The 55,276-nt window shown below is 44.7% G+C and carries 45 protein-coding genes and 1 pseudogene; 22 read left to right on the plus strand and 24 right to left on the minus strand.

Annotated features, from left to right (window positions below; translation table 11 throughout):
* Positions 1 to 361: 361 nt before the first annotated feature.
* Positions 362 to 2,194, minus strand: coding sequence for a translational GTPase TypA (typA, locus tag H5300_RS08900; RefSeq protein WP_102503099.1), 1,833 nt, complete (start codon positions 2,192 to 2,194; stop codon positions 362 to 364).
* 564 nt (positions 2,195 to 2,758) lie between these two features.
* Between typA and glnA the strand changes: the two genes are divergently transcribed.
* The 5 genes from glnA (at position 2,759) to H5300_RS08925 (ending at position 10,462) form a co-directional block, all read left to right on the plus strand.
* The gene (gene glnA / locus H5300_RS08905; RefSeq protein ID WP_004735585.1) at positions 2,759 to 4,168 is read left to right on the plus strand and encodes a glutamate--ammonia ligase; all 1,410 of its coding nucleotides are present in this window, start codon (positions 2,759 to 2,761) and stop codon (positions 4,166 to 4,168) included.
* Between the two features lie 226 nt (positions 4,169 to 4,394).
* Entirely contained in the window at positions 4,395 to 4,964 is a 570-nt protein-coding gene (locus H5300_RS08910; RefSeq protein WP_004735583.1) for a DUF4124 domain-containing protein, read from the plus strand.
* A 168-nt stretch (positions 4,965 to 5,132) separates the two neighbouring features.
* Entirely contained in the window at positions 5,133 to 6,209 is a 1,077-nt protein-coding gene (gene glnL, locus H5300_RS08915; RefSeq protein WP_017079339.1) for a nitrogen regulation protein NR(II), read from the plus strand.
* A 122-nt stretch (positions 6,210 to 6,331) separates the two neighbouring features.
* Positions 6,332 to 7,735 (plus strand): nitrogen regulation protein NR(I), encoded by a 1,404-nt coding sequence (gene glnG / locus H5300_RS08920; protein ID WP_004735581.1) that lies wholly within the window; start codon positions 6,332 to 6,334, stop codon positions 7,733 to 7,735.
* A 108-nt stretch (positions 7,736 to 7,843) separates the two neighbouring features.
* Positions 7,844 to 10,462, plus strand: coding sequence for an EAL domain-containing protein (locus tag H5300_RS08925; protein WP_182795804.1), 2,619 nt, complete (start codon positions 7,844 to 7,846; stop codon positions 10,460 to 10,462).
* A 91-nt stretch (positions 10,463 to 10,553) separates the two neighbouring features.
* On the opposite strand, the gene hemN is transcribed toward H5300_RS08925, so the two are convergent.
* The 5 genes from hemN to H5300_RS08950 form a co-directional block, all read right to left on the minus strand.
* Positions 10,554 to 11,945 (minus strand): oxygen-independent coproporphyrinogen III oxidase, encoded by a 1,392-nt coding sequence (gene hemN / locus H5300_RS08930; RefSeq protein ID WP_004735579.1) that lies wholly within the window; start codon positions 11,943 to 11,945, stop codon positions 10,554 to 10,556.
* 346 nt (positions 11,946 to 12,291) lie between these two features.
* The gene (locus H5300_RS08935) at positions 12,292 to 12,780 is read right to left on the minus strand and encodes a DUF2489 domain-containing protein (protein WP_017079341.1); all 489 of its coding nucleotides are present in this window, start codon (positions 12,778 to 12,780) and stop codon (positions 12,292 to 12,294) included.
* Positions 12,781 to 12,786: 6 nt separating this feature from the next.
* Positions 12,787 to 13,344 (minus strand): Der GTPase-activating protein YihI, encoded by a 558-nt coding sequence (gene yihI, locus H5300_RS08940; protein WP_004735577.1) that lies wholly within the window; start codon positions 13,342 to 13,344, stop codon positions 12,787 to 12,789.
* Positions 13,344 to 13,982, minus strand: coding sequence for a class I SAM-dependent methyltransferase (locus H5300_RS08945; protein ID WP_182795805.1), 639 nt, complete (start codon positions 13,980 to 13,982; stop codon positions 13,344 to 13,346). The genes yihI and H5300_RS08945 overlap by 1 nt, the downstream gene beginning before the upstream one ends.
* 557 nt (positions 13,983 to 14,539) lie before the next feature.
* Positions 14,540 to 15,157, minus strand: coding sequence for a cytochrome c (locus tag H5300_RS08950; protein WP_004735574.1), 618 nt, complete (start codon positions 15,155 to 15,157; stop codon positions 14,540 to 14,542).
* A 148-nt stretch (positions 15,158 to 15,305) separates the two neighbouring features.
* On the opposite strand from H5300_RS08950, the gene yihA reads away from it, so the two are divergent.
* Positions 15,306 to 15,965 (plus strand): ribosome biogenesis GTP-binding protein YihA/YsxC, encoded by a 660-nt coding sequence (gene yihA, locus H5300_RS08955; RefSeq protein ID WP_004735573.1) that lies wholly within the window; start codon positions 15,306 to 15,308, stop codon positions 15,963 to 15,965.
* Between the two features lie 230 nt (positions 15,966 to 16,195).
* On the plus strand, positions 16,196 to 16,795 hold the full coding sequence (locus H5300_RS08960) for a GTP-binding protein (RefSeq protein ID WP_182795806.1): 600 nt from the start codon (positions 16,196 to 16,198) through the stop codon (positions 16,793 to 16,795).
* A 507-nt stretch (positions 16,796 to 17,302) separates the two neighbouring features.
* Here H5300_RS08960 and polA read toward each other — a convergent pair.
* The 3 genes from polA to hemB all read right to left on the minus strand — a co-directional run bounded on the left by polA (position 17,303) and on the right by hemB (position 22,351).
* Entirely contained in the window at positions 17,303 to 20,116 is a 2,814-nt protein-coding gene (gene polA / locus H5300_RS08965) for a DNA polymerase I (protein WP_108100381.1), read from the minus strand.
* 678 nt (positions 20,117 to 20,794) lie between these two features.
* Positions 20,795 to 21,229, minus strand: coding sequence for a GNAT family N-acetyltransferase (locus H5300_RS08970; protein WP_017079344.1), 435 nt, complete (start codon positions 21,227 to 21,229; stop codon positions 20,795 to 20,797).
* 78 nt (positions 21,230 to 21,307) lie between these two features.
* Positions 21,308 to 22,351 (minus strand): porphobilinogen synthase, encoded by a 1,044-nt coding sequence (gene hemB, locus H5300_RS08975; protein WP_004735569.1) that lies wholly within the window; start codon positions 22,349 to 22,351, stop codon positions 21,308 to 21,310.
* Between the two features lie 207 nt (positions 22,352 to 22,558).
* On the opposite strand from hemB, the gene H5300_RS08980 reads away from it, so the two are divergent.
* Positions 22,559 to 23,320, plus strand: a complete 762-nt coding sequence (locus H5300_RS08980) for a TatD family hydrolase (RefSeq protein ID WP_182795807.1) — start codon at positions 22,559 to 22,561, stop codon at positions 23,318 to 23,320.
* Between the two features lie 364 nt (positions 23,321 to 23,684).
* On the opposite strand, the gene tatC is transcribed toward H5300_RS08980, so the two are convergent.
* From tatC to rmuC, 7 genes are all read right to left on the minus strand, one after another.
* The gene (gene tatC, locus H5300_RS08985) at positions 23,685 to 24,440 is read right to left on the minus strand and encodes a twin-arginine translocase subunit TatC (protein ID WP_004735567.1); all 756 of its coding nucleotides are present in this window, start codon (positions 24,438 to 24,440) and stop codon (positions 23,685 to 23,687) included.
* A 142-nt stretch (positions 24,441 to 24,582) separates the two neighbouring features.
* Positions 24,583 to 24,990 carry a Sec-independent protein translocase protein TatB gene (gene tatB, locus H5300_RS08990; RefSeq protein WP_004735566.1) on the minus strand — a complete coding sequence of 136 codons (408 nt, stop codon included), beginning with the start codon at positions 24,988 to 24,990 and terminating at the stop codon, positions 24,583 to 24,585.
* A gap of 3 nt (positions 24,991 to 24,993) precedes the next feature.
* Positions 24,994 to 25,248: a Sec-independent protein translocase subunit TatA gene (gene tatA, locus H5300_RS08995; RefSeq protein ID WP_004735565.1), complete on the minus strand. Its 255-nt coding sequence runs from the start codon at positions 25,246 to 25,248 to the stop codon at positions 24,994 to 24,996.
* Positions 25,249 to 25,302: 54 nt separating this feature from the next.
* Positions 25,303 to 26,937, minus strand: a complete 1,635-nt coding sequence (ubiB, locus tag H5300_RS09000) for a ubiquinone biosynthesis regulatory protein kinase UbiB (RefSeq protein ID WP_017079346.1) — start codon at positions 26,935 to 26,937, stop codon at positions 25,303 to 25,305.
* Positions 26,934 to 27,539: an SCP2 domain-containing protein gene (locus H5300_RS09005; protein ID WP_019350537.1), complete on the minus strand. Its 606-nt coding sequence runs from the start codon at positions 27,537 to 27,539 to the stop codon at positions 26,934 to 26,936. The genes ubiB and H5300_RS09005 overlap by 4 nt, the downstream gene beginning before the upstream one ends.
* Before the next feature lie 98 nt (positions 27,540 to 27,637).
* Positions 27,638 to 28,417, minus strand: coding sequence for a bifunctional demethylmenaquinone methyltransferase/2-methoxy-6-polyprenyl-1,4-benzoquinol methylase UbiE (ubiE, locus tag H5300_RS09010; protein ID WP_026012235.1), 780 nt, complete (start codon positions 28,415 to 28,417; stop codon positions 27,638 to 27,640).
* Between the two features lie 65 nt (positions 28,418 to 28,482).
* Entirely contained in the window at positions 28,483 to 30,015 is a 1,533-nt protein-coding gene (gene rmuC / locus H5300_RS09015) for a DNA recombination protein RmuC (RefSeq protein ID WP_004735561.1), read from the minus strand.
* A 138-nt stretch (positions 30,016 to 30,153) separates the two neighbouring features.
* Between rmuC and H5300_RS09020 the strand changes: the two genes are divergently transcribed.
* Complete coding sequence (locus H5300_RS09020; RefSeq protein WP_004735560.1) at positions 30,154 to 31,047, plus strand: DMT family transporter; 894 nt, start codon at positions 30,154 to 30,156, stop codon at positions 31,045 to 31,047.
* Positions 31,048 to 31,199: 152 nt separating this feature from the next.
* Here H5300_RS09020 and H5300_RS09025 read toward each other — a convergent pair whose 3' ends face one another.
* The 3 genes from H5300_RS09025 to ftnA form a co-directional block, all read right to left on the minus strand.
* Positions 31,200 to 32,393, minus strand: a complete 1,194-nt coding sequence (locus H5300_RS09025) for an NAD(P)/FAD-dependent oxidoreductase (protein WP_182795808.1) — start codon at positions 32,391 to 32,393, stop codon at positions 31,200 to 31,202.
* A 250-nt stretch (positions 32,394 to 32,643) separates the two neighbouring features.
* Positions 32,644 to 32,967 (minus strand): universal stress protein UspB, encoded by a 324-nt coding sequence (uspB, locus tag H5300_RS09030; RefSeq protein ID WP_004735557.1) that lies wholly within the window; start codon positions 32,965 to 32,967, stop codon positions 32,644 to 32,646.
* Positions 32,968 to 33,035: 68 nt separating this feature from the next.
* The gene (gene ftnA / locus H5300_RS09035; protein ID WP_004735556.1) at positions 33,036 to 33,563 is read right to left on the minus strand and encodes a non-heme ferritin; all 528 of its coding nucleotides are present in this window, start codon (positions 33,561 to 33,563) and stop codon (positions 33,036 to 33,038) included.
* 189 nt (positions 33,564 to 33,752) lie between these two features.
* Here ftnA and uspA point away from each other — a divergent pair, with 189 nt between their 5' ends.
* Positions 33,753 to 34,187, plus strand: coding sequence for a universal stress protein UspA (uspA, locus tag H5300_RS09040; protein WP_004735555.1), 435 nt, complete (start codon positions 33,753 to 33,755; stop codon positions 34,185 to 34,187).
* Positions 34,188 to 34,239: 52 nt separating this feature from the next.
* Positions 34,240 to 35,118 carry a carboxylate/amino acid/amine transporter gene (locus H5300_RS09045; protein WP_004735554.1) on the plus strand — a complete coding sequence of 293 codons (879 nt, stop codon included), beginning with the start codon at positions 34,240 to 34,242 and terminating at the stop codon, positions 35,116 to 35,118.
* Between the two features lie 183 nt (positions 35,119 to 35,301).
* Here the strand turns inward: H5300_RS09045 and H5300_RS09050 are convergent, their stop codons facing one another.
* The 3 genes from H5300_RS09050 to H5300_RS09060 all read right to left on the minus strand — a co-directional run bounded on the left by H5300_RS09050 (position 35,302) and on the right by H5300_RS09060 (position 40,129).
* Positions 35,302 to 35,877 carry a hypothetical protein gene (locus tag H5300_RS09050; RefSeq protein WP_017081708.1) on the minus strand — a complete coding sequence of 192 codons (576 nt, stop codon included), beginning with the start codon at positions 35,875 to 35,877 and terminating at the stop codon, positions 35,302 to 35,304.
* A 161-nt stretch (positions 35,878 to 36,038) separates the two neighbouring features.
* Positions 36,039 to 36,818 carry a class I SAM-dependent methyltransferase gene (locus H5300_RS09055; protein ID WP_182795809.1) on the minus strand — a complete coding sequence of 260 codons (780 nt, stop codon included), beginning with the start codon at positions 36,816 to 36,818 and terminating at the stop codon, positions 36,039 to 36,041.
* 188 nt (positions 36,819 to 37,006) lie between these two features.
* On the minus strand, positions 37,007 to 40,129 hold the full coding sequence (locus H5300_RS09060; RefSeq protein ID WP_182795815.1) for an EAL domain-containing protein: 3,123 nt from the start codon (positions 40,127 to 40,129) through the stop codon (positions 37,007 to 37,009).
* A gap of 126 nt (positions 40,130 to 40,255) precedes the next feature.
* Here H5300_RS09060 and asnC point away from each other — a divergent pair, with 126 nt between their 5' ends.
* A complete protein-coding gene (gene asnC / locus H5300_RS09065) occupies positions 40,256 to 40,720 on the plus strand; it encodes a transcriptional regulator AsnC (protein ID WP_004735550.1) in 465 nt (154 codons plus the stop codon).
* Positions 40,721 to 40,870: 150 nt separating this feature from the next.
* Here asnC and prlC read toward each other — a convergent pair whose 3' ends face one another.
* The gene (gene prlC, locus H5300_RS09070) at positions 40,871 to 42,913 is read right to left on the minus strand and encodes an oligopeptidase A (RefSeq protein ID WP_102449145.1); all 2,043 of its coding nucleotides are present in this window, start codon (positions 42,911 to 42,913) and stop codon (positions 40,871 to 40,873) included.
* A gap of 279 nt (positions 42,914 to 43,192) precedes the next feature.
* Here prlC and H5300_RS09075 point away from each other — a divergent pair, with 279 nt between their 5' ends.
* The 5 genes from H5300_RS09075 (at position 43,193) to H5300_RS09095 (ending at position 48,172) form a co-directional block, all read left to right on the plus strand.
* On the plus strand, positions 43,193 to 44,032 hold the full coding sequence (locus tag H5300_RS09075) for a 23S rRNA (adenine(2030)-N(6))-methyltransferase RlmJ (protein WP_029224298.1): 840 nt from the start codon (positions 43,193 to 43,195) through the stop codon (positions 44,030 to 44,032).
* A gap of 188 nt (positions 44,033 to 44,220) precedes the next feature.
* Positions 44,221 to 45,576: a glutathione-disulfide reductase gene (gene gorA / locus H5300_RS09080; RefSeq protein ID WP_182795810.1), complete on the plus strand. Its 1,356-nt coding sequence runs from the start codon at positions 44,221 to 44,223 to the stop codon at positions 45,574 to 45,576.
* 183 nt (positions 45,577 to 45,759) lie between these two features.
* The gene (locus H5300_RS09085; RefSeq protein WP_182795811.1) at positions 45,760 to 47,076 is read left to right on the plus strand and encodes a serine/threonine-protein kinase; all 1,317 of its coding nucleotides are present in this window, start codon (positions 45,760 to 45,762) and stop codon (positions 47,074 to 47,076) included.
* A gap of 2 nt (positions 47,077 to 47,078) precedes the next feature.
* Positions 47,079 to 47,672 carry an ECF-type sigma factor gene (locus tag H5300_RS09090; protein ID WP_182795812.1) on the plus strand — a complete coding sequence of 198 codons (594 nt, stop codon included), beginning with the start codon at positions 47,079 to 47,081 and terminating at the stop codon, positions 47,670 to 47,672.
* A gap of 248 nt (positions 47,673 to 47,920) precedes the next feature.
* Positions 47,921 to 48,172: a DUF6482 family protein gene (locus H5300_RS09095; protein WP_029224300.1), complete on the plus strand. Its 252-nt coding sequence runs from the start codon at positions 47,921 to 47,923 to the stop codon at positions 48,170 to 48,172.
* A 92-nt stretch (positions 48,173 to 48,264) separates the two neighbouring features.
* Here the strand turns inward: H5300_RS09095 and H5300_RS09100 are convergent, their stop codons facing one another.
* Positions 48,265 to 49,506, minus strand: coding sequence for an NADH:ubiquinone reductase (Na(+)-transporting) subunit B (locus H5300_RS09100; protein ID WP_065682886.1), 1,242 nt, complete (start codon positions 49,504 to 49,506; stop codon positions 48,265 to 48,267).
* 344 nt (positions 49,507 to 49,850) lie between these two features.
* On the opposite strand from H5300_RS09100, the gene H5300_RS09105 reads away from it, so the two are divergent.
* The 5 genes and pseudogenes from H5300_RS09105 to H5300_RS09125 all read left to right on the plus strand — a co-directional run.
* A complete protein-coding gene (locus tag H5300_RS09105; protein ID WP_050546418.1) occupies positions 49,851 to 51,143 on the plus strand; it encodes a serine/threonine-protein kinase in 1,293 nt (430 codons plus the stop codon).
* A 2-nt stretch (positions 51,144 to 51,145) separates the two neighbouring features.
* Positions 51,146 to 52,582 carry a hypothetical protein gene (locus H5300_RS09110; RefSeq protein ID WP_017086349.1) on the plus strand — a complete coding sequence of 479 codons (1,437 nt, stop codon included), beginning with the start codon at positions 51,146 to 51,148 and terminating at the stop codon, positions 52,580 to 52,582.
* Positions 52,582 to 53,154: a sigma-70 family RNA polymerase sigma factor gene (locus H5300_RS09115; protein ID WP_182795813.1), complete on the plus strand. Its 573-nt coding sequence runs from the start codon at positions 52,582 to 52,584 to the stop codon at positions 53,152 to 53,154. The genes H5300_RS09110 and H5300_RS09115 overlap by 1 nt, the downstream gene beginning before the upstream one ends.
* Before the next feature lie 3 nt (positions 53,155 to 53,157).
* Positions 53,158 to 54,711: a hypothetical protein gene (locus H5300_RS09120; RefSeq protein ID WP_182795814.1), complete on the plus strand. Its 1,554-nt coding sequence runs from the start codon at positions 53,158 to 53,160 to the stop codon at positions 54,709 to 54,711.
* Between the two features lie 287 nt (positions 54,712 to 54,998).
* Positions 54,999 to 55,276 (plus strand): annotated as a pseudogene (locus H5300_RS09125) (acid phosphatase); the annotation flags it as partial.

Raw genomic sequence — 55,276 nt, forward strand, 5'->3', positions numbered from 1 at the left:
CGTTATAGTTTTCATATGGACCTACCCTCAGTTAGATGATTGTGTTTAATATTCATCTTGGCGCATTGCGACGCCGTTTAGAAGGGTGGGTCCATTTCATTATTCCCTACAGTGAGGAACGAACGTGATAGGGAATCTCTTGGATGCCGTAAAAGAAAGATTCCAGATATCTCGTCCCTCAATTCTGGAATGACGATTCGATAAATAAATATGGAACACGCTCTTCGTATCTCGCATCTCGTTTACCCGTATCTACTCCAACACCACATAAAACAAAAGCCCCGAGCAGCTAGGCTACTCGGGGCTTTCTTACTTATTCTAAAACGTATTGCTTGATAGCTAGAAGCTAGTCAGCTGGCAATTAAGCCTTAGCTGGACGTGCTGCACGCTTACGGTCGTTTTCAGTAAGAAGCTTCTTACGGATACGTACGTTTAGTGGCGTTACTTCTACTAGTTCATCTTCATCGATAAACTCAAGAGCTTGCTCTAGAGTGTGCTTGATCGGTGGAGAAAGAACTTGTGCTTCATCAGTACCAGATGCACGAACGTTCGTTAGTTGCTTACCTTTCAGACAGTTTACTGTCAGGTCGTTTGAACGGTTGTGAATACCGATTACTTGACCTTCATAAACTTCATCAGCGTGCTCTGTGAATAGACGACCACGAGCTTGAAGGAAGAACAATGCGTAAGTCAATGCTTTACCCGTTGCGTTCGAAATTAGAACACCGTTGTTACGCTGACCAATGATACCGCCTTTGTAAGGACCGTAGTGATCGAACGAGTGGTAGATAAGACCAGAACCAGACGTCATTGTAAGGAATTCAGTTTGGAAACCGATAAGACCACGAGAAGGCATCATGAAGTCCATGCGAACACGGCCTTTACCATCTGGTGCCATATCTGTTAGCTCACCCTTACGTAGACCGATGCTTTCCATGATCGCACCTTGGTGCTCTTCAACTACATCGATAGTAACCGTTTCGAACGGTTCCATTTTCTGACCATCTTCTTCTTTGATGATTACTTCTGGACGAGATACTGCTAGCTCGAAACCTTCACGACGCATGTTTTCGATCAGGATAGAAAGGTGAAGCTCACCACGGCCTGATACGCGGAAACGGTCTGGACTTTCAGTTTCTTCAACACGTAGTGCAACGTTATGAACCAATTCTTTTTCAAGACGCTCAAGGATGTTACGTGAAGTTACAAACTTACCTTCTTTACCCGCGAACGGAGAAGTGTTTACTTGGAAAGTCATTGTTACTGTTGGTTCATCAACAGACAGTGGTTCCATTGCTTCAACATTGTTTACGTCACAGATAGTGTCTGAAATTTTCAGTTCACCAAGACCTGTGATTGCAATGATGTCGCCAGCGTTAGCTTGTTCTACTTCGTGACGCTCAAGACCTAGGTAACCAAGTACAGTACCTACTTTACCGTTACGTTTTTTGCCTTCAGCATTCACGATAGTTACTTGTTGGTTTGGCTTAACAGAACCACGAGTAACACGAGCAACACCGATAACACCTACGTAAGAGCTGTAATCAAGTTGCGAAACTTGCATTTGTAGTGGACCTTCAAGGTCAACTGCAGGTGCTTCTACTGTATCAACAACAGCTTGGAACAATGGTTCCATGTCTGTGCCAACTTCGCCTTCTTCCATTGTTGCCCAACCGTTTAGAGCTGAAGCGTAAACAACAGTAAAGTCTAGTTGCTCATCAGTCGCGCCTAGGTTGTCGAACAAGTCAAATACTTGGTCCATAACCCAATCAGGACGAGCACCAGGACGGTCAATCTTGTTGATAACAACGATTGGCTTAAGGCCGTGTGCGAAAGCTTTTTGCGTTACGAAACGAGTTTGAGGCATTGGGCCATCAACTGCATCAACGATCAGAAGAACTGAATCAACCATAGACATGATACGTTCAACTTCACCACCGAAGTCCGCGTGTCCAGGGGTATCTACGATGTTGATACGGTAATCATTCCAGTCAATTGCTGTGTTCTTAGCAAGGATTGTAATGCCACGCTCTTTTTCGATGTCATTCGAATCCATGACACGCTCTTCAGCTTCACCACGAGACTCAAGAGTGCCTGACTGTTGTAGTAGTTTATCAACCAAAGTCGTTTTACCGTGGTCAACGTGCGCGATGATCGCGATATTTCTTAACTTATCAATCTGTGGAGTAGACATGGATTCTCGATTCACTCATAAAAGGTAGCCGTCAATTATCTCAAAAGTTTGGATAATAACCGCTAGCTTGATTTAAAAAACGGTCAATAATATACCAGATTTTAGACAAAAACCCAGAAATATGTGATCTCAACCAAGGCTTTTTTCTTTATTAGCGATTCATATCCGCTTAACTTTGATTCAGTACAGTATCTAACAGCCTAATTCGTAGGATTCTAAAAAAGCATCAGCCGCAAGATAGACAGCCAAATCTCCGGCAAAATAACAAAAGTGGATTGACAACTTAGGCAATTCATTGCTGAATGGTGCTCGCTTATGTTTCATATTGGTGCACAGACAAGCACTTGCACCAACAAGGTGCACTAGGAGATCATTTTGGTGCAAAAACCAAAGTGAACGAAACAAGAAAACAAGTAAATCATTGAAATTAATGGAATAATTTTTTTGGCACGTTTTTGGCTATAGATAAATCAGCATCGATTAATGCACTTATAGACATTAATCAATGCTAGTTTCAACCGAATCGAGCTAATACCGAATTAATAACACTGGAGGTTATCCAAGATGTCAGTAGAAAATGTACTATCCCTGATCCAAGAGAACGAAGTTAAATTTATCGACTTACGTTTTACTGATACAAAAGGTAAAGAGCAGCACATCTCTATTCCTTCTCACCAAGTTGATGCAGACTTCTTCGAAGAAGGTAAAATGTTTGACGGCTCTTCAGTAGCTGGTTGGAAAGGCATTAACGAATCTGACATGGTAATGATGCCAGACGCAGCTTCAGCTGTACTGGACCCATTCACAGAAGATGCAACGCTAAACATCCGTTGTGACATCCTTGAGCCTGCAACAATGCAAGGCTACGACCGTGACCCACGCTCTATCGCTAAGCGTTCTGAAGAATACCTACGTTCTACGGGTATCGCAGACACAGTTCTAGTTGGTCCAGAGCCAGAATTCTTCCTATTTGATGACGTTAAGTTCTCAAACGACATGTCTGGTTCTTTCTTCAAGATTGATGACGTAGAAGCAGCTTGGAACACAGGTTCTGACATCGAAGGCGGCAACAAAGGTCACCGTCCTGGCGTTAAAGGCGGTTACTTCCCAGTAGCTCCTGTAGATTCATCTCAAGACATCCGTTCAGCAATGTGTCTAGTAATGGAAGAGATGGGCCTAGTAGTTGAAGCTCACCACCACGAAGTAGCAACTGCGGGTCAAAACGAAATCGCAACTCGCTTCAACACGCTAACAACAAAAGCGGATGAGACTCAAATCTACAAGTACGTTGTACACAACGTTGCTCACGCATTTGGTAAAACAGCGACATTCATGCCTAAGCCACTAGTTGGTGACAACGGTTCTGGTATGCACGTTCACCAATCTCTAGCAAAAGACGGCGTTAACCTGTTTGCTGGTGATAAGTACGGCGGCCTATCTGAAATGGCGCTTTACTACATCGGTGGTGTAATCAAGCACGCTCGTGCAATCAACGCATTTGCTAACCCGTCAACTAACTCGTACAAGCGTCTTGTACCTGGTTTTGAAGCTCCGGTAATGCTTGCTTACTCAGCACGTAACCGTTCTGCTTCTATCCGTATCCCAGTAGTACCAAGCCCGAAAGCACGTCGTATCGAGCTACGTTTTGGTGACCCAGCAGCGAACCCATACCTATGTTACTCAGCAATGCTGATGGCTGGCCTTGACGGTATCAAGAACAAGATCCACCCAGGCGAAGCTATGGATAAAGATCTATACGACCTTCCAGCAGAAGAAGCGGCTGAAATCCCAACCGTTGCTGAATCTCTAGAAGTAGCGCTTAAAGCACTAGACGACGATCGTGAGTTCCTAACAGCTGGCGGCGTATTCTCTGACGATTTCATTGATTCTTACATCACACTGAAATCTGACGACGTACAACGCGTGAACATGGCAACACACCCACTTGAGTTTGAACTGTACTACTCAGTTTAATCTCCTGTAGAGATAAGCCATTTCTTACTGCAACCTTGTAAGAATCGCTGACTAAATATTAGGCTCGCCTCGCAGGCGGGCCTTTTTTATATTCTCCCTCCCCCAGCTTCCTCGTACCATACCTTAGACAAAAGCCCTCAGAGGCTGCTGCTATAAATACAATAAAATCAATAACAAAACCAACGCCAAACGTGAAATCACCTAGCGGTGAAAAGAGGCTAAAGATATGAAAAATATACTGTTCCTGATCGGGTTAACAGTCGCGATCTCGTGCTCTGCTCAAACGGTGTATACCTGGGTGGATGAGGATGGTGTTCTCCACTTTAGTGATACCCCTACCGACCAAGATGCCAAATCTCTTCGCCTACCGGATGTGCAAGCATCAGCGCCGGCTCCTAAATTTGAAGCCTCGACGCCCGTTGATGCTGCAGCTTCATCTACAACTAAAACGGCAACGCCAGCTCAGGCTCAGGGGAAAACAGAAAGCACGAAACGTGAGGCACCAGCTCAACTAGCCCTCACCATGCTGACTCCCGTTCATGACCAAACCATCCGTAGCAACCGTGGCTTAATCCCTGTTCAAATAGAACTTAGCCGCAAACTTGGTATTGGAGAACAGTTGCAATTGATGCTCGATGGTCGTCGTTATGGCGCACCACAAACCCAACCGAATTGGGAACTGAAAGGTATCGATCGAGGTACTCACACCATTGCAATTCAAGCACATAGAAGCGGCAAGCTTATTGCATCTACTAGTCCAGTCACCGTGTATTTACATCGAGCGACGCTCAAGTAGGCCAATGTGTTAAAAGAGACTGAATTACCTCTACTTTTCACCTAATCGAAGCAGCTTTCAGCGACTCTAATGAATTATCTTTAGCTTCTGGTTGATATGCGCCATACTTGAACTTAGCTACGCACCAATTTGGTGCAATGAGAAAAACACCAGTTCAAGGACGAAATAGTGAATCGATCAGCCAAAAGCGACAGCATAGATACACATCATCTTTCCAGCGCCATTCTCGACAATATGGTGACCTCAACATTGATGCTCGATGAACAACTGTATGTCCGATACGCCAACCCGGCGGCTGAACAACTCTTTTCACAAAGCGCGCGACGCATCGTCGATCATCCACTGAGCCAACTTATTCAACATGCCTCACTGGATTTGGCGCTTCTGACGCAACCGCTACAAAGTGGCCAGAGCATTACCGACAGTGACGTTACCTTCGTTGTTGATAACCGCCCACTGATGCTTGAAGTCACGGTTAGCCCAATCTCTTGGCAACGTGAAACGCTTTTATTGGTAGAGATGCGCAAGATAGACCAGCAAAGACGCCTCAGCCAAGAGCTCAACCAACACGCACAACAACAAGCAGCTAAGCTGTTGGTGCGCGGGTTAGCACATGAGATTAAGAACCCACTCGGTGGCTTAAGAGGTGCGGCGCAGTTACTTGGTAAAATGCTTCCTGATCAGTCTCTTAATGAATATACGCAGATCATTATTGAGCAAGCCGACCGCCTAAGAGCGTTAGTCGATCGCCTGCTTGGCCCTCAGAAGCCGGGGACTAAGTCAGAAGAGAACCTACACCAGATACTTGAGAAAGTCAGGCAGCTCGTAGAACTCGAGTCGGGTTCAACGCTCGCCATCGAACGGGATTACGACCCGAGCTTACCGGACATTCTGATGGATTCAGCACAAGTTGAACAGGCGATGCTCAATATCGTGAGTAACGCGGCGCAGATTTTAAAGGCCCAAGAATCAGGGAAAATCACCATTCGCACCAGAACGGTGCATCAAGCCAATATTCATGGGCAGCGACACAAACTCGCAGCGCGCATTGAGATCAGCGATAACGGTCCGGGCATCCCCGATGATTTAAAAGACACGCTGTTTTACCCAATGGTCAGCGGACGAGAGGGTGGTACAGGGCTAGGACTATCGATTTCTCAAAACCTGATCGATCAGCACAATGGAAAAATTGATGTTGAGAGCTGGCCGGGTAACACCACATTCACGATTTACCTACCCATTTAGGTCAACAGAACCTCGCGATTGGACAGCGAGACGAAAGGCTTAACTCAGTAACACAAAGATTAAAGACATCATAAAAACAACAATGATTATCACAATAGATTTGGCTGCAAAGGAATTGAATTATGAGTAAGGGATACGTTTGGGTCGTCGATGACGACAGTTCTATACGCTGGGTCGTAGAAAAAACACTGTCATCTGCGGATATAAAGTGCGAAACATTTGCTGATGCTGAGAGCGTATTGCTTGCTCTTGAGCGCGAAACACCAGACGTTTTGGTGTCCGACATTCGCATGCCTGGCATTGACGGGATTGAGCTGTTACACCAAGTTCACCAGCGCTCTCCCGACCTGCCAGTGATCATTATGACCGCGCACTCAGACCTCGATGCGGCGGTGAATGCTTATCAAAAAGGCGCCTTTGAATATCTACCAAAGCCGTTCGATATTGATGAGACACTGACTCTAGTAGAACGAGCCATCGCACACAGCCAAGAGCAGAAACGCGAGCAAGCCAGCGAAGTAGCCGAAGACACCAACGCACCAGAAATCATCGGTGAAGCACCGGCAATGCAGGAAGTTTTCCGAGCTATTGGCCGTTTGTCTCGTTCATCCATTTCGGTTCTTATTAATGGTGAATCGGGGACTGGTAAAGAATTAGTCGCGCACGCGCTGCATCGCCACAGCCCAAGAGCTAAAAAGCCATTCATTGCGTTAAACATGGCGGCAATCCCTAAAGACTTGATCGAATCAGAGCTGTTTGGCCACGAGAAAGGCGCTTTTACTGGCGCTAACAGTGTTCGCCAAGGACGCTTTGAGCAAGCCAACGGCGGTACTCTGTTTCTTGATGAAATAGGCGATATGCCACTCGATATTCAGACTCGGCTACTGCGCGTGCTTTCTGATGGTCAATTTTATCGCGTCGGTGGGCATTCTGCGGTTAAGGTTGATGTTCGTATCGTTGCAGCAACCCACCAAGATCTTGAGCGCTTGGTGCATGATGGTGGTTTTCGTGAAGACCTTTTCCATCGACTGAACGTTATCCGAATCCATATTCCGGCACTGCGCGAACGTAAACAGGACATTGAAAAGCTGACTCACCACTTCCTAGCATCCGCCGCTGAAGAGCTTGGTGTAGAAGTGAAGACTCTGCACTCTGAGACCATCATGAAGCTCAATCAGCTAAATTGGCCGGGTAACGTACGTCAGCTTGAGAACATCTGTCGTTGGCTCACAGTCATGGCGAGCGGCAGTGAAATACTCCCTTCAGACTTGCCTCCAGAACTGTTGGAAGAAAAAGTGGTAACGACCTCAGGGACTGGAGACAACTGGCAACAACTGCTCGCTAATTGGGCAAAATGTGCGCTTGATTCAGGAGAAAAAGAGCTACTAACTTATGCGCTGCCAGAGTTTGAACGTATACTGCTAGAGGCTGCACTCAACCATACCAATGGTCATAAACAGGATGCAGCCAAGGTTTTAGGTTGGGGAAGAAACACCCTAACTCGTAAACTAAAAGAACTGTACTAGACCTTATATGACTCTCGATGCAGCTACTTTTTTAACCAAAAAAGGTCGCTTGGTTTGAATAGTGTCGGTACAATTAAAGTATGCCATCCACTAAATTTGTAGCTAAAGATGTCTTTGAAAACACAAATTACCTTGAGAACTGCTGTGGTTCTGCCATTCGTGATGATTTTTCTGTTCACTATGAGCGTAATGGTTTTCACTCAAAAGCAAAGCTACAAAGAGATGGTGAGTGATGTTAGTGCACGCCAACTAACATCACTTACTGACCATGTTCATCAAAGCCTGTCCAACTTTTTAGAAAAGCCATTTCACGCGAACCTCTCGCTCAGCCATAACATCGGCTACCACCACCTTTACCAAGCGGGAAACCTTAGCAAGGTCCAAGACTACATTCTTTATACGTTTTCAGACCATTTCACTGCTATCCCTCAACTCGATGTGATCGGCTTTGGTTCTGAACATGGTAACTATGTCGGTTTTCGTAAAGAAGCTAACAACGGCTATACCTTGATGGTACAAGACGAGCGTACTAGCGATCAGCTGGTCATTTACCGTGGCAGCAAGATCAGCGAAGACATTCGATCTGTGATTTCAGGTTACGACCCGAGAGTCCGCCCTTGGTACACACCCGTTGCGACGCAAAAAAAGGCTGTATGGTCGCCAATTTATGCCAATGCAGATGAACGCCAAGAGATCACCTTATCTGCCCTCGCTCCTATCTATGATGACAACGAATTCAAAGCCGTCGTCGTTAGCGACATTAAGATCAATACCTTCAATGCATTTCTCAAAGAACTCAAAGATAAAACGGATGCCTCTGTTTATATCATTGATAAGCAGCAACGCTTGGTCGCTCACTCGGGCGGAGGCAGCGTGGTCTCTTGGGGAACAGGGAAAACCAATAAGGGCCAACGCTTACTGGCATCAGAGAGTGCTAACCCGGTAATACGTGAAAGTGCGAGCTACGTAGACCAATTTCACCTAATCGATAATTTGGGCGTGCAGCGCTTTAGCTTTCGCCTAGACAACGAACGATACTTCAACCAGATCACCCCTTATGAAGATGAGCACGGTATCACTTGGTTTATTGGTATGTCGATCCCTGAAAGCAACCTACTCGGTGAACTACCTGAAAACCAAAGAAACAGTTGGTTGCTCGGGCTAGCGCTGAGTTGCATTGGTGTCATTGCTGGGTTAATTGCCTTTAATCGCGTAACCCAACCCATCACCTCAACAGCGGATGCGGCAAAGCGTCTTGCTAAAGGCGATTGGGACACAAGTATGCCAAAGACAGGGCATATCTATGAAACCAGCATGTTGGTGGAGTCATTCAATGAAATGGCCAACAACTTAAAGGCTTCCTTTCAAGCATTACAGTCTCAGCTTACCTATGACTCATTAACCAAACTATACAGCCGCGAAGGCTTTATCGACGCTGCCAAGAAAAGCCCAGCAAACGAAAAAGGCACACTTTATTTAGTGGGTATTGATCGCTTCCGAGACATCAATGACAGCCTTGGTCATTACAATGGTGACCAATTGCTTATCATTGCGGCCGCTCGTTTAAGAGGCACATTGCCATCCGAGTACCTATTAGCTCGCACTGGCGGTGATGAATTCGCCATTTACGCCCCGAACGTCATCCAAAGCGAGGAAGCTCAACTACTGACGAATCGCCTGCTTCAAACCTTTGCTTCCCCATTTTCAATGGAATCAGAAAGTGTCGTCATTAAGGTATCGATGGGCGTCGTCGGTGTATCTAACGTCCACGACATTGCGCTATTGCTGCGTAGTAGTAGCATTGCTTTGAGCAACGCAAAACAAGACAAAGCTAGTGTCAGCATTTACAGCCCGGAGATGGGTAAAGCATCAAGACATCGCACTAAGATGCTGGCGCGGATGAACCGAGCGATTGAACTTCAACAGTTCGAACCGTTTTATCAACCTATTATTGATCTGGAATCTGGCTCGACCATTGGGGCTGAAGCTCTAGCACGCTGGATAGCCGATGAAGGCGTAATTTCACCACTTGAATTCATTCCTCTCGCTGAAGAGAGCGGGCTGATTTACGATATCGGCAAGCAAATTCTACATAAGTCGTGTCGAGATACTGCCATCGCGATTGAGTCAGGAAAATGGAGCAAGGACTTCTCTATTCACATCAATCTGTCGGTCGATCAACTGAGTGAAAGTGGCTTTGTTGAACAAGTAAAAGGCACGCTACGTGACACCAAGCTACCAGCAAGCAACCTAACACTTGAGATCACTGAGTCACGCATCGTCGACAATGACCCAGCCATCATCGATAACATGCTGACGCTAAAAGCATTAGGCATCTCGATAGCAATTGATGACTTTGGTACCGGCTATTCGTCACTGGCTTATTTACACAAACTGCCATTTGATTGCCTGAAGATCGATCGTAGCTTCGTCAGCAAGCTCGAAAAAGAGAACCTAGACAGCTCGATCGTCGCGGCCATCGTTAACATCACCAAAGGTTTCAAAGTGAGCTTAGTGGCAGAAGGCGTTGAAACACAGCAACAGGCAGAACTCCTCAAGCAACTAAAATGCCCACTGGCTCAAGGGTTCTTATACAGTCGTCCAGTTCCGTTTGATCAGTGGCCAACCGATCTCATCAATGTTCAAAAGAATACCAACGCTCAACCGAATAACGAAGCCAAACAAATTACCAAAAGTAAACAAAGCACCAAAAAGGGTGTCACCTAGTCAGGTAGAAAGTCTTCCGTTAGCAAGACACAGATACAAAAATGCCAGCATGATGCTGGCATTTTTTATGTTTTTATTCTCAATCGAACGATTAAATCACACGAGAGAACTGCTGTTGGCGAGCCTTAGCACGTAGGTATTTATCGAAACACATACAGATGTTACGAATCAGCAAACGGCCACGCAAAGTCACGCGGATTTCTTTGTCGTCGACTTCAACCAACTCATCGTTGATGAAGGTTTGCAGTAGCCCTAAATCTTCTTTGAAGTAACGATTAAAGTTAACCGAGAACTCAGATTCGATCATGGTTTTATCAAGCTTAAAGTTACAGATAAGCTGTTTGATCACTTCACGACGTAGAAGGTCGTCACTGTCTAGAGCAACACCTTTCCAAAGCGCGTGGCGCAAGTCATTCACTTGAGCGTAGTACTTCTTCAGCTCTTTCTGGTTTTGAGCGTAAGCATCACCGACCATTGAGATAGCAGAAACACCGAAACCAATTAGGTCAGCTTCACCTTGGGTCGTGTAGCCTTGGAAGTTACGATGCAGAATACCTTCACGCTGTGCTACTGCTAGCTCGTCTTCTGGTAAAGCAAAGTGATCCATACCAATGAACTGGTAGCCCGCGCCCGTTAAAGTTTCAATGGTATCTTGTAGAATTGCCATTTTCTCTTTTGGCTCAGGTAAGTCTTCATCTTTAATCTTACGCTGCGCGGCAAACAGTTGCGGCATGTGTGCGTAGTTAAATACCGATAAACGACCCGGTTTCATTTCTAACACTTGCTTCAATGTTTCCGCAAACAAAGCTTGAGTCTGCTTTGGTAAGCCATAGATCAAATCAAGGTTGGTTGAACGGAAGCCTAGCTCTTTCGCACGTTTAACCATCGCAATGATGAACTCTTCATCTTGCTCACGGTTAACCAGTTTCTGCACTTCTTTATTGAAGTCTTGCACACCAATGCTCAGGCGGTTGAAGCCTTCGTTACGCAGGTGGTCAAGTACGTCTAGCTCAATCTCACGCGGATCAACTTCAATACTGATTTCAGCGTCAGCTGTGAAGTTAAATTCCTCACGCAGAATCATCATCAAGCGAGTAATTTGTGTTTTGGTCAAGAACGTTGGCGTACCACCACCGAAGTGCAATTGCGTCACTTCACGGCCATTCAACAAAGAGGCGCGCTGGCGGATTTCATGTTCAATCACATCTAAGTACTCATCCGCTTTATGCGAGTGACGAGTAATGACTTTATTACAACCACAGTAGTAACAAAGCTTATGACAGAACGGGATATGCACGTAAAGAGAGAGTGGACGCTCAGGGTACTGAGTACACGCCATGTCGTAATCAGCGACGGTAAACGCTTCATGAAACTCCAACGCTGTTGGATATGAAGTGTAACGAGGTCCCGAATAGTTGTACTTGTTTAAGATCTCTTGATCCCAAACGATTTGCTGATTCGTTGTTACTGGCTTGCTCGACATAGCGGTAATTCCAATTTAGATCTGCGAGAACCTAAGGTCTCTCAAATCATTTTACATACATTAAAATATAGACGGGTTATTTTGCCACACGACCAGTAAGGTCGTTCCAAGACAAAATCAATTTTTCAGACAAAAACTCAGAACTGCTAGCTTGATCACTAACAAAGCGTCGGGATTAACGAGACGCAAAAGGTAAGAAGGCTCATTTAACATCGTCTATTAAAAGACAAGGCGACTTAAAAACAAGATGCATTTAGGACAAAAAGTCTTAAATGTATAGGTATTAAAAGCAGCGCGTCTTAAAACTGAATGTTAAACAAGCCTCTATATTTAAAAGTCTTAGTGACTAGATCATCTGAATGTTGATTTGGTTATTGAGAGGCTTAACCTTCTCCTGCAACCTTTTCAAATCTTCAATGACCGCATCATTCAAGCGAGTCTCCGCCTTATGGCGTGTGAGATTCTGCTGCATGCGCTCTTTCTTCGTCAGTTCCTGCCTTCCGTCTCCGCGAGCCATATCTTTTACGATATGGTACAGCTCAGAAAGAGCAGGATACTCAGAATCAAAATCGACACGCTCATCACCCTGAACGTTATCCATAATGATACACACTCGGATACTAATCTCAGGTAAGTCACACTGGCCTTGAATACCCGCTAAGCACAAAGTATTTACGTTTTCGTAAATCGTCGCGTTACGTTTTTCAATGGCAAGTGCTTGATGCTGCTTTTGCAACTCCGTCTGCTTCTTCACTTGAAGTAGAAGGTAACCTGCGTAAGAGCCCAAGCCGAGAATGATAATTCCACCAGCAATTGCTAATAAGGTTACGTTCATTGGCTATTAACCTTTAAAGCTGTCTAAGTCGAAATCTTCGAATTGAGATAGCAAGTCTTCGTCAGAGCTTGCTTTCTTCTTAGATGCAACCGGTGCTTCTTCGAAGATCTCTTCTTCATCGTCTTCTGGTTCTAGCAGACCTAAGCGGCCCATTAGGTGTTCGATACGATCAAGTTTCTCATCAACAAACTTCTGCAGACCAGCACCTAGGTTTTCACCATTTTCGATACGATCTAGCAATGTGTTCAATTGAGCATCATTCTCAAGCATCTCTAACTCTTGTTCGTTAGATAGCTTGCGCTCTTGTTTCGTCGACTTCTTCGCTGGTTCAACAATCAGCGGGATTTTTTTCTTGCTGCCTAAACGAGGGTCGCGAGCTAGTGCAGCTTTACGCTGTTTTGCTTCGCTACCATCTGAGTGACGGCTGCCCGACTTAAGGCCTTTACGCTTTTTAACACGCTTACGTTCACGACCTTCAACATCAGATTCACTACGGTTACGAGTAACCATAGGTTCCGGAGCGCCAAGTGCTCCCGGTTTTCTTGATTTCTTACTACGACCCATTACTGCACTTTCCTCAGTAAAATTACATCATTTCCAAAAAATTCTAGTTCGAGCTTATCCCGCTCTGCCAAAAACTGGAATGTTTGACGACTAAAGAAGACGACATGTGTCGGGTCATTCTTGTAGTGCCAACCAGCAAACGCGTCTACGTCTATTACTAGTTTAGTCATAAGACCAATCCAGCCCTTGGGTTTAACTAAATTCAACCATTGCTGCCACACTTTGTCTGGGTGATAAAGATGCTCTATCACCTCCGTGGCAGTCATAAAGTCATACGTTTTTTCCAACACAGAAGCTTCTGGGTGGTAATAGATATCGTACAACTCCATGGTGTGTCCGGCTTCTTCTAACATAATAGATAGCGTAGGGCCTGGGCCACAACCAAAATCCAACCCGTGTGAGTTAGATGAAATGTTGTCTGTTAGTGGATCCGCGATGCGAGATAGAAAACGGCGATAGCCTGCATCACTAGGATCGTTCTCATGGAGATCATAGTGTGCTTTCTCTTCTTTTGCTTCTAACCTTTGTTCAGGTTTAACAAATACCAGTTCACATTGCTGACATTGCAGATAGGCTCTGCGTTTGTCTTCAAAATAGTGATTCACGCCTTGGTGATGGCATAAGGGACAAGTATACATAGCACATCCTTAAACAGGGATGCGAAACATACCAGAAACTGAGTTTATAGTGGAGAGGTATTGGGTGTTTTTTCATCAAATCAATAAAAAAAGCGATAGGAAAACCTATCGCTCTCTAAATCTGCCTATATCGGCCAAAATTTGCATACTCAACTTGGTACACAAATCTCCATTTGTTATTGGTGCTTTCCATGCCAAATTTGTTTGTTGTTCATCGTCCTGATGAGTTTTGGCTATCCTTTTCTAACACCTTGTTGCTGGGCTGTCCTAGCCTGATCCGTTTCTGTCTATACCGTTAGACTAGATGACCATCCGTATCTAAGTCAGCTCCTAGCTGATGGCCGTTACTTTACCGTGTTACAAAAAGACTACAAGAGTTCAAGCTCACACTTTTGTACACAAATCGATCACACATTGATAAATCAGACATCAGCGCAAAACATATTAATAAAACCAATACAAAAGAAAACGCCCCGACCATTACTGATCGGGGCGTCTCTTCAATCTCGCTCGAGCGTACATTTCTTTACTCTGGCTAAGAGCAAGAAACCGACATATTAGTGTAAACCACCAACGTACTTCGATAAGGTATCAATATCTGCGTCTGTTAACTTTTTAGCTACATCACGCATCATCGCATTCATGTCGTTATTACGGCTACCATCGCGGAATTTCTCAAGTTGAGCCTTGATGTAATCTGCGTGCTGGCCTGAAATCTTAGGGAAACCAGAAAGTTCGGTACCGTTACCACGTGGACCGTGACAAGCAATACACGCCGTTACGCCGCGTTCTGCGTTACCCGCGGTGTAAAGAACCTTACCTTCATCTACTACGTTCTCAGGAGTAGAGTTACTAGAGATAGGTAGCGATGCGTAGTACGCCGCTAGGTCAGCCATATCTTCTTCAGATAAAGACATCGCCATTGCACCCATTACAGGTTCATTACGACCTTGCTTACCACCACTAGTCATACCGAGCTTAAGCTCTTTTAACTGCTTCTCTAGGTACTTCTCATGTTGACCAGCCAGCTTAGGGTACTGAGTGATCAGACTGTTGCCGTCAGCACCGTGGCAGGCAACACATGTTTGTGATTTGGCTTTACCAGCTTCAATACTACCTTGAGCCCATACTGAGCAGCTGGCTAAAAGACTCAAAATTAGCGCTAATTTCTTCATGACATTCCATTATAATTATCAAGCTTCCAGTACCACTCTATGTTGCCACTCATGGTACAATAGGCGACCTTATGCCGAGCACGGTTATTTTACACAAATTCACAAAAAAGTAATCAATCGACTACACAAAGTCGAGATGGAGTTAACAGTGAGCGTAAAAATTCATTATCAAAACACGCATTTCATTACCAGTGCACCTGATATTCGTCATTTACCAGAAGACGAAGGGATCGAAATTGCGTTTGCAGGACGCTCCAATGCTGGTAAATCTAGCGCGCTAAATCGCGTTACAAACCAAAAAGGCTTGGCGAAAACCAGTAAAACACCCGGTCGAACTCAGCTAATTAACCTATTTAAGGTAACGGACGGTTGTCATATCGTCGATTTACCAGGATATGGCTTTGCTCAAGTTCCGCTTGAGATGAAGAAAAAATGGCAGAAGTCGCTAGGCGAATACCTACAACGACGTGAAAGCCTGAAAGGTTTAGTGGTATTGATGGATATCCGTCACCCAATGAAAGACCTTGACCAACAAATGATCTACTGGGCTATCGATAGCCGCATCCCAGTACAAGTTTTGTTAACAAAAGCAGACAAACTGAAAAGTGGTGCGCGTAAAGCACAGCTACTGAAAATCCGTAATGATGCGAAATCTTTCGGTGGTGATGTTGCGGTTGATGTCTTCTCTTCAATGAAGGGTATCGGCGTTGATCAACTGCGTGCCAAGATGGATGAGTGGTTTGCCCCAGTGTTTGCTGATCAAATCATTGATGAGCTAGCGGACGAAGAGCACAACGACTCAGAGTAGTTCTTCTATCTATAGCTTTATCTATAATTAGAAGTTAAAGCACTTACAGCAAGTGATTTAGCCTTATTAATACCCTTCCTTATATAGGTGGGGTATTTTTTTGCCCAAAAATTAGTGAGTTAAACCTAAGTCTTGAGAATTAAAGACAAGATTAATCAGTTAGAAACGAGAGAAGTGAACCATACTAAAAGACACATCTAAATAAACAGAACAATGAGAAAGGAATACTCATGTGGAAAACACCGTTGGCCATCATTGCACTAATGCTGGTCTCATTGACAGGGTTCGCCTCTGAAGCAGAACAAGAACAAGCCCCAATGATCAATGTTGATATGACCTTAGACTTGGATGGTATGGAAAAGTACGCTCAAGATGCGAGTGAGTCTCTTGAGGTGATATCACAATCTTTGCAGGCGATCGTCAACAACCCCAACCTTAGTGAAGACCAACAACAAGCTCTGAACCAAACCGTTGAAAGCATCAACAAGCTTGCGAGCTCTACCAAGACATCACTCAATCAACTCCCACAAGCCTTAGACCAATCTCGACTCGCCTTTAAAAAGACCAGTCAAATGCTGTTGGATGATATTCAGACCAAGATCATCATTGCGTTAGCAGCCGTTATCGCTGTCATTGTCATCGCTTTGACTGCCATCTACCTGCTTATCCTAAAACCCATGCAGCAAACCTTAGTGAAAGCGACCAACAATATCTCTTCTATGGCGCAATCCATCCAGATCACCGCCGAAGCGCTGAAATACAGTACTGAGAAACAACAAGAAATCATGGATTTCATTGAGCATTCACCCACTCAATACACTGATAAATAAGGTGTAAGCGATCAATCCTTTCTCGGCAACTTGTAAAATAAAAGTTATTTTAAATGATAAAACAATTAAATTAGAGACGGATTTAAATTACCAAATGCTGATCGAGTTCCAGATCTAAGGCAAATCAGGTGTTTATCACTGTGCTTGAGAAAGCGTAAGAAAAGACACTAAAAAGGGCGGGTTTACGGGAGTAATAGTAGGTTAGAAATATTTTTCTTTCGCACAAGAAAAAACGCCCCAGTCAAATACTGACTGGGGCGGCTGAATCAGCCTAATCCAATAACGTGAAACAAAAGGTCTGAAAGATAGAACATCTTACCTCTGTACCCTACAAGATTTAATGTACAACAATTGCTCAGAAATTAAAACAATTTTTGTAGTTTTTTTTCATGAATGTTTTATTAAAACACTTAAATTCTTCTTACGGCTCAACTTTATTCGAGACAAAAAAAAGCCAGTGTTTGTGCACTGGCTCATACTAATTCACTCAATAAGGTCAAAAACTGATTAGTGGGCTTGATCCCAGTTGTCACCGTGGCCTGCTTCCGCGACTAACGGTACTTCTAGATCAGCGGCTGACTCCATCAATTGTTGTACTTTACTTTCAATTTCGGCTAAAGCTGACTCTTGAACTTCAAATACCAATTCATCGTGTACTTGCATCAATAGCTTCACACGACCATCGCCTTCGGCTTGAATCCACTCATCCACTAACAACATCGCTTTCTTGATAATGTCTGCCGCCGTACCTTGCATTGGCGCATTGATCGCCGCACGCTCAGCGGCTTTACGACGCATGCCATTACGAGATTGAATTTCAGGCAGGTGCAAACGACGACCGTAAATGGTTTCAACGAAGCCTTGCTCTGAAGCCGCGCTGCGTGTGTCTTCCATGTACTGCATTACACCAGGGTAGCGTTCAAAGTAAGTGTCCATGTAGTGCTGTGCTTCACCACGAGGAATACCCAGTTGCTTAGCCAAGCCAAAGGCACTCATGCCGTAAATAAGGCCGAAGTTAACGGCTTTAGCACGACGACGCTGTTCAGTGGTAACTTGATCAATAGCCACGCCGATAATCTCAGCAGCCGTTGCCGCGTGAATATCTTTGCCTTGTTGGAACGCTTCCAGCAGCGCTTTATCACCCGATAGGTGCGCCATGATACGCAATTCAATTTGAGAGTAATCGACCGCTAGGATCTTCCAACCATGTTGTGCAACGAATGCTTGGCGAATACGACGACCCTCTTCATTACGAATTGGGATATTTTGTAGGTTTGGATCCGTCGAAGACAAACGACCGGTTGCCGTTACCGCTTGGTGGTAAGAAGTATGAACGCGACCCGTTTCAGCGTTGATCATCTTCGGTAGTTTATCTGTGTACGTCGACTTAAGCTTCGCAAGACCACGATACTCAATGATCAGCTTAGGCAACGGGTAATCAAGGGCCAGCTCTTGCAACACTTCTTCGTTAGTTGAAGGCGCACCTGATGGCGTTTTCTTGATAACCGGTAGACCCATTTTTTCAAACAGGATCGCTTGCAGCTGTTTTGGCGAGTTCATGTTGAACTCTTGCTCTGCAATCTCGTAAGCTTTCTGCTCTAACTCATCCAGACGAACCGCAATCTCTTGTGATTGAGCCCCTAGCAGCATGTCATCGATGAATACGCCAGTACGCTCAATGCGAGACATCACAGGAATCAGTGGTACTTCGATTTCTTCATAGATGGTTTTAAGCTTTTCATCTTGCTCGATGTTTTCCATCAGGCGGTTATGCAGACGTAGTGTCACGTCAGCATCTTCTGCAGCGTATGGAGACGCTTCACCCAGCTCAATCTGGTTGAAAGTAAGTTGTTTCTTACCTTTACCTGCGATTTGCTCAAATGAGATGCAGCTATGCTGTAGGAAGCGTAGCGCTAGGCTGTCCATGTCGTGCTTGCCACCTACGCTATTGAAAACGTAAGAAGCCAACATAGTGTCGTGTTTGATGCCCTTCATCTCGATACCGTAGCGCGCTAGCACACTCATATCGTACTTCAGGTTTTGACCCACTTTTGCTTGAGTATCATCTTCAAGAATCGGCTTAAGCTGTTCAAGTACCCAATCTCGGTCCAGTTGCTGCGGTGCATCTAGGTAATCATGAGCAACCGGCACGTAAGCGGCAACGCCTTCTTCGGTTGCGAATGACAAGCCAACGAGGTTCGCGACCATGTAATCTAAGCTGTCTGTTTCAGTATCGAAAGCAAACAATTCAGCTGCTTTAAGCTTTTCTAGCCAAACATTGAATGACGCTTCATCTAGAATCGTTTCGTAGTTACTGCGATCAATTGTCACGGCAGACGTATTCATCTCCACGGTAGACGTTGCTGCAGAAGCACTGCTGCGTACCGCACCAGATCCCGTTGCTGCAGATCTTTCATCCGCCTCAACCACACCACTGCCACCTTCAAGCAGCTCGTTCAACCAAGATTTGAAAACCAGTTGGCCGTATAGTTTGATCAGCTCGTCGATATTTGGCTGTGCTTTGACGAGTGACTCTGGTGTCTCTTCAAGTTCAACATCTAACTTAATCGTCGCAAGCTGGTAAGACATATCAGCATTGTCTTTATTATCAGCCAGCTTCTTAGCCATGGTTTTCGAACCACGGAAACCAAGCGCCGCAATATCATCAAGATTTTGATACAACTTTTCGATACTACCGATACCTTGCAGCAATGCCGTCGCAGTCTTATCGCCAACACCTGGAATGCCCGGAATGTTATCCACTTTATCGCCCATTAACGCGAGATAATCGATAATAAGCTCAGGCGGAATGCCAAACTTCTCAATAACACCTTCACGATCCATCACCACGTTGGTCATGGTGTTGATCAGAGTAACGTTGTCATCGACCAGCTGCGCCATATCTTTATCACCGGTACTGATAAGCACAGGCATACCCATCGCAGAAGCTTGAGAAGCCAACGTACCAATCACGTCATCTGCTTCAACGCCAGGAATAGAGATAAGTGGCAAACCCATCGCACGAATCACATTGTGCAATGGTTCTATCTGGCAACGAAGATCGTCAGGCATAGGTGGGCGGTTTGCTTTGTACTCTGGGTACATATCATCACGGAACGTTTTCCCTTTCGCATCAAAAATAACCGCAATACGATCAGAAGCAAATTGACGCATCATGCTGCGTAGCATGTTAACCACACCATAAACAGCATTCGTTGGGATATCACCATTGCTCATGGTGCCAGGATAAGCATGGAACGCGCGATATAGGTAAGAAGAGCCATCGATCAGAATCAATGGATTATCAGGAATACGAGCCATAATGTTTGTGAATCCAGTAAGTACAGAAATTATCTGTTAAGAATGCCACGTCTGTTGGTTGGATTCTACGTTGTCGATCTGTATCCGTTCACTCGGTTGTGTTCGTAATAATCGATTTGTTGTTATTTTTTGTTCTTAGACACAAGCGTTCTGTGGATAACTCTGTTTATATTATTTACCCACCCTGTTGAGAACTAAGGTAAACCACCAAAAAAACGCAAATAAACCATTGAAAATAAAGGATAAAATTACAGATCGAACATATGATCAACGATCTTTTCTCGATCTTGCATTGTGGAAAAGAATGCTGATGGCGTTTTATTCATAAAAAAACGTGCCACTAAATATGCATCTTGTTGAAATGGAGGTATAAAAAAAGCGACACCCGAAGATGTCGCCTAGCAAAAACCGGTAAAGCCATTCAAATTGAATACCACAGCTTTACCTAAAAGCTATAAATTACACTGGAAGCAATGTGAGCAATGTCGTGTCAAAAAGAACTTAGTACAAGTTCGCGAGAATTCTGTTGGGTAACCAAGTAAATACTTGAGTACTTAACATCCTTGTGAACATTTCCTCATTCCCTAAGACGAAGTTAATAATAATGATTCTCATTTAATAGTCAACACTTAAATGATAATAAATCTCATTTAATTTATAAACCGTTAGCCACAGTGCTCAAATTTGCTTCAGAAAATGAATTCTATGGGCATTAATGTCTTCTTTTTCTTCTAATTTTTCGATTAGGTAACCGTTTTTCAATAACAGACGCAGCATCGCGGGAAACAGGTTACGAGATTTCACTTTCAGCTGTTGGTAGCCCTGTTGCTTCACCCACTGTTCTTGAATATCTAATTGCGCCTGTGCAACACCTTTATTCCTTGCGATCGGTAACACGCCCCCAAACCAGCTGTAAAACGTGTTTTCATCCAATTCATAACCGATCTTAAAACCCAGTAACACTCCCGCCTCTTCAGCAACGAGGATCAGGCTTGTTTTACCCGCTAATCGCTCCGATAAAGACGCTACACTCTCTTTTTTGGCGAACTCGGTAATCTGTTCAACAACAGAAACAACCTCTTCTAATGAGCCTTCACGCACAATGACAGACATCTTGTTTCATCCTCATAAAACAAAAGGGCTGGCACAACGGCCAACCCTTTGGTGATCATATGGTTTGCTTGATCGTACTTACTTGCCTTGCAAGTGCTCAGCAGCTTGTGCGTTATCTTCAGCAAGCCACTCTGCGACATCTTTAGCGAAATACGTCAGGATGCCATCAGCGCCAGCACGCTTAAAACACAACAGTGATTCCATTACGGTTTCGCGCTCTTTCAGCCAGCCGTTTTGAATCGCCGCTTTGTGCATCGCGTATTCACCAGATACTTGGTAAGCAAACGTAGGCGCTTGCAGTTCGTGCTTAACACGACGAACAATATCAAGGTAAGGCATGCCTGGTTTCACCATCACCATGTCCGCACCTTCATTAAGATCCATCGCGACTTCATGAATCGCTTCATCGCTGTTGGCTGGATCCATCTGGTAGTTCTTCTTGTTACCACCTTTCAGGTTCGAAGCACTGCCAACTGCATCACGGAATGGGCCGTAGTAGCACGATGCATATTTTGCAGAGTACGCCATGATTTGAGTATGAATGTAGCCAGCTTCTTCTAACGCTTCACGGATTTTACCAATACGGCCATCCATCATGTCTGACGGTGCAACTACATCAGCACCCGCTTCAGCGTGTGATAGTGCCTGCTTGATTAAGACTTCAGTCGTCTCGTCATTCATCACGTAACCATCTTCATCGATGATGCCGTCTTGACCATGAGTAGTGAACGGATCCAGTGCTACGTCAGTAATCACACCCATATTTGGCACGTGCTCTTTGAGTAAGCGTACTGCTCGTTGTACCAAACCTTCTGAGTTATGAGCTTCAGCCGCGCATAAACTTTTAGCATCTTGGTTCACTACCGGAAACAGAGCAATCGCAGGAACACCCAATTTTGACAGGTAATCCGCTTCCTCAAGCATAAGATCGATAGACAGGCGTTCAACACCTGGCATTGACTCGACAGGTTCACGACGCTCTTTACCCATAAGAATAAACATTGGGTAGATGAGATCATCCACAGACAATTGATTTTCTGCCATTAGGCGACGGCTAAAGTCGTGCTTACGCATACGGCGCATACGACGACCTGGGAATTGACCTTGAATTGAAACAGACACTAGATTCTCCTTGCCTAGTCTAAGCACCAAAATGCTCAGATATGAAAGTGCTAAATACAGGCAAAAGCATATCACTGATGGCTCAGGACGCTAACAGTAAAATATAAAACCCACTCAAAAACAGGGATAAATGGCAAAAAATGACCTTCTCCTCACACTGCCGTATACTCATGACAACTCAGAAAAGACCGCTTTCAGGACACAACAATGATCGACACCCATGCCCATATTTACGCGAGCGAATTCGATGAAGACCGCGAACAAGTCGTGCAACGCGCGCTTGCTCAAGGTATTGATACCATTCTGCTGCCGAACATCGATTTAGAATCTATCGAGCCAATGCTCGCGACGGAAGCTCAGTTTCCTGAGGTGTGTCGTTCAATGATGGGCTTACACCCTTGTTATGTGGATGCGAATATCGAGCAAACCCTCAAAACCATTCGAGCTTGGTTTGATAAACATGACTTTATCGCCGTGGGTGAGATTGGTATCGACTTGTACTGGGATAAAACCTTCAAGGCTGAACAAGAGATGGCGTTTGTGACTCAACTGCAGTGGGCAAAAGAGCTTGATCTACCTGTGGTGATCCACACTCGTGATTCCATTGAAGAGACACTTGACCTACTTCGTAAAGAACAAGATGGCAGCTTACGCGGGGTATTCCACTGTTTTGGCAGTAGCTTAGAGGAAGCTCAAGCGATCAACGAGCTAGGCTTTCATTTAGGTTTAGGCGGCGTATCGACCTTTAAGAACTCGGGGATGGATAAGGTGATTCCACATCTTGATATGAATTACGTCATCCTAGAGACAGATTGCCCATACTTAGCACCAACACCGAATCGCGGTAAACGCAACGAGCCCGCGTACACCGAACTGGTGGCAAAACGCATCGCTGAATTACGCGGAATTACCCTTGAAGAAGTCGAAAATATAACCACCATCAATGCTAAATCATTGTTTAATCTATGACAAATCTATTAATAAGTAAATATTACGGATTTATCCTCAATTCATTTGAGAAAACTAGGTGATATGTATACTATCAACCGCCTGCATATGGAGGTAGTTGATTATGTGTGATCACTCACAACACTTACAACGTCAACATCGAACTCTATGGCATAAAATTTGGGGCATCAAAGAGCTCTATATATGTCAGAACTGTGGTTATCAGTTAAAGATTCGATAAACAGACATAATAAAAAAGCGGCCTAGGGCCGCTTTTTTATTATGTGATTGTTACTGAAGAACTCTAACGATCATGCTCACCCGTAATGACTACGGCTTTTATAGCATCTGCAAATATAGCATCAGCGAACATGGCATCTGCGAATTAAGACTCCGCTTCTTCCTCTTCATCCGCATCTGGTTTACGCACATAGAAACGCGCGAAGAACAGACCAATCTCAAACAGAATACACATTGGAATCGCCAACAGTGTCTGCGAAATCATATCAGGCGGCGTTAGCATCATGCCGACAATAAACGCACCGACAACAATGTAAGGGCGCTTCTCTGCCAGTTCTTTAGGTGTCGTTGCACCCGTCCAACATAACAAGATAATGGCAACTGGCACTTCAAAAGCGATACCAAAGGCAAAGAACAGCGCGAGTACAAAATCAAGATAACTCGATATGTCGGTTGCGAACTCTACTCCCCCTAATGATATGGCGGTAAAAAAGCCAAATACCAACGGGAATACAATGAAGTAAGCGAACGCCACACCACAGTAAAACAGCAATGAGCTTGAAGCCAATAACGGCATGATCAAGCGCTTCTCATGCTTGTATAAGCCCGGAGCGACAAAAGCCCACACCTGATACAAAATAAACGGAACCGCGAGGAATATAGACGCGATCAAGGTCAGTTTTAAGGGTGTGAAAAATGGTGACGCTACATCAGTTGCGATCATCGTCGCGCCTTCAGGTAAGCGATCTACCAAAGGTGCAGAGACGAACTCATAAATATCATTAGCGAAATAAATTAGCCCAACAAACACCACCAGAACAGCAACAATCGCGCGCAATAGGCGATTACGCAGTTCTAGAAGATGGCTAATTAAAGGCTGTGTCTGCTCAGTCGAAGACATGTCAAACCTCTTAAACAGGAAGATCGAAAAGGAGCCGCGTGTATCTATCCAGTTGAATTGGTATCCACTTGAATAGTTATTTACTTAAATAGCTGTCTACTTAAATAACTACATAAGTATCTGGCGACTCCTCCTTGCGAGACTATTCGGCTTTCTTATCTGACGGTGCTGAAGCTTCACTGTTGACCTGAATGGTTTCAGATTCCACAGTTTCCGTGACACTAGGTTCAGTCTCACTCGGCTTATCAGACTCAGGCTTAGCATACGGGCGTTGAACTTGAGCAGCGGCCTGCTTAAGTTCATCAACTGATGCTTTTAGGTCTGGAGATAAATCTTCCATACCCATTTTTTCCGCCTTGCGTAGGTTTTCTTGCAGCTCTTGCACCTTAAGCTCGTGAGAAAGTTCATCTTTCACACTGTTTGCCATGCTTTTCGCTTGTCCAACAAACTTGGAAATACTGCGAATCGCCACAGGCAAACGCTCAGGTCCTAAAACGACTAACCCAACGACAGATATTAATACCAGTTCCCAAAAACCGATATCAAACACGATTTACGCCTGCTCTTTGTCTTTCTTTGTTTCAGCAGTCGTTTCAGCGCTAGCTTCTTTCTTCTGCTGTTCAATGTTCTTTGGTTCAAAGTCTGCGTCTTTCTTATCTGCAGGCTTATCTTCATCGCTCATTGCTTTTTTGAAGCCTTTCACCGCTGAACCTAAGTCACCGCCCATGCCGCGCAGTTTCTTCGTTCCGAAAAGTAAAATTACAATCACAGCAATGATTAGAAGTTGCCAAATACTGATACCACCCATTGTCATTGTCCTCGGGTCTGTCTACACATAAAAAATATTAAGGGAGTCTACTGTCTAACGACGGTAAGCTCGCCAACTTAGCAGCCAAAATGTGACACCTGCGATGCCACAGCCCATAGATAGCTGCTCATAAGGGCTTGAAACTAATATTGCGGAGCATACGACTAAAGTAGCTCCAACGCCAAACAAAAACTTTCCTGTTGCTTGCTGACGCTTACTATCTCGGTAACCTTGATAAAGCTGATCCATTCTGTGGTTCATCGCTTTACCTTGGCGCAAGCTGTCATAAAGTAGCTCTGGCAGCTCTGGCAGTTTTTCTGCCCAGAATGGCGCACGCTCTTTTACTGCGTTAATCACAGCTTGCGGCCCCACCTGATTCATCATCCAGGTTTCAAGGAAAGGCTTCGCCGTTGCCCACAAATCAAGTTGCGGATACAGCTGACGGCCTAGGCCTTCGACATACAACAAGGTCTTCTGAAGAAGCACCAACTGAGGTTGAACCTCCATGTTGAAACGTCTTGCTGTATTAAATAAGTTTAGCAACACATGGCCAAATGAGATCTCGCCAAGTGGTTTTGCAAAAATTGGCTCACACACCATGCGAATCGCGAACTCGAAATCGTTGACGTTGGTGTCGTGTGGAACCCAACCCGAATCCACGTGCAGCTCTGCGACCTTACGGTAATCTCGATTGAAGAAGGCCAGCAGGTTCTCTGCTAAATAACGCTTATCTTCACTGTTGAGCGTGCCAACAATGCCACAATCCAAACCAATCCACTGAGGGTTATCCGGATTTTCTGGATTAACGAATACGTTACCCGGGTGCATGTCGGCATGGAAAAAGCTGTCTCGGAATACTTGAGTGAAGAATACCGTCACGCCACGTTCTGCCAACAATTTCATGTTAGTGCCGTTGGCATTTAGAGTTTCAATATCGGAAACCTGAATACCATAGATTCGCTCTGACACCATCAGGGTTTCACTGCTTAAATCAGGGATAACCTCTGGGACATACAGCTCTTCGCTGCCTTCAAAATTACGTCGCAGCTGAATGGCATTGGCTGCCTCTCGGCGCAGGTCCAGTTCATCAATTAACGTTTTTTCGTACTCGTGAACGACCTCAACCGGTTTCAAACGACGTGCTTCAGGAAGCGACTTAGCGACTATACGCGCCATTCGGTGCATCAGTTTTAGATCTGCATCAATCACCGGGCGAATATCAGGGCGAATTACCTTCAGAACAATCTCGCGGCCGCTCTCTTTAAGCTTTGCCGTATGCACCTGAGCGATAGAAGCAGAGGCCAATGGCTCGATATCAAAGTCGGTAAACCAGTTATCTAAACTGCCGCCCAGTGCCTTTTCCATATCTTGCTTGGCCAATGCGCCATCAAATGGAGCGACTTGGTCTTGCAATAACGCCAATTGATCAGCGATATGAGGAGGGAACAGATCACGACGTGTCGACATCATTTGACCAAACTTGATCCACACTGGCCCAAGTTCTTGCAGCGCAAGGCGTAAGCGATGACCCAACTCTTTATCTTGATGCTTGTTCTTAAGCCAAAACAGTGACTTTCGCGCCAGTAAAGGAGCTTTAGTCAAATGGTGCTCAGGCATCAATTCATCAAGGCCGTACTCTAACTGTACCTTGATAATATGATAAAGACGTTTCAGTTCTGTTGGGGTCATATTTTCTCCAACAGAGCGTTCAACTTAGCTTCAAGGCGAGCTACCGAGCTTTTTACGTCATCAACCTGATCGCAAAAATGCACCACTTCTAACGGAGCCGGTGCAATCTTCCACTCTTCTGTCAGAACCTGAGCAACATGGTTTTGATGCTTAGTTGCTTGCTTCGCCACAAAACCACCAACGTTTTTAACGCCTTGTACCAAGGTATGCGCAACCACATCACCCGTTACGCGCGATAGCCACTCTTCTAAGTCCGGCTTGCAGTCTGTCATCAGCTGAGCGAATTTTTGTGCGAGTTGAATGTCACCCTCTAAGATCAGCTTATCTTGCTTGATCAGCTTGGTGATGTTCGATTGCTCACGCAGTTCAGGCAGTACCGATAGGTTCAAAGATAGGTAGCAATCAGGTTGCCCTTCGTATTCAGACAACACATCGATTTGTTGGCTAAAAACGAAAGTGAGAGTTTTATTCAGCTCTTTCAAATTAACTTGAATGATCTGCCCCTTTAAACGAGACAAACGACGAACCAAGGCTGGATCATCGTTCACGAAAGTATTTAAAGAGGTTTCAATAACCGCGGTTACCAATGGATCAAATGGCATGACTGTCCTTACCTTTGAAAACGGATAAGCGTTAACCTATCCGTTCTGTCTTTATTCTTATTTTTTAGCACGCCCTACGAGCCTGCTACCAAGTTCGACTAGAACTTGTAACCACGGTGCAGCGCAACAATGCCGCCCGTTAGGTTGAAGTATTTTGTATTTTCAAAACCCGCTTCTTGCATCATGCCTTCCAAGGTTTCTTGGTTAGGGTGCATGCGGATTGATTCTGCAAGGTAACGATAGCTGTCTGCGTCGTTGGCAATCAGCTCACCCATTTTTGGCAACAGGTGGAAAGAGTAGGCATCGTAAACCTTTGATAGAGGTTCAAGTACTGGCTTAGAAAACTCAAGAACCAACAGGCGACCGCCCGGCTTCAGCACACGGTACATTGAACGCAGCGCTTGGTCTTTGTCGGTAACATTACGCAGACAGAAGCTGATGGTAATGCAATCGAAGTAGTTATCGGGGAAAGGCAGCTCTTCAGCATTGGCTTGAACGTAATGTACGTTGCCAACAATACCGCTATCACGCAGTTTATCGCGGCCAACATTCAGCATTGAGTTGTTGATATCAGCAAGAACCACGTGGCCTTTTTCACCAACGATACGCGAGAATTTCGCAGTCAGGTCGCCAGTACCACCACCAAGATCTAGGATGCGTTGACCAGGGCGAACGCCACTGCAATCAATCGTGAATCGCTTCCACAAGCGGTGAACACCACCCGACATTAAGTCATTCATGATGTCGTATTTAGCGGCTACAGAGTGAAATACCTCTGCTACTTTCGCGACTTTTTCGTCTTTTGCGACTGTTTCGAAACCAAAGTGTGTGGTTTCTGACTCTACTGCTGAATTTGTCTGCACGCTTGTGTCCATAATGCTGTTATCTACCATGGTAAGTTCTCATCGACAGTACACTCTCTATTTAGAGGCGCTGCGGCCGATTAGTTTACTTTATCCTCAGTAGGTTGTCTTTCTACTAAAGAGACATTTTCTGAAAAAGCCTCATTTTGCGCCATTTCAGCCAAGCCTACCGAAATCGGTTTCTTCACCTCAACACCCAATTGCTTGAAGCTTTCCGCCTGACGGATCACATTGCCACGCCCAGTCACCAACTTATTCATTGCTCCTTGGTAGCTTTGGTTGGCTCTATCTAATGAACTGCCGAGACCTTCCATATCATCAACAAACAAACGCAGCTTGTCGTAAAGCTTGCTCGCACGTTCCGCGATAACTTGCGCGTTTTGGTTCTGTCTGTCATTACGCCACAGGTTATCAATGGTACGCAGTGCCACCAGCAAGGTGGTAGGGCTGACCAAGATAATGTTTTGCTCCATCGCATCTTTAACTAAGCTAGGGTCGGCTTGAATCGCCACCTGAAACGCCGGCTCTACCGGAATAAACATCAACACATAATCAAGGCTCTGTATGCCTTTGAGCTGATGATAATCCTTCTGGCTCAAGCCTTTAATGTGCGCGCGCAATGAAGCCAAATGATCACGTAATGCAGCATCACGTTGTTGATCAGTTTCAGCATTGAAGTAACGCTCAAACGCCACCAAAGCCATTTTTGAATCCACCACCACTTGCTTGTCTTGTGGCAGATGCACAATCACATCTGGCTGGTAACGCTTGCCCGCATCGTTTTGCAAGTTCACTTGAGTTTGATATTCATGACCTTCGCGCAGCCCTGATTCTGCCAGCACCCGTGCCAGTACCACTTCGCCCCAGTTACCCTGCTGTTTATTATCGCCCTTTAGTGCTTGGGTCAGATTAACCGCTTCACGTGTCATGCTCTCATTAAGACGTTGCAGGTTTTTAAGCTCATGTACTAAGGTGTGACGCTCTTTGGCTTCTTGGCTAAAGCTGTCGTTCACTTGTTTCTTGAAGCCTTCTAGTTGCTCTTTCAGCGGCGACAACAAACCCTCTAAGCTTTGCTTGTTTTGTTGATCGACCTTAGCGGTTTTACTCTCAAACAGTTGATTCGCTAACAGTTCAAACTGCTGCTTAAGTCGAGATTCTGCTTGTTCTAGCAGTTGCAGCTTTTCACTGTTGGCGAGGTTTTCTTGGTCATGTCTTGCCTCTTGCTCGCGAAGCTCAGCCTCTAACTCAGACTTATGCTCCTTAAGAACATTGATATCATCGGCATACTGTTGGCGCTCTTGCTTGACCGCCTCAAAGTAGCGCAGCTTTTCCATCGCGGCCATCACCTTGCCATGGGCTTGCTTGAGCTCGAATGCCGCTTTGTCTCGGTCATCATCCAGTTCATTGAGCTCTTGTTGCGCCTCTGCGAGCGAGGATTTGAGCTGAGATTGTTGAGACTCATGCAGCAAACGGTCGGACTCTAGCTGCTGTTCAAGAAGTCGCTGTTGAAAAGAGAACTTCTGTTTGATCCACCAACCCACCACACCGCCGCTGACGAGCGCGCCAGAAATAGCAGCAATAAGCGGTGCTTGATGTTCGATAATCCATTGCATGATAATGATTTAGCCTAATTGGAAGTAACTCATTAAATGGTATTTTGATACTGGATAAATGTCCAGTTTGCCGTATTAAATTTCGACAGATAGACTAGGCGCTCCGTATTCTGTCCCATCAAATTAGAATGAGTTGCTATGAACGAACGTCGTGCCTTGGGCTTTGGCCTTTCCGCGGTATTACTGTGGTCAACAGTTGCTACTGCTTTTAAGCTGACCCTTGCTGAGTTTTCGCCGATTCAAATGCTGACCATTGCCAGCATAGTGTCATCAATGGCACTGATCGCCATCTGCGCCTTTCAAGGCAAGCTTTCTCAGCTGAGTACTACGTTTCTTTCAAACCCTTGGTATTACCTACTGCTCGGCTTGGTCAATCCACTGGCCTACTACCTGATTCTATTCAAAGCATACGACCTATTGCCAGCATCTCAAGCGCAGGCCATCAACTACAGTTGGGCAATTACGCTAACCTTGATGGCGGCGGTTTTTCTGGGACAAAAGATTCGTAAGCAAGATTGGATTGCTTGTACCTTCAGTTATGCGGGTGTGGTGGTCATTGCCACCAAAGGCGATGTGCTAGGAATGCAGTTCGATAGTCCACTCGGTGTGGCTCTGGCGCTACTTTCAACCTTGCTTTGGGCGGGATACTGGATTCTAAACACCAAAAACAAAGCTGACCCTGTGATTGGCGTACTGCTTGGGTTCTTAGTGGCACTGCCATTCGCAATTGGTTTAACCCTTTACGAAGGCGAGAGCTTTAGTCAAATCACAGCGAAAGGTTGGATGGCCGTGACTTATGTTGGCCTGTTCGAGATGGGCATTACCTTTGTCTTATGGCTATCAGCACTGAAGCTGACCAACAACACAGCGCGTATCAGCAACCTGATTTTTGCCTCACCGTTTATCTCGTTGATGCTACTTTCCACGATTATCGGCGAAGAGATTCACCCAGCGACCCTGTTTGGCTTGGTACTGATCATTGCCGGCTTGGTGATTCAACAGGTCAAGTTTTCAAAAAACAAACCTGCGTGACTGAGTAAATGAGCTAAAAGACTCGATTGAGCACGAAAAGCTATCGATAAATTCGAATCTAGAGCTGGATTACCGCTTATAGATACAAAAATGGCGAGTCATATGACTCGCCATTTTTATGTAATTTAAAATCTAATGGGTAAGCTCAAAGCTTAAACCCACTGGCCTGCTGCAAAGCCAGAGCTCCAACACCATTGGAAGTTGTAGCCACCTAACCAACCTGTTACGTCCATGACTTCGCCAATGAAGTACAAGCCTTTGATGTCCTTGCATTCCATGGTTTTTGAAGATAAATGATTGGTGTCCACACCGCCTAGAGTCACTTCGGCCGTTCGGTAACCTTCGGTGCCGTTTGGCGCTATTTTCCAGTTCTCTAGATGCTCTACAATGTCATTCAGCTGTTTTTCATTGAACTGCTTGAGCGGCTTGTCTTCAAGCTCTTTGCGGTCAATCAGTACTTCTACGAAACGCTTTGGTAATGCTTTCGCTAAGGTGTTTTTCAGGCTCTGATTTGGGTGTTTCTCTCGAGAGTTTTCAAGTAGTTCAGCAACGTCCACTTCTGGTACTAGATTAATCGAAACCGATTGACCCGCTTTCCAGAACGAAGAAATTTGCAATACCGAAGGGCCAGATAGACCGCGGTGAGTAAACAGCAACGCTTCTTTGAATAAGGTGCCGTCTTGCGCGGTGATCTCGGCAGGAATCGCGATTCCTGAAAGCTCAGCAAAGGCTTCTTTGTCTTCTTTATGCAGAGTAAATGGTACCAAACCCGCTGTAGTCGGCATCACAGACAAACCAAACTGCTCGGCAATCTTATAGCCAAATGGCGTCGCGCCTAGTTTCGGCATCGATAAACCGCCCGTCGCCACGACAAGTGAGTCACACTCAACTTCGTCGGTATTGAGGTGCATCTTAAAGCCAGTGTCTGTTTTTTCGATTGAGTGAACATCACAACGGTAGCGCTGTTCAACTTTCGCCTGCTTACACTCTTCAAACAACATGCTCACGATGTCTTTTGCAGTGTGGTCATTCACACAAAACAATTGGCCGTGGTCTCGCTCTTCGAACTCAATACCGTACTTGCTCACCATCGAGATAAAATCCCAGTTGGTGTATTGAGATAAGGCTGACTTCACGAAGTGAGGGTTGTTACACAGGAAGTTGTTGGCTGAAACATCATAGTTAGTGAAGTTACAACGGCCGCCACCTGAGATTAAAATTTTTCTGCCTGGTTTCTTTGCATGATCAACCACCAGCACTCGTCGGCCACGTTTACCCGCTTCCGCAGCACACATTAAACCCGCGGCGCCCGCACCAATTACGATTACATCAAACTTTTCACTCATTGGGGTTCTGCTTTCTTCACTTTTGCACCTCGAGTACGCCCTGTTCTCGAAATGCCACCAATAAAAAAGGATGTGCATAAACAGCACATCCTTACTAATTGCTCGCTATTCTAGCGGCAATTTTAAACTTTGCAATTGATGTTCAATTGTACAATTTGCAGACAGCAGCAAAACCACTACTTGGCTTAGCGAACCAACAACCGAAGCTTTACACCAAAGCCTAAACTCTACTTCACACGTACTAAATAACTTAGACGATAAAAGAAGACAGCAACGTTACACCCAGCAGAGCGGAAGAAAGTATAAACAACTGTCTTACGCGATCACACTTCGACATAAACACTTCGTCGTGATGATGGTGATACTCTTTGCTTTTGATGTAACTAAACAAGCGAACCTGTTTGGTCATATTGCCATGAGTTGTGAAGAATCCACCTCCGTCTACTTGTTGATAAAGTAGAGGATGTGCTTCTCGCATTATATAAATGAGTGTTCTTAGCGCAGTAAAATATCGCGCCCAGTTCACGCAAGTCACAACCATTAGTGCAAATAGAATAGTGTCGCCGCTGATCATCCTTTCCTCCCTACATCTTCATAAGAAAACTCAAAAGAAAAAGATAATCAGTGTCTTTCCCGTACTACCTAAACGGCAGGAGCTTCCATAATTGAAGATGAACCATCTTTTGCCAATTGCGCTAGGTCTTTATCAATAAAGAACAGTGCTTTACCGTCTTCACCAACAAGCTCTAGCTTATCCAATACACCTTTAAACAACTTCTCTTCTTCGTGTTGCTCTGCAACGTACCATTGCAGGAAGTTAAAGGTTGAGTAATCTTGTGTGCTGAAAGCAACGTGAGCCAGTTTGTTGATCTTTTGAGTAATCATCTGCTCATGTTCATAAGTTTCACGGAACACTGCACCAAGGCTATCAAATTCATGTTTTGGCGCTTCAATCGCACCTAGAATTGGCATTGCACCTGTTTCACTTACGTAAGTGAAAAGACGCTGCATATGTTCCATTTCTTCTACTGCATGAACACGCAGAAACTCTGCTGCACCTTCAAATCCTTTGTCTTCACACCAAGCACTCATTTGTAAGTATAGATTGGATGAGAAAAATTCTAGGTTAATTTGATCATTCAGTTGCTCAACCATAGTTTTTGACAGCATTTAAGACTCCTAATTACATCCTCAATTTTCTCTACTATATCACTATTTAATGAATATCTCGCAGGCCATTAGTTAACCAATATTTCGAGCTGTCATTACGCAAGACAGTGGATATGAGATCACTTCAGCAAAAAAAGCCATCGCATAGTGCTAATCTTAAATCAGACAATGAATAAAGGAGGTAGCGATATGAGTTACAAACATATTTTGGTCGCGGTCGATTTATCAGAAGACAGCAAATTAATTGTGGATAAAGCGGTAGCATTGGCTAAGCCATTGGAAGCCAAAGTCTCTTTTATCCATATCGATATTAACTACGCAGAGCTGTATACCGGCCTGATTGATATCAACATGGCAGAAACCCAACATAACGCGATGGAAGCATCTCGAGTTCAGCTGCAAAATTTTGCTGAGCATGCTCAATACCCAATCACCCATACCTTAGTGGGCAGTGGCGATTTGAGTCATGAGCTGTGTGACACCATCAACGAGTTTAATGTTGATTTAGTGGTTTGTGGTCACCATCAAGATTTCTGGAGCAAGCTACTTTCTTCAACACGACAACTGATCAACGCCTCTCCGGTTGATATGCTGGTCGTGCCTCTAAGAGATTCAGAAGACTAATGAATTAAGGTTAGGTAACATACAGCTCATATCTTATTAACGAAGTTTTACTATGAGCTATTTAGCTGGTGTTACCCTCCTATGGGCCTTCTCCTTTAGCCTGATCGGCGTTTACCTTGCTGGTCAGGTTGATGCTTGGTTCTCTGTACTGATGCGTGTTGCCCTTGCAGGTATCGTGTTTCTTCCTTTCCTAAAGTTTCGCGGCGTATCGCGTAAGCTGATCGCTAAATTGATGGCCATTGGTGGTATCCAGCTTGGCCTGATGTACTGCTTCTACTATCAGTCTTTCTTGCTGCTATCCGTTCCTGAAGTCCTTTTGTTTACCGTTTTTACCCCAATTTACGTCACGCTTATTTATGACTTCCTCAAAGGGCAATTCTCTCCGTGGTACTTAGTGACTGCGGCAATTGCGGTATTGGGCGCGGTATTCATTAAATTTGCGGGCATCAATGAGAACTTTTTAGTTGGCTTCCTCGTCGTGCAAGGGGCGAACCTGTGCTTTGCTATCGGTCAGGTGAGTTACAAGGTGGTGATGGAGAAGGAATCGACTGAATTACCTCAGCGAACCGTATTTGGTTACTTCTACTTGGGGGCGTTATGCGTCGCTTCCGTTGCTTTCATGCTACTGGGCAATCCAGAGAAGCTGCCAACCACCACTCTTCAATGGGGAATCCTGATCTACCTTGGCTTGATTGCTTCGGGGCTGGGTTACTTTATGTGGAATAAAGGCGCGTGCATGGTCAATGCTGGCGCACTGGCTGTGATGAACAATGTCTTAGTTCCAGCTGGCCTTGTGGTGAACATCCTGATTTGGAACAGAGATGTCGATTTGGTTCGATTGTCTATTGGTGGTGCCGTTATCTTGTTCTCTTTGTTCGTCAATGAGACGTGGGTGAAGAAGCGTGTTGCGAGAGATGCTAGCAATGCCTAGCGCGTTAAGCTAACAATCTGTATTTAGCTGACAAGCTTTAGTTAACTAACAAGCTGTATTTAGCTAATAGGCTTTGTTTGACTAGCAAGATTCTTATTTAAAATAATACCCAGAAAGCAAAAGAGCGACCGTAGGTCGCTCTTTTTAAATCATTTGTGTAGCAATAAGCTCTTCGAATTAACTTCAGTGGATGTGATTGTGGCTCACCACCTGAGTCTTGCTTTCAGTGAAGGCAACGTCATCAAGTTGTAGGTTGATGCGTTCAAGATCACTTTCCAGTTTTTGGCTTTTCTTAAACAGCTTTTGCTGTTTCTTAATCATCTTCGCTAGCTTTTTGTTGTACTTCTCTTGTTTCTTCGCCGCTTTCTTCGCTTGTTTGAGTTCAGCTTTCTCATCGCCGCTCGCCTTCGCCATCAATTTTTTCAGCTTGGCTTTTTTCAACGCGACTTTATCCGCTTTTTCTACGATAGCAGGATCAAAGATTTGTACCGTTGGCTCAACGCTGTCCATTACCTCGATAAGAGAAACTTCTGGAGTTGGCAATGTTTCAGCAAGTAGACCACACGCAACTTTTTCTTCAGCGGGTTTATTCTGACAATCAATCGGTGGGATGGCTGTTGGTTTGCATAGATTCGCTTGATCCGACGATGAGCGCGCACAAGAGCGGCACACGAACTTTGGTTCAGTCACCAAACTGTGGATTTCTCCCAAGTGCTCGGTGATATCTCGACGGTTTAACTTACAAAAGCGTTTAGCCATGCTACAACTCCAGCTAAGAATAATAATGATTCTTAGTTAGATATACATCCGTAACGCGACTATCGCAAGTGTTAAATAGTGATTTATCGTATTTATGACGGAAAATTTTCTTAGCGTGTCTCTAAGTTATTGATGCTTTAACTGAGTAATTAATACTTTACCTAGGTCATTGATGCTTTCACATACACATCAAAACGGTTCTTTTTAGTTTCGATCGCCATGCTCGGTTTTTGCTCGTCTAGCCACGCCGCGTAATCCGGTCTTTTGACCACAACTCGCTTAGATGCGAGCTTAAGGGCTGGTTGCAATAGAGCATCTGCATCCATATCGGCACCCACCAATGATTGGAATACACGCATCTCTTTCTTAACCAACGCCGATTTCTTCTTATTCTCAGGATGCGGGTACATTGGGTCTAGGTACACCACATCAGGCTGTTCGAAGTTTGGATCGTTGCTGAGTTTATCTAACGCATCGTGACTTGAAGCGTGAATCAACTTCATACGTTCAGTTACCCAACCACCGATGTCAGGGTCTTGCTGAGCTCGCTGCAAGCCATCATCAAGCAGTGCTGCCACAACAGGGTGACGCTCGACCATCTGTACTTTACAGCCCAACGAAGCCAGCACAAACGCATCACGTCCTAAACCAGCGGTGCCATCGAGGATAGTTGGTGTTGCGCCTTTTTTTAGACCTGCTGCCTTAGCAATTGCCTGACCTTTACCACCACCGAACTTACGTCTGTGACCGACTGCCCCTCCGACTAAATCAACAAAGATAGCACCAAGCTTCGGTTCATCGACTTTACGTAACTCAAGTCGCTCGCTAGTCAGTACCAAAGCGAAATCACTGTTTTCATCATGAGATAAATTCCAACGGGTCGCTAAGTCATTTAGATGATCGATTTGGGTGGCATCTTCGCAAATCAGTTGTAGTTGCAAGGTCGTCTCCAACAGACAGTAGTATTCAAAACAAAAGAAGCAACCAGTTTACCTGATTGCCTCAACAATACATATTAGCGGTGCAAACTATTAGTAGCTCTGAAAGCTATTAGCACTATAAACGATTAACGCGGCAAACGATTAGCACTGCTAGTGCTAAAGAATACTCATCGTGCAGCTTGGTTCAGTTAATCCAAGTACTCTAACGTTCGCTCTTTTTGTAACTCTTCAACGAGCTCAGCAAGTGGTTTAGGTCGGCCTATGATGTAACCCTGTGCGTAGTTCACACCAAGTTCGATCAGCTTGTCGATTATCTGGGTATTTTCAACAAATTCGGCCACTGTGTGTTTGCCCATCTGCTTAGCTAAATCATTGATCGAGCGAACCATCACATGGTCCATCTCGTTGACAGCAATATCACGCACAAACAAGCCATCGATTTTCACGATGTCGACCGGCAGTTTCTTTAAGTAACCAAACGACGATAATCCAGAGCCAAAGTCATCCAGTGCAATCATACAACCAAGCTCTTTGATTCGAGTAAAGAACTTGATCGCCTGCTTCATGTTACTCATCGCAGCCGTTTCGGTGATCTCTAAACAGATTTTATGGCACGGTATCGACGAGTCTCTCAAGCTCTCAATCAAGAATTCGACAAATTCTCGATTACCCATCGAATGACCAGAAAGGTTGATTGAACACATCCCTAGTTCCTCAATAACCTCAGGGCGTTGCTCCAACCAACTCAAGGTTTGACTCACGACTTGGCGGTCAATCAAATGCGCGATGTTATAGCGTTCTGAGGCTGGCATGAAGATCCCCGGGGAGATGTATTCACCGTGGATATTCTTGATACGAACCAAGATTTCGAAGTGCATTTTCTCGCTGTTTTTATCTAGGCCAAGAATGCGCTGAGCAAACAACTCTAAGCGATCGTTAGCCAAAGCCTCATGCACTAGATTGACGCATTCCATCTCTAGGTGACGACGACGCAGGTCTTCATCATCTTGATGGTAAAGGTTGTAACGGTTACGCCCTTCCTCTTTAGCAGCATGGCAAGCAGCATCAGCCTGAGCGTGTACCATCTGTGGTGAGGCCGCAGTATGGTCAATCAATCGGATACCAATGGAGCTGGTAAGATTAAGGCGAATATCACCCCACAAGAATGGGTTCTCACTCATCGTCGAGATAATACTGCGACACACATTCACCGCATCTCGCTCAGTACAGTCTTTCATTAATACTGCAAATTCGTCACCACCCATTCGCGCTAACACGGCATTGTATGGCAGAACCTCTTCCAGCAGCTTGGCACTAAACATGATTGCGGCATCACCCGCTTCATGCCCCGCCGTATCGTTCAAGACCTTGAGTTGGTCTAAATCCAAGAACAGCATAGCGTGAGTTCGCATGTGGCTCTCAACCTCTTTGAGCGCCTTTTGCAGCTCTTGCTCAAAGTGGTTACGGTTAAATGTGTCCGTCAGCAAGTCATAACGAGCTTGATATTCTAGCTTTTCAGACAACTCACGAGTTTCGGTAATGTCTTCTCCAACAATCAACAGCTGATCAGACTCAACCAGCGGGCGAATATTTTCACGAATCCAGATTGTGCTGCCATTAGCATGGCGATATTCAATATCACGACGCCATACGCCACGAATCTTATGCTGTGGTTGCAATAAAATATGACGCGGGATCATTGAGTTTTCATCGACATAGAACTCTCTAGGGCGATGACCTAATAGCTGATCTAGCGGGTAACCTAGTAACTGCTCAGCAAACTGATTGACTTGTTGAATGCGATTATTGCCATCGAGCGTAATCATCATCACGGGTTGTTTGTCGTAATACAGTTTGAGATTCGCTTCACGCTGGAACAACTTATTCTCCGCGAGCTTACCCGAGGTAACATCACGAGCTTCAAATAAGAACTGAACATCATCCTCTTCACTGCCCGGCATAGGCTTTAAAGAGATATCCAACACCATCGCACCACGATCACGACACCACACCTCAGCTTCAAATCGCAAAATCTGATGTTCATCGCTCGAGATAAAGTATTCTTTCAGTTCTTGCCTTGCTGAGTCTTCCCAGTGTTGGTGGCTTTGAAGAGGTGTTCCCAATTTATAGCCTTGGTTATAAAGCAGCTCATGTAACTTGCTGTTACTCGACAGCAATACACCGCCCTTATCAATGATCCCCATGAACTGCAGGCTTTGGTCGAATATCGACTCCAATAACAGTTGGCTTTGTCGGCTGGTACGCTCACTTTTCTTAAGACGATTGAGGTAATACACCAAGGTCGCGATGACACACGACATCACCAAAAACAGCAAACCTATGGTGCGAATTTCATCTCGGTAGCGCACTAAAAATGACTTAGGCTTGTTGAGAAAAGTCACCGCAGCTTCATTCTCTGCACCCAAATCCCATCGTGATATTTGTTGGTAATCGAGTTTAATTTCTGGCGCGCCAGCAACCACTTGGGGCAGCGGTTTATCCGGATTAGTGAGCACATTCAGTAGCACTCGCCCAGTGTCTCGTCCTTGCGTTTCTCCACTGTGGATCACGCCACCAATCGCACCAAACCCAAGTCCTAAATCATGCACAATATACAATGGCATCTGAGTTTTTTTGTTGAGCTGACGCCAGTCTTCTTTGCTGCTGACACGACCATTGATGTCGCGGTAGTAGGCCCAGAACAACAAGCTTTTGGTTAGATCAGCGCGTTGCGCGAACGTCATCAGTTCTTGATAAGAATCAGGCGTATATTGCTCCACCAGCCCAGAAAACTCAGGACGTTTTTGTAGGAAGAGATCCACTTGAGCGCGAATAGCTTCACCCGTTACCGAGTGATCGGTAACCACGTAAACTTTTTTAACCGTCGATTGAAGTCGATTGATCAGCTCAATATTGCTCGCCATATCAATATCTTCAGTGATACCGGTTGCGTGCAAGCCTTCAATCATTTGCGGAGAGAAATTGTTGATGCCACCAAAAATAACGGGCGTGCCATTGAGTTCGGGCGCTAAGCGTTTCATCAGATTGAGGGCGTTATTATCACTGACGACTACAGCGGCAAACTCTTCATGCGACAGCTTGGTGCGGTATAGCTGATAAATTCGCTCTAAGTATTCAGCGTTTTGAGTTCGCTTGGTATCGAGATAAACAACCCGGTAAGACAACCCATCTCGATCGAGTTCTTCAGCCAGCCCTTTATGGAAATCATCCGTCCAAAAAAAGCCTTGATGATAAGAGTGAATAACCAACACATCTTTTGCCTGAGCTGAAGCAAAAACACTCCAACACATCACAATAAAAAATAACGAAAATCGCACTGAATTCACCCTAACCCTATAGTTACTGCTAATATTATCACCCTTGGCTATGATGTGTACTCAAGCCGGTATGTTTTTCATTCAATCTAAGGATTATGCATGTCCACAACTACAGCTCGTCTAGATGATCTAGACCGTGCCATTCTCAAAACTTTGATGGAAGATGCACGTACTCCTTATGCTGAAATGGCAAAGCAGTTCGATGTCAGCCCTGCGACGATTCACGTTCGCATCGAAAAGATGAGATCAGCAGACATTATTGAGCGAACAGAAGTTGTGGTAAACACCAAAAAGCTAGGCTACGACGTATGCTGCTTTATTGGTATTAACCTTAACGCAGCCCGCGACTACCACTCGGCCATTGCGAAGCTGAATGCTTTAGATGAAGTAGTCGAGGCGTACTACACCACCGGTGCTTACAATATTTTTGTAAAGCTGATGTGTAAGTCGATCGAAGAGCTGCAGTTCGTACTGATTGATAAATTGCAGGCGATTGACGAGGTTCAGTCGACAGAGACACTAATTTCGCTGCAAAACCCTATCAATCGCAATGTGAATCCCTAGCTCACATACGAACTAGGTTCTTTGGGGTGTCCCAAAAAGAAAAGGCTGAACGCAATGTTCAGCCTTTAATCTATCTAGCTTATGTCGTCTCGAATCTAAGCTCTGTTACCTAATATAAGCTATGCAGCTAGCAATAAGGTAATCACAAACCTAAGCTTGAATACCCGCATGACGCAGCATCGCGTCGATTTGAGGCTCACGACCACGGAAGCGTTTGAACAGCTCCATTGGCTCTTCACTGCCACCCATCTCAAGGATGTTGTTCAGGAAGCGATTACCCGTTTCAGTATTGAAGATACCTTCTTCTTCAAATGCAGAGAACGCATCTGCAGACAATACTTCTGCCCACAGGTAGCTGTAATAGCCTGCACTGTAGCCACCAGCAAAGATGTGACCAAAGCTGTGTGAGAATCGGTTCCAATCTAGGCTTGGCAGTACCGATACCTTAGACTTAACATCCGCTAGCGTTTCGAGTACGCGAGCACCGACTTCTGGATCGTATTCAGTGTGTAGCGTGAAATCGAACAAACCAAGCTCTAGCTGACGCAGGATAAACATCGCTGACTGGAAGTTCTTCGCCGCTAGCATCTTCTCTAGCATCTCTTTCGGTAACGCTTCACCGGTTTCAAAGTGACCAGAGATGAACGACAGCGCCTCCTCTTCCCAACACCAGTTTTCGAGGAACTGACTTGGTAGCTCCACTGCATCCCAAGGCACGCCATTGATACCTGACACAGCACCCGCATCAACTTGCGTTAACATATGGTGAATACCGTGGCCGAATTCGTGGAATAAGGTAACCACTTCATCGTGAGTAAATAGCGCAGGCTTATCACCGACTGGCTTGTTGAAGTTACACGTTAGGTAAGCAACAGGCGTTTGTAACTCGCCAGATTGAGTAATGCGACGACCGCGACAGTCATCCATCCAAGCGCCGCCACGTTTGTGTTCACGTGCGTATAGATCTAGGTAGAAGCTACCGCGCAATGTTCCTGTCGCATCAAAGATGTCGAAGAAGCGCACTGAATCATGCCATGTATCCACACCTTCACGCTCAGTCACCGACATACCAAACACACGGTTCAGTACTTCGAACAAGCCAGAAACCGCGTTCGACTCAGGGAAGTATGGACGAAGCTCTTCATCAGAGATCTCGAACAAGTTCTGTTTTTGTTTCTCGCTGTAGTAAGCGATGTCCCACAGGTTTAGCTCAGAGACACCAAACTCTTTCTCAGCAAACTGACGTAGCTCTTCTACTTCGCGCTCACCTTGTGGTTTGGCTTTTACTGCTAGGTCGTTAAGGAAACCAAGTACTTGGTCTGGCGTTTCTGCCATCTTAGTCGACAAAGATTTTTCGCTGTAAGTGCTAAAGCCAAGCATGCGTGCGATCTCGTGACGCAGCTTAAGTTGCTCTGTGATGATCTCAGTGTTGTCCCACTTGCCAGCATTTGGACCGCGATCTGAAGCGCGCGTTACGTAAGCTTCGTAAAGCTCTTTACGTAGTTCTTGGTTATCACAGTACGTCATCACCGGTAGGTATGATGGGATATCCAGAGTCAGTAGGTAACCTTCCTGCTCTTTAGCTTCTGCCGCGGCTTGTGCTGCCGCCAGTGCTGATTCAGGCATACCGGCCAGTTCAGCTACGTCTGTGATCTGCTTGCTCCAACCCATGGTTGCATCAAGCACGTTATTTGAGAATTGAGAACCTAGCTCAGACTGGCGCTTGCTGATCTCACCGTAGCGATGCTGTTCGTCTGCGGGTAAGCCAATGCCTGATAATTCAAAATCACGCAGTGCGTCAGTGATGGTTTTTTGTTGAGCTTGGTTTAATGCCGAGAATGCTTCGCTCGCCTTGATCGCTTTATACGCTTCGAACAAACCTTTGTGTTGGCCGACCCACGTGCCGTACTCAGAAAGTACAGGCAGGCAGCTCTCATAAGCGTCACGCAGTTCGTCGCTGTTCATCACAGAATTCATATGGCTTACAGGTGACCAAATACGGCCTAAACGATCATCCACTTCATCAATTGGAGCAACGAGGTTGTCCCAGCTTGGTGAAGTATTACCTTCAAGTACTTGTTCTATCTTGTTGCGACACTCTTCAATCACTTGCTCAACCGCTGGCTTAACGTGCTCAGGTTTGATCTGTGAAAACGGAGGTAAGTCCGTGAAGGTTAATAGCGGATTAGACATATAAACATTCCTTTGGCTTTAGAGACTTTCGTCTTTTTTGTAATGAGGTCGTCTTACAGTCATCAGGCTCAGGGTCGCCCTAAAAAATCACCTGCGAATAGTTATTAGATAGTGCCCAACAAGGCAAATTTCAATAGTAGAACCAATAACTAACTGCATATTGCTAGCGACTGTTCCTGAATTGTTCGAGAATTTATGGTCCATTGGGGGTTATAATAGTCAAACTAACCCCACCTACACTAACCACACTCTAATTCGAGAGTGTTACGAGAGTTTAATTTGTTAAGTTATCGCCACAGCTTCCACGCGGGCAACCATGCCGACGTAGTAAAGCATATCGTACAGAGCCTTATTCTTAATTCTTTGAAACAAAAGGATAAGCCTTTTGTTTACCATGACACTCACTCTGGTGTAGGTCGTTACGACTTAACGCATGAATGGTCTGAAAAAACGGGCGAATACAAACAAGGTATTGCACGCGTCTGGGCACAAACAGAACTTCCTGAAGACATTCAAAGCTACCTTGAGTCTATCTCTGCACTCAACAATGGCGAAAAACTGCGTTTCTACCCAGGTTCACCACGTGTTGCACGTGCACACCTGCGTGATCAAGACCGCATGGTATTAACCGAACTTCACCCAGCCGATCACCCTCTGCTTGAGCAAGAGTTCCACCGCGATCGTCAGGTATCTATCTACAAAGAAGATGGCTTCCAACGCCTAAAAGGCAGTCTGCCACCTAAAGAACGTCGTGGTTTGGTTCTTATCGACCCACCTTACGAGCTGGCAAAAGAGTATCGTGATGTTGTGACTGCGATTGCTCAAAGCCATAAGCGCTGGGCAACTGGTATCTACGCAATTTGGTACCCAGTAGTAAATCGCTGTGATATCGAAGATATGATCGAAGGCCTTGAAGGCTTAGGCATCAACAAGATTCTACAAATCGAACTTGGCGTATCACCAGACACCAACGAGCGTGGTATGACGGCATCAGGCATGATTGTTATCAACCCACCTTGGAAGCTAGAAAGCCAAATGAACGAAATTCTTCCATTCTTGAAGGAAGCAATTGCGCCGGCAACCGGTCACTTCAAAGTAGAGTGGATCGTACCCGAGTAATCTCGAACTTAACGTCATCGTCTGACGAATACTCAGCAGACTGTGACGTACACGAATAAATTTTAAACAGGGAGATTGAGTTCAACCGATCTGCCCTCAATATAATAATTAGACAATTTAAGAATCTATAGGACGTAGGTGTTCAGTGCGCTCACTGTACCCACAACCTTCAATAAATGGAGAAAGTAATGGCGACTCATTTTGATTACATCTGTATCGGCGGCGGTTCAGGCGGCATCGCATCAGCTAACCGCGCAGCAATGCACGGTGCAAAAGTTGCACTTATCGAAGCTCAAGACCTTGGTGGTACTTGTGTAAACGTTGGTTGTGTTCCTAAAAAGGTTATGTGGCACGGTGCTCAAGTTGCTGAAGCAATCAACCTATATTCAAAAGACTACGGCTTCGACGTTGACGTAAAAGGCTTCAACTGGGGCAAACTGGTTGAAAACCGTCAAGCGTACATTGGTCGTATCCACCAATCTTACGATCGTGTTCTTGGTAACAACAAAATAAACGTAATCAAAGGCTTTGCTAAGTTTGTTGACGAAAAGACCGTTGAAGTTAACGGTGAACACTACACCGCAGATCACATCCTGATCGCAGTAGGTGGTCGTCCAACCATTCCAAACATCCCTGGCGCAGAGCACGGTATCGACTCAAACGGGTTCTTCGACCTGATGGAGCAACCTAAGCGTGTTGCTGTAATCGGCGCAGGCTACATCGCAGTAGAAATCGCAGGCGTACTAAGTGCACTTGGCACAGAGACACACTTGTTCTGTCGTAAAGAGTCACCACTTCGCAGCTTCGACCCAATGATCGTTGAGACACTGGTTGAAGTAATGGAAGCGGAAGGCCCAACACTTCATACGCACTCAGTTCCTAAAGAAGTAGTGAAAGAAGCAGACGGCACGCTGACTCTGCACCTAGAGAACGGCAACACTCAAAACGTTGACCACCTAATCTGGGCTATCGGCCGCCACCCAGCGACTGACGCTATCAACCTAGCATCAACGGGTGTTGTAACTAACGACCGTGGCTACATCAAAGTAGACGAATTCCAAGCAACCAACGTTCCTGGCATCTACTGTGTTGGCGACATCATGGAAGGCGGCATCGAACTAACACCTGTTGCTGTTAAAGCCGGTCGTCAGCTTTCTGAGCGTCTATTCAACGGTCAAACAAACGCAAAGATGGACTACACGCTCGTTCCTACTGTTGTATTCAGCCACCCACCTATCGGCACCATTGGTCTAACGACTCAAGAAGCTGAAGAGCAATACGGCAAAGACAACATCAAGGTATACACGTCTGGTTTTACTGCAATGTACACTGCAGTCACTCAGCACCGTCAACCTTGTAAGATGAAGCTAGTATGTGCTGGCGAAGAAGAGACTGTAGTTGGCCTACACGGCATCGGTTTCACTGTTGATGAAATGATTCAAGGCTTCGGCGTTGCAATGAAGATGGGCGCAACCAAAGCAGATTTCGACTCTGTTGTGGCGATTCACCCAACTGGCAGCGAAGAATTTGTTACCATGCGTTAATCGCAAATCATAAGATTGAAGAAAGAAGCAGGCTTAGGCCTGCTTTTTATTAACCAGCTTGAACAAAAAAAGAACGCACAACGTACTGATATATAAAAAATTATAAAAGATTGTCAAATCTCAGCAAAATCTATAGTTCGTGCTTATAGAATCCCGTTCATAGTAATTCTTGAACAAGTGATAATGTCAGTAGCCAACACCCGCATCACCGATCTTTTTTATCAATTATTGGATCTATCTGAGGCAGAAAAAACAAAATATCTAAAAGAATTAAAAGCACACCAAGTCGATCTATATGACAAGATTTATCCCTTTATCTGCACCTCAGAGCTAGAGCCTATTACACATTTATTTGGTCTGGGTGCCCTCCAAGCTACAAACAAAAAAGCGACTTATTCTGATACATACATTGATAAGTACCGCCTGTCTTACGAAATAGGTCGTGGAGGTATTGGTGTTGTCTATGCGGCGACTCGAGTGGACAAGACATTTCATCAAAATCTTGCCATAAAACTCATTCAGCCAACACTGTCTCACCTCATAGATAAAGAATACTTATTTCATGAAGCCCAAGCACTTGCGACGTTGAACCATCCATATATAACCAAAGTGATGGATGGAGGGACGCATGAAGGTTCTGTTTATATTGTAATGGAACACATAAAAGGTTGTACCCTTAGTGAATACCTTGCTACGTATGCATTAAACAAAACAAAGAAGCTCAATCTATTTTTAAAGATATGCGCTGCTATCTCACACGCACACAAACACCAAGTTCTGCATACCGATTTAAAGCCAGAAAATATATTAATCGATTGTGAAGGTCACCCGAAGATACTCGACTTTAATTTAATGAGAGGAATCAGTGACCAATTATCTGCTTTCCCAATCACAATCAATGCCTACAGCCATGACTACGCTAGCCCAGAGCAAATCAACGGAAGCCCACCCACTGTCCAATGTGACATTTACGCTCTAGGAAAGATCTTAACTTTCATGTTTCCTAAACTACCGATAAGTCAGGGTGACCTTCGCTGCATAATTCAAAAGGCAACACGACGCCACGCCTTACTGCGCTATTCGAGCACCAATGAATTATACAACGACATCAAGCAGCTGCTCGCTTGCCGTCCGATCACAGCACATCAAGATCAACCATTCTACTCCGCCCTGAAACTATGCCAGCGCCATCCAATTCAATGTGCTTTGTCTGCAGTACTTATCTCATGTGGTGTAGGGCTCTACGCGCCTTTAATTAAAAAAAGCCAACAGCTTCAAATAGAAAAACGAGCATCAGAGAGAGTCACAAAACAATTTGTCCGGACACTTTCTCAAATAAAGGAAAGCCATAAAACGAAAGCATCAATCAATGCGGTACTCAAGCATACGCACAAAGCTGTTTTAGGAGACCCAGACATACCAACAAAAACAAAGGCGAAGCTATTACAAATAATCACCCCGCAGGCTGTTCGCTCAGAATCAAAAAAAGGAAACTGCTAAATATGAGTAACCAACTAACCGACATCGAATCGATCGTGAGCGATTGGAAAGCAGGCTATAAAGGGGCTGAACAAAAACTCTATCATTTCGCTTACTCACACCTTTACACACTCGCCCAACAGGAGCGAAAACGGAGTACAACCAAGCATGAACAAAGCTGTTGGGTATCTTGGAATAGTATCAATAATACAACGGCTTTGGTTCACGATGCTTACCTCAAGCTCTCTTCTGCTGACACTCAATCAATAAAAAACACTCGCGATTTTTTATTGCTGGCAACAAAAATAATGCGACAAATACTCATCGATAATGCTCGACGTCAACAGGCACAAAAACGCCAACAACCTACATCCATGAACCATCCAGAACAAGTGCATTTCGAACAACTAATCATTATGGATAAAGCGGTTGATCACTTCACTCTAAACTACCCAAGACAATCAAAAGCGTTCAAGTTGAAATACCTTATGGGTCTTCAAACTCAAGAAATTAGCCAACTTCTAACCTGTAGCGATAGCTTAATTGAAAAAAACTTAAAATTTTCTCGCTTCTGGTTAACGAGGAAAATAAACGCACACCAAACCCAAACCTATTGACATTAAATTTACGGGATTTCACTCTAATTTCGCGTCTTGTGAGATGAAGATAATATGAGTTGACGAAATGATTCAAGGCTTTGGCGTTGCTACAAAAATTAACCGACCTCGCTGTTGATCCGATGACAACTAGATAAACCAGAAGCTGTGCTTTTGGTTTTTTCATTTCTAGCGCACATGAACCTTCAAACAACCATCAACGTAGATACAAAAACCAAAACCTATCTAGAACAGCAATGGAGTTTGTGATGAATCTACTAATTGAGTCATTTGAAGGCGGGATCTACTTGGCTTACCAAATCGTTGGCGAGCAAAAGCAATTAATTAAAGACGACCACCAGCACCCAATGAAGTTTTTGAGTGTTAACCAAGCACGCGACCACTTTAGCGACCAAGGCGTGGCGTCGGCAATGCTGGTTCACAACAGTGCCTACGACGAAATGTGTGGTGAGCATTGTGGCCACACCCAACCGTTCGAGATTGATTTGAAGTGGAGTTAAATCAACTTCAAATCAATCGCGATAAAAATTAAAAGGCTTACATCAATGTAAGCCTTTCTTATGGGAATCACTTTCCCTTTTATTCATTTAAATCAACGCAATGTCCGCTTCTGTCTGCGTTTGATGTTTTGCTCTTTCACAATAAAATCGAACAGTGGGGCGAAGAGGTTGGCGAACAAGATAGCTAGCATGATGCCCTCTGGATAAGCAGGGTTGAGCACGCGAATACCAACCGTCATCACACCGATAAGAATCCCGTAAGCCCATTTACTCTGATTGGTAAAAGCAGCAGAAACTGGGTCGGTCGCCATAAAGAAAGTACCAAAGGCAACGCCACCCAACACAAAGTGCCAGTAGAACGGCATAGAAAACATCGAGTTGGTTTCGGATCCGATCCAATTCATCAAACTAGAGGTCGCCACAAGGCCGATAATCACACCCGCAACAATGCGCCAAGAGGCTATCTTCATGGCAATCAGAATCAGCCCCGTCAACATGATAAGCAGTGACGACACCTCACCCATCGAGCCCGGTATATTACCGATAAACGCATCCATCCAGGTGATCGCCTCGCCAGTCATATTATTGATAAGCGAAGTACTGCCACCCTCATACCATTGACTCAGTGGTGTCGCGCCTGAATAGCCGTCAGCGGCAACCCACACAAGCCCACCCGACATGTTGGCTGGATAAGCGAAGTAGAGAAACGCGCGGCCTGCTAGTGCAGGGTTAAGGAAGTTTCGTCCTGTACCACCGAACAGCTCTTTGGCGACAACTATACCAAAAGTGATACCTAATGCGGCTTGCCAGAGCGGAATGGTTGGCGGGAGGATTAGTGCAAACAGCACCGAGCTAACAAAGAAGCCTTCATTAACTTCGTGCTTGCGAACGACTGCAAACAAGACCTCCCAGAAGCCACCCACAACAAACACTGTGGCATAAACAGGTAGAAAATAGAGTGCACCAAGCAACATCTGACTTGCCCAGCCACTTGCTATCAATGACTGCGCATCACCAAATGCCCATGACAAGCGCCAGCTGCTTTCAATAACAGAGGTAAGTTCGTTAAGTTGATAACTGGACGTTAATGCGAGGAAGCTTTGGTGTCCGACGTTATACATCCCCCAAAACATCGCGGGAAAGGTCGCTAGCCACACCAGGATCATGATTCGTTTGAGATCGATACTGTCTCTAACATGGGTCTGACCTCGGTTTACGTTGCCAGGCGTATAAAATATGGTGGCGAACGCTTCATACACTGGATACCATTTTTCATACTTACCACCCGCTTCGAATTGAGGGGATACGCCCTCTAACCACTTATTCAATTTCATATCTTTATAACCTCATTTTATGTGAGTCAATGGCAATACGAAACAAATAAGGTTAGAGAGCAATTTGCATAGTCCACCTTCATAAAGCGGACCTTTAACCAACTATTTGCCATGAGTCTCTGAGAAATAATCAAGAACCAAACTTTGGGGAGAAGATCACACATCGTTTTTCCCTGAAAATTTCTCAAAAATGCGACTAGTTAGCTCATTTTTTCATATGCAATTGATAAAAATATCGAAAAAGCATCTAAAATTCTTATAGAATGCGCGCATAATAAAAAACATAAAAAAGATCAGTTGTGCAAAATAAAAGCAGTGGTTCCACTGAGGTCTTTTATCACCTCATGGATCTCTCCGACGCGGAAAAAAGTCTCTATCTAGAGCGACTAGAGCAAGAACAACCCAGCTTATATCAGCAAATACTTCCTCTCATTAACGAAGTATCCTCAGAGCAGATAACATCACTGCTCGGCTTTCACGCACAACAAGCAACAGGATCCGAACTTAGCCTCACCGACACCTTAGTCGATAAATACTATATATCTCATGAGCTCGGTCGCGGTGGTATGGGAGTTGTCTACTCAGCCAGTCGAGCAGATAGGACCTTTGAACAAGACTTAGCGATCAAATTCATACAGCCAGCTCTTACACATATTTTAGGTAAGCATGCTCTATTCCAAGAAGCGCAATTACTCGCACATTTAAACCATCCATGTATAGCCAAAGTGTTTGACGGCGGAGTCTACGAAGAGTCGGTCTACATTGTGATGGAACGGGTTGAAGGGGAAACACTTTCTCTGTACTTACAGAATCGTTCTTTCAGTGAAAAACAAAAGCTCAGTTTATTTAAAGAAATTTGTTCAGCAATTGAACATGCCCATCAGAAACAAGTACTGCATGCTGATCTCAAGCCTGAAAATATCTTAATTGACCCTTTGGGTTCACCTAAGATTCTCGACTTCAATCTAACCCAAAAGGTCAAACAACCTGCACCCCACCAAAGCTCAGATGCCTCCATACTAACAGCCTACAGCAAGGCCTATGCCAGCCCAGAGCAGATTGCAGGTCACTTCTTAACTCAACAAAGTGATATTTACTCACTGGGTAAGGTTCTAGCATTGATTTTTGACTCTTCTTCAAACTTAGATATTAATCTAATTGTAGAAAAAGCGACAAACCACGAACCTTATCGTCGCTATGCCAGCGTAAGTGAATTGCGCCAAGATATAGTACGTATCTTAGAGTTCCGCCCCATTTCTTTGAGAGAGAAGCAGCCGCTCTATTCATTAGCAAAGCTCTTAAAGCGACGCCCGGTGCAGAGTGCTCTAACGATTCTATTACTTCTGTCAGGCGCCACATTTTCAACAGCGATATTCCATAAGAATGTGCAGCTACAAAAAGAAAAGCTAGTCGCGGAAGAGATGATGTATGAAGTGACGAGCCTGCTGTTTCATGCCAAAGGCAGTGATGCAGCAAAAATGTCAGTAGGCACGATGCTTGAACTCACTAGACGTCGGATATTATCAAACCCTGATTTACCCAAAGACGTTAAACAAAAAATGCTATTAGCCATGCTGACGCCATCACCTGAAAAGTCCGTGATTAACAAAAATAAAGAAAAGTCATCCAATAATTAATTATGAAAAAAATACTTCTCCTACTGATAACTCTCTATTCAACAAGTCTTTACATTCGTGCTAATGGTAGCGAACCTCTCACCGGGTATTTTATTGATTCCCCAGTATCAGGGCTTTACTACGAAACCAGCTCCAATCTTTCGGGCACCACTGATAAAGGGGCATTCCAATACAATTCAGGTGATATCGTCAGCTTTTTTATTGGCACCGACAATTCGGGTTACTTGCTGACAACGCTTTCTGGCCAGGAGGTAATAACACCAACCCTCTCGTCAACTCGTCCAAGCCGCAGCATCAACATGACTCGTTTACTTCTATCGCTTGATGATACTCCAGAACACCGCGATGAAATCATCTTAGCGAGTAAAGTTTTATCTGACGTAGAGTTTCAAAAGAAGCTCAAAAATCTCGACTTAAGCTACTTAGATGCTCAAGAATTAGGCATTGATCTTGTTTCAGTCAAAGAAGCTGCAAGACACCTCAACCAGAGCCAAGAATACATCAAGAATAACTTCGCCTCAGAGGAAATCATTTTTTCTCCGAAAGACAAAGTGCTTCATAATATTATTATTGCTAAGAAAGACTATGCCGGACGCGCCTGCTTTTACGACTTAGCTCATCACACTAATCCAAAATACAAAGGTCCGATTGGAGAGCTTAGTTACCAAATCACAGACACAGAACTCATTCAGTTCCCAGGAACCGGCGACTATTTTAACGGATGTAACCTACGCCCTTACCAGACACCCCAGAAGATCATTCGCGAGCCATTATCCAACAGCGATGGTTGGACAGGCTTTACCAGTTGCGCTCAAAAAGGCTGCACACGCCATGATTTGAGTGGATTCTCAATTGAAGACTACAACGATGAAGGGGACTGGAAGTACCGTACCGTTGCATTGGATTTTGATACCGAAACTGAGCTATTGATGGAAAAAACCCAAGGTTTGGGACAGAAAGAACACATCCGTCACTCAAACAAAGCTGAGATGATTTGGTTTACCTACACCAATGATCGCGGTAATCACATCCCTTATGAAGGTGTTTGGCAACATACTCAATATCAACAAGCCGACATCATAAATGAGTGCCTACTCATCAAAGATAAACGCATTTTTCTTGGCCCAAGCGACACTGAGACATGCTCAACAAACCACCAGCAATACACGCAAGAGGTTACAGAAAAATTTGGAGATATGTGGTGGCTGACGAACCCAGAGCCTACAACTTCTCTTGCCCAGATGAATGTCACCGTGCGTTGGTATGACTCAGTACCACAGCAGCATTTCACCGCATGGGAATATTTACCTGCAGGTCAAGATTGGGACCAAGGCATACTCTATAGATTCAAACAAAAAATTTCACTAAACCCTGATAAATCCCATAATATCAGCACCCTATCAGTTTCTGAATTTACCAAGGTGAGGTCTAACAGCTAATGGCAACTGCAACTCCAGATATCACACAAATCATCCAACAATGGCAATCCGGCGATAAAAGTGCCGAAACCGATTTATATCAATTCGCTTACTTACAACTAAGACACATTGCTCAACAAGAACGGTCTCGCAGCGCCCAAAAATATGGTACTGATAATCAAGTACTGAGCGACAGCATGAACAGCACGACTGCTTTGATTCATGACGCTTACCTGAAGATCTCCTCATCTGACCTTCAATCGATCAAAAATAAAAAAGACTTTTTCCTTATGGTTGCAAAAGTGATGCGCCAGATTTTAATCGATAATGCTCGCCACCTTCAGGCAAAAAAACGCCAACAGATAACCATACTGAGCGACAGCCAAGACGATAGGTTCGAGCAATTAATGATCATGGATAAAGCGATAGATAACTTCAGTATTCATTATCCACGACAGTCTCAAGCCTTCAAGCTCAAGTACTTGATGGGTATGAAAAATAGAGAGATTAGCGAGCTCCTAGAGTGTAGTGAAAGTCTGATTGAGAAAGATCTCAAGTTCTCTCGCTATTGGCTACAGAGCAAATTGGTATAACGCATGAAAAAACGTGTATATCTTGTTGTGTTAGTTGGGTGTAGTAGTTTGTTTGGGCTTCCATCATGGTTAGCTTCACAAGAACCGTCCACTCAGTCATTGTTAAAAGAAACCAAGTCATCGTTATCCGACCCGGCGTCCTCTAGGACTGGCTCAAACGAGGCTGCTTCCACTCCATCGAATGATTCAGAAGCATCCATAAAGGCTTTCATTGAAAGTAAACCAAAACAGACGCTCAAGGTCGTGGCTACCTCTGCATTGACTGCCTCCGGGGAGCCTGAGTTTTTACGAGAAGAATTCAAACCAATTGACACTGTTACTCAAACGTTGATTGTGTCAAATGAAGGCGAACGAACAGACCGCAATCAGAAACCACGAGTAAACTCAGCGATCCAGCAGAGTATTCAACACGAAATCAATCAATGGCCCTTAACGGAAAACTCTCCGATTAACCACTCGGTTGATATTACAGGACTATTTGAAGATCCTGATGATGACCTACTGACGACACAAGTCGCCGTTAATCACCCGAAGTTCTCAGTTTCGAATCTCGGCGAAAAGACAAGCATCCAAGGCACCCCAAAAGTAGGTGAGGCGCCAACTCAGCTTATTGCTCGAGCCAAAGATAATTACCATGGTTCAGAAGAGAATGCATGGGTTACAACCCGCTTTTCTCTCCCTTCAATCTCTTCAGGGCTTGAGGACGATGGTTTGCACCCTTTGATTGGTGAAACTTGGTATCGACTGGAAACCAACCATCGATTTTCAGGCAAGACTTACAATTATGAAAAGGTATACTGCGAAGCTTTTAAATTTATCAATGATGAAGTGTTCTTCGCATCTTCGAACACCTTAACCACCTGCCCGAATGAATATGAACTGCGTATAGTAGGGAGTTATCAGGTTGATGGTGATGATCTTATTGTCTCTAGCACTCAGTCAATATTTGACCATGATATGCGTTGGAAAATCTTGGAAACCTATCCAAGTCACCCGACGTTCACCACCGCTCATGTGACACAAGTAAAAATGGGCAATGAATATGAAACTTATACGGTTGCCTCTAAAACTCAAATAGAGCAACGCATAAACACTATTACAGGCTTAGAGGCGCTACAACTGACACCAGTCAACTATATGTACTTGGCTAACGACGGTCACTACTACTTAGGATGGTATGGCATGCATATTGGTAATTACCAATTAACGAACCCAGACTGGCCCGATGAGATGGATGGTGACTTAAATATACAGTCTTACAATACAACAGTTATTTGCGAAGATTTACTCGACAAGTTTAATCACTACTCTGTTGGTGGGCAAGGCGTATATGGCGATATCATAGGTCAAACCATCGGCGAAAATTTCGAGCCTATCGAGTGTGAAGGACGACCACTGGGCCACCTTCAATATTCCTTCTTCGATGTCGACTTTTTAGAGTTTGATGAGTTCAAGCATGGCGAAGTATTTAGCATCATACTTCGCCCCAAGCTCGAGTGGCGTCATAAGGTTGAAGAGATCAAACTCAATGTTAGATTCCTAGGCCCGGATGGTTAAAAGCTCCATAATGCCTGCAAGCCGGTACTGAATGTATAGGTGTCGGCTTCAAACTAAGCTGTAAACCCGATCTCAGTTCGTAGATCATATCCCTCGACAGCCTCTCTGTAACCAAAGACGAAAAACTAGATGCCTGCAAATAAAGTCAAATATATTTTGTGGCTTTTTTCGGAATTTACGTGTGTTGTAAAACAAACGATACCCAGTAAAATATGCGCCCAGATAGTATAAACCCCAGAACAAGGAACAAGCAGAGCTTGGCTAGAGCTCGCTAAAAAGGATATTACATGAAAAAAGTTAGTTTACTAGCAGCGTCAGTGGCTTTCGCCTTAACAGGCTGTGGTGGTTCAGACGGTGATAGCGGTGATAGCGCTCGTGGTGCGGTGATTACCGCTATTGATGGTTACTTACAACATGCTGAAGTATGGGTTGATACGGATGGCAACTTCGAACTTGATGCTTCTGATAAGAAACTTGACGTCGAGACAGATGAGAATGGTCAATTCACTCTACCAGACAACCACAAGGACAGCGTTGTATTTATCAAAGCAATCAAAGATAAAAC

The sequence above is a fragment of the Vibrio sp. SG41-7 genome (assembly GCF_014164465.1).
Lineage (GTDB): Bacteria > Pseudomonadota > Gammaproteobacteria > Enterobacterales > Vibrionaceae > Vibrio > Vibrio splendidus.

Bases quoted from the DNA above. Each gene is read 5' to 3' on its own strand.
- prlC (WP_102449145.1), bottom strand. From the start codon at position 42,913: ATGTCTAATCCGCTATTAACCTTCACGGACTTACCTCCGTTTTCACAG.
- uspB (WP_004735557.1), bottom strand. From the start codon at position 32,967: ATGATCAGCGGCGACACTATTCTATTTGCACTAATGGTTGTGACTTGC.
- H5300_RS09050 (WP_017081708.1), bottom strand. From the start codon at position 35,877: ATGGCTAAACGCTTTTGTAAGTTAAACCGTCGAGATATCACCGAGCAC.
- H5300_RS09085 (WP_182795811.1), top strand. From the start codon at position 45,760: ATGTCAGTAGCCAACACCCGCATCACCGATCTTTTTTATCAATTATTG.
- hemN (WP_004735579.1), bottom strand. From the start codon at position 11,945: ATGTCGAGCAAGCCAGTAACAACGAATCAGCAAATCGTTTGGGATCAA.
- ftnA (WP_004735556.1), bottom strand. From the start codon at position 33,563: ATGCTGTCAAAAACTATGGTTGAGCAACTGAATGATCAAATTAACCTA.
- tatC (WP_004735567.1), bottom strand. From the start codon at position 24,440: ATGTCTTCGACTGAGCAGACACAGCCTTTAATTAGCCATCTTCTAGAA.
- H5300_RS09025 (WP_182795808.1), bottom strand. From the start codon at position 32,393: ATGAGTGAAAAGTTTGATGTAATCGTAATTGGTGCGGGCGCCGCGGGT.
- H5300_RS09095 (WP_029224300.1), top strand. From the start codon at position 47,921: ATGAATCTACTAATTGAGTCATTTGAAGGCGGGATCTACTTGGCTTAC.
- H5300_RS08925 (WP_182795804.1), top strand. From the start codon at position 7,844: ATGTCTTTGAAAACACAAATTACCTTGAGAACTGCTGTGGTTCTGCCA.
- glnG (WP_004735581.1), top strand. From the start codon at position 6,332: ATGAGTAAGGGATACGTTTGGGTCGTCGATGACGACAGTTCTATACGC.
- H5300_RS08910 (WP_004735583.1), top strand. From the start codon at position 4,395: ATGAAAAATATACTGTTCCTGATCGGGTTAACAGTCGCGATCTCGTGC.
- yihI (WP_004735577.1), bottom strand. From the start codon at position 13,344: ATGGGTCGTAGTAAGAAATCAAGAAAACCGGGAGCACTTGGCGCTCCG.
- H5300_RS08970 (WP_017079344.1), bottom strand. From the start codon at position 21,229: ATGTCTGTCATTGTGCGTGAAGGCTCATTAGAAGAGGTTGTTTCTGTT.
- glnA (WP_004735585.1), top strand. From the start codon at position 2,759: ATGTCAGTAGAAAATGTACTATCCCTGATCCAAGAGAACGAAGTTAAA.
- H5300_RS09100 (WP_065682886.1), bottom strand. From the start codon at position 49,506: ATGAAATTGAATAAGTGGTTAGAGGGCGTATCCCCTCAATTCGAAGCG.
- typA (WP_102503099.1), bottom strand. From the start codon at position 2,194: ATGTCTACTCCACAGATTGATAAGTTAAGAAATATCGCGATCATCGCG.
- H5300_RS09110 (WP_017086349.1), top strand. From the start codon at position 51,146: ATGAAAAAAATACTTCTCCTACTGATAACTCTCTATTCAACAAGTCTT.
- polA (WP_108100381.1), bottom strand. From the start codon at position 20,116: ATGGCTCGTATTCCTGATAATCCATTGATTCTGATCGATGGCTCTTCT.
- asnC (WP_004735550.1), top strand. From the start codon at position 40,256: ATGTCCACAACTACAGCTCGTCTAGATGATCTAGACCGTGCCATTCTC.
- H5300_RS09060 (WP_182795815.1), bottom strand. From the start codon at position 40,129: ATGTGTTGGAGTGTTTTTGCTTCAGCTCAGGCAAAAGATGTGTTGGTT.
- gorA (WP_182795810.1), top strand. From the start codon at position 44,221: ATGGCGACTCATTTTGATTACATCTGTATCGGCGGCGGTTCAGGCGGC.
- ubiB (WP_017079346.1), bottom strand. From the start codon at position 26,937: ATGACCCCAACAGAACTGAAACGTCTTTATCATATTATCAAGGTACAG.
- H5300_RS08945 (WP_182795805.1), bottom strand. From the start codon at position 13,982: ATGTATACTTGTCCCTTATGCCATCACCAAGGCGTGAATCACTATTTT.
- H5300_RS09045 (WP_004735554.1), top strand. From the start codon at position 34,240: ATGAGCTATTTAGCTGGTGTTACCCTCCTATGGGCCTTCTCCTTTAGC.
- tatA (WP_004735565.1), bottom strand. From the start codon at position 25,248: ATGGGTGGTATCAGTATTTGGCAACTTCTAATCATTGCTGTGATTGTA.
- H5300_RS09105 (WP_050546418.1), top strand. From the start codon at position 49,851: ATGGATCTCTCCGACGCGGAAAAAAGTCTCTATCTAGAGCGACTAGAG.
- rmuC (WP_004735561.1), bottom strand. From the start codon at position 30,015: ATGCAATGGATTATCGAACATCAAGCACCGCTTATTGCTGCTATTTCT.
- H5300_RS08935 (WP_017079341.1), bottom strand. From the start codon at position 12,780: ATGAACGTAACCTTATTAGCAATTGCTGGTGGAATTATCATTCTCGGC.
- uspA (WP_004735555.1), top strand. From the start codon at position 33,753: ATGAGTTACAAACATATTTTGGTCGCGGTCGATTTATCAGAAGACAGC.
- H5300_RS08960 (WP_182795806.1), top strand. From the start codon at position 16,196: ATGTGGAAAACACCGTTGGCCATCATTGCACTAATGCTGGTCTCATTG.
- H5300_RS09090 (WP_182795812.1), top strand. From the start codon at position 47,079: ATGAGTAACCAACTAACCGACATCGAATCGATCGTGAGCGATTGGAAA.
- H5300_RS09005 (WP_019350537.1), bottom strand. From the start codon at position 27,539: ATGCCATTTGATCCATTGGTAACCGCGGTTATTGAAACCTCTTTAAAT.
- H5300_RS08980 (WP_182795807.1), top strand. From the start codon at position 22,559: ATGATCGACACCCATGCCCATATTTACGCGAGCGAATTCGATGAAGAC.
- H5300_RS09120 (WP_182795814.1), top strand. From the start codon at position 53,158: ATGAAAAAACGTGTATATCTTGTTGTGTTAGTTGGGTGTAGTAGTTTG.
- H5300_RS09115 (WP_182795813.1), top strand. From the start codon at position 52,582: ATGGCAACTGCAACTCCAGATATCACACAAATCATCCAACAATGGCAA.
- H5300_RS08950 (WP_004735574.1), bottom strand. From the start codon at position 15,157: ATGAAGAAATTAGCGCTAATTTTGAGTCTTTTAGCCAGCTGCTCAGTA.
- H5300_RS09020 (WP_004735560.1), top strand. From the start codon at position 30,154: ATGAACGAACGTCGTGCCTTGGGCTTTGGCCTTTCCGCGGTATTACTG.